This is a genomic window from Paenibacillus sp. CMM36 (assembly GCF_053570945.1).
The window spans coordinates 288,358-346,028 of sequence record NZ_JBSEDY010000005.1; the positions used below are offsets into that span (position 1 = coordinate 288,358).

Consider the following 57,671-nt stretch of genomic DNA (forward strand, 5'->3'; position numbering starts at 1 on the left):
TTATTACCATATTGGGCAAATCGATTTGCCAGCTTTTGTGTCATGTTTTCCAACTCAGGCAACAATTTTTTATCAGGCTTACGCGATTTCTCCAAAAGGTCGCTGTAGTTCTTGGAGAGCGTGATATACAGCGATTGTACAGGTGTCGAATACGCCAGTCTGTTCTGTCCGGTTGAATCATAAATCGTTCCGCGAATCGGCGTAAGTGGTACATTTTTGGTAACATTACTGGCCTCCTGCTGCTTAAGCTGAGGTCCATCTACAAATTGAAGTATCGCCAATCTTACAATGATGACTGTAAATATAATGAACGAGCTGAAAAAGAACAGATTGATCCGAAAGCTGAATCTTTTTCGATCAGACGTCCCATTGTCTGTTCCCTGCTCGTTGTCTATCTTTCTCATGTGCCCTTTTCCACTCCTTATTAAATCACTTTATCCTTGATATGTGTTTGGGCAAAACCAGGCGGATTAAACCAGTCCCCACTTTGCGCCCAGGTCGGGTCTAGCGGTACCCACTGATTCTGTCCGCTCAAATATACCTCATTCCAGGCATGGGACCCGTATCCTCCCTGTCCGTTGTACCCAAGGCCTGTTACAACCTTGACCTGTAGCCCCTGCGAACGAGCCATCATTGAGTAAAGGCGGGCATAATCAATGCACACTCCTTTACGTGTATCAAACGTATCTCTGGGAGTCTGTTCATGCCAGTCACCACGTTGCTCATAGGCTTCAACCTTACTGTAATCATAGCTAATACGGGTGCCTACCCATTCATACAACGCTCTAGCTTTTTGCTCGTCACCGCTAGCCCCTTCTGTAATCTTGGCCGCTGCCTGAACGATATCGCTTGGAATGTCCCGGTCGATTATTTCATATTTGCGCTGCATGATACCATTCAATTCCTTGGTAACAGCCTGCGTAAATACGGGCAGCTTATCCTTAATCAGAGTCCCCGACAACGGCTCAATGACCGATTGCGCACCTTGCTTATAAATCGGTGAAGCTTGTACGTAGCTGCTAAACCCGCTGTCTGGGTACAGACTTACGCCTATGAACAGCAGGGCTATGATTATCATGGCGCGAGCTCCACCAATAAGAGTACCTATTCCAGCCCCTGCCACCCTGCTGAAAAAGCCCGATTTTTGGGGATGCTCATGGAGAGAGGAATCTGATTTTCCACCTACCATCAACACATAAATGGCACGCAGTATAAACTGGGCAATAGCATAACTGAGCATGAACAATACGGCGAATCGCAGCAGCGGAAAACCCTCTATCCCCGCCACAAGCGTATAATAAAATTGCTCAATCCCGCTTAGTTTTCGCTGTGGCAAATGCTCCATGTAAGCTGCCAGCCATTGTTGCACCTTCGGTGAAAGCCACATGGCTAATCCGAGCGAGCACAAAATACCCGCTACAGTCAGTATGCCATCCACAATAAGACTAAACAGCGCCCCTACAGATCTGGAAGCTCCTCGTCTCCAGCCCTGAATCAACGACAGCAGTACAATGACAATTAAAAACACCGTCACGCCATTCCAATGAAGAATAGGCTCCAGCCAGGATGGTTTCATTGAGTTCCTCCTGTCTCTACGGCGACTGTGGCGACTGTGTTACAGCCGAGCCTTTCGCACCTTCGATATATTTCTTGACGGTATCGCCCATACTCCACTCGCCCAGCGACATCCCCTGAAACCATACCTTGACCTTGTCACCATCAAATGGACCTTTCACTTCCAAGTTGGAGCTGGTTACCGAAAACGTACCATCCGCGTTGGATGTGTATTGGGCATCCCGTCCCTCTTTGATCATCATGTTCAAGGCCTCGCTCTGAACCTTGTTAATCGCATCATCCTTTGCCTGAGTAACGACCTTGCCGACCTGTTCAAAGGAAATGCCACTGTAGATAAGCAAGCCTGCAATTACGACGATGACAATCAGCCATTTTATGAGAGTTCTTACAACCTTCAATATGACTAACAATAGGACAAGCCCAATTAATATATACAGCCAATTATCTTGAACAATCTGCCAATTATGTTCCAAAAACTCTCTCCAGACGCCCTTATCCATTTCGCTACACTCCCGTTTTCAACTACATGATTCGAATTGCAAAATTGTCTCTGTAATTATACATGATTACGCAATGTCCTGTCAGCTTAGGTCTTATACATACCTTGTCTTTCAATTCTTGTCCATACAAAGTGGTCTATGTTCGTCCAATCCAGCGTACAACTTAGGAAGGGCCAATACGAAGTAACATGAAAGTTTACATTAGGGAAAGGGGGTCATTCACATGAAAACAGCCCTCTGGCTGTATCTCTTTTTGTTCATTGCCTTTTTTGATCTGCATGCGCAATATCCTATTTTGACGCCATTCGCCATCTCTCTGGGGGCAGCTCCTACCTTTATCGGTTGGATGATGGGGATTTACTCTCTGACTCACCTGCCTGGCAATTTGATGGCAGGTCCCAAAGTCGACAAACACGGCAGTCGCCGATATATTATGTTCAGCCTGACAGCTGCAGGCCTGATCCTGATCATTCAATCGTACATCCATACACCGTGGGAATTACTTTTTCTGCGTGCGATTAGTGGCTATGTGTTGGCTTTTTTATCTCCAGCCTGTCTGGCCATGCTGGCGCAACTGTCTGATCATCCGGTTACGCAGGGTAAATATATGTCGGGGCATGGTGTCGTCCATACGTTGGCCTCTGTTCTGTCTCCAGCCGCAGGCGCATTTATCGTAGCCAGTTTTGGCTTTAGCGAGACATTTAGTTCCCTTGGCATCATTCTCGTAATCACGGGGCTTATGGCTTATTTCACCTTACCCAAAAAAGCACCCGCTCCGCAGGCCCAATTATCTGATGGTCATACGACACCTGCTCCACTCTCGGCAGCACAGACGCGGTTACCATTCAATTGGCGTTACCTGCTTTTACCTTTTGTTTTGGCGTGCGCACAAGGCATTTTATTTTATGAGATCCCATTACGAAATAACGGTTCTGCGTCCATGATGTCCACCGGATTGCTTTTTTCCATCATCAGTTTGGGAGCACTCTGTACGCTTAGTTTGCTTTTTCTGAACAAATATTCACCGATGGTAAGGCTACTTTGTGGCATTATTCTGATGTCTTTAAGCTTCTATGCACTCGCCACCACGCCCGAAGCGACAATAGGCATCATCCTGTTTATTTTGGGAACAGCCAAAGGCATCATTTTTCCAGCGCTGGCCTCTCTCTTCATACGAATTGGAGGTGCTCGATTGGGCAAAACCTTTGCCCTGCAATCCATTGCAACGTCAATCGGCTCCTTTGCCGGGCCTGTACTGGCGGGTCAGCTTCCGGATCACATATCCCCTTTTTTTATCGCATTTCTGATTCTGATGGCTGGCCTGCTATTCGTTCCCGTTAAGCGCATATCTCCGACACCGCCACTGTCTGCCACAGGACCTTATCATTCCTAGCTAGTCTGAGGCAGTGGGTATGCTAAAATGCTATCTTTAAAGCCCAAAATGCCGTTCCAGAGGGCAGATGCACAGTACACTATACCCCTATCCACATAGACTATTTTGACTGAACATTCACTAATAAAGGGAGGTGCAGCCTGTGAGCCACTGTCATCCTGTAAGCCCTTGCCCTGTTTTTGGAACTTCAACTGGCACCATTCTTGTTCTTTATATTCTGCTCGTCATCATTCTCCGTACTTGCTGGTTTTAATGTCTAAATTGCCCTAACATGTTGTCCCTTGTACCCATGCCTGCCACTTCTGGCAGGCTATTTTGTTATTTTTTGCATGAGAACCCTATTTGGAGCTACACTATACTCATATTCTTCATTTCCCGGGGAATTTCGAGCATATGTATCAGACAAGGGGTGAGCTTAAATGGCGATAACCGTGATCGTCGAAGGGAAAAATGACCGCAGCAAACTTCGCCGATTACTTGACCCGGAGGTTCACATTTTATGCACCTTCGGCACACTAAACTCTATAAAACTGGAATCCCTCCACAAGCGAGCCAAGCACGACGAAATATATTTATTTATGGACAATGACAGCTCAGGGAAAAAAATAAGGGGTGTGCTTGCAGACTCTTTTCCAGATGCCTACCATATGTATACCCGCAAAGGATACGCTGGCGTAGAAGGGACTCCAGACGAATATGTGATCGCTCAATTGGAAAAAGCAGGATTGGAAGAATACATTATATACCCGCCACCTGTTCTTTAGTCTTGAATAACAAAAAAGGCTGTCCTCAGGCCGCTTTCATGCCTGTTGGACAGCTATATGGTGTACTATAAAATGCCTCTAAAATGACATTAGAATTTATGAACCGTATCGACGATCATCAGCAAGAAGCTGAGTGTCAGATGGTTAATGGAAAAGAAAAATACTTTTTTGGCCCAGGAATCCGTTTCTTCTTCCTTAATCGTAAAACCTTTAAAGGCATAGAATGCCCACAGCACGGACAGTAACACGGACACGATCATAAAAATCATACCGGCATATCCATAAGCATACATAAGGATGGGTACCGGAATCAGCAATACAATATAAGGAATCATCTGAATCTTTGTCCGATGGATACCTTTTACGACTGGCAACAACGGAAATCCTGCTGCGCGATATTCCTCAACTCTGCGAATAGCAAGTGCCCAGAAGTGAGGCGGCTGCCATAAGAACAGGAGAGCGAATAAAAGCCAAGCGCCCATATCAATACGACCCGAAGCGGCCACATAACCAATTACAGGAGGCATTGCACCAGAAATACCGCCGATGGATGTACTCCATGTAGATGAACGTTTTAACCAAAGTGTATAAATACCGACGTAGACGAACATACCAAGTAATCCCAGTAACCCTGCCTTTACACCAGAGAAGAAGAATAGAACAGCTAACCCTACAACACCCAAAATAATAGCGTATGACAACACCGTTGTAGGGGTCAGACGCCCTGTTGGCAGTGAGCGATTACGTGTACGCTCCATTTTCAAATCCAGCTCACGGTCAAAATAGTTGTTAAAAACACAAGAAGACGCCATAACTAGCATTGTACCTAAAAGTGTAAGAATTAGCTTTATATAGTCAACGTCCCATTGCGATGCTAACCAAAAACCACCAAAGGCTGCAACCAGATTGGTACGAAGGATGCCTGGCTTGGTAACTGTAATAAAATCTTTCCAAGTGCCCGCTTTGCCGGGTGGTTTAGATTTTACAGAATAGGTAGCCGCATCCGAAGAAGTCTTATAACTTATATTATCCATTGTGAGTAACTCCCCCTTAGAGATGTATGAATTCGGGAGTAAGTTGAACTCCGATATAAATTTTATCATATACCTACCCCAAAAAGTTTGACAGAAAACGCACAAAACGTTCACAATTCCGATGGCAAATCGCCCCTGCTGATCGTTTACAGTAAATTTGGGTAGTAATAAGTACAGGAAACAATACAAAAGGAGCGACAGATATGGATACAGCCACACACTTTGTCATGGGAATCGGATTGGCCGGTCTGGCCTACACTGACCCTGTCGTCGCCGGAGATCCAAAGTTGGCCGCAGTGGTGCTGCTCGCTACAGTTATAGGGTCACAAGCTCCGGATTTTGACACTTTGCTTCGGTTGAAAAATAATGCAGCCTACATTCGCAATCACCGTGGACTGTCGCATTCAATTCCCTTCTGGTTGATATGGATCTTGTCCATAACAGGGCTAATTTGCCTGATTTTCAGAGATGTGCCCCCAGGTCATGTAGCATTATGGGTAACGATTGCCGTCTGCCTGCATGTATTCACAGATTTATTTAATACGTACGGAACACAGGCATTCCGGCCGTTTACAAACAAGTGGATATCTTGGAATATCATCCATATTTTCGATCCCTTTATTTTTGGCACCCATGTTGCTGCGATTATGCTGTGGATCACCGGATTGATTCCACCCGCTCCCTTATTTATTACGCTGTACGTCATTATTGGCCTGTATTACATTTGGCGAACCTGGAGTCATTTTATTACCAGAAAAGCGGTACGTAATATGGACAACGAGCGTCAGGAGGGCGACAATTATTATATCATTCCCACCGTATCATGGAACCGGTGGCATGTGGTAAAAGCTCATCAGAATGGAAGTTATGACATTGGCGGATTAAATGGCTCGCACTTATTTTGGACGAAACACGCAATTCCATCCACACATCCTGCCGTAGAAGCATCCAAATCCTATCGCGATGTGCAGGCATTTCGCTATTTTTCCTCCTTTGCCGTTGCCGAGGTGGAAGAACTGGAATGGGGCTATATTGTGCGATGGGGAGACGTCAGGTATCGACACCGGAGACAATATCCATTCGTGGCTGTGGTCGCGATGGATAAGCAGTTCGGGCTGATCAACAGTTATATCGGATGGCTCAGTGACGAAAAGATGCAAAAACGCCTTTCCCTGCATACGAATTAAAATCTGCTTACAAGCTAACAACCAGCCGTATGAACAAGAGACAGCAAGTTCCCCTTTAATCTGGGAGCTTGCTGTTTTTTTGGCCATTCGCGCCAAAAATCACATCTCATGAAAGCGCCCTCTTGACGAAGCGGACTTGCGTGATTCACAATGGTCATAAGCCATGCGTAAAAAAAATCCGGAGCATGATCGCTCCGGATTTTCTTCATGACAGTTGCTCATAATACAGCTTCCAAGATGGAGTGTTTATGTGTATTACTGCAAACGGCTGCTGCCCGACAAGGATTGTTCTGCTTGTTGGACTAGCTTTTTCGTAATATATCCCCCAAGAGAACCTGTTTCGCGGGAAACAACATTACCGAAGTAACCGTCCTGAGGGATGGTGATGCCAAGTTCTTGAGCTGCCTCATATTTTAATTGTTGTAAAGCGGCGTTGGCCTGCGGTACTTGCAGGTTGTTTGAACGACGTCTGCTCATATTTGAATCTCCTTTCAGTTCTTTGTGAGTGAGGTTCATTGCAAGCTTGCAAGATTATTATGGCTCGCTTACAACTACTTATTCCTGAAATTCAACATTCGAACACTGGAGGTTTTTACCAATGAGCAAAGGTTTATCCCTATGGTTCGCCGTTTCATCCATTGTCCTGCTGACCGCAGCCGCTATATCCATCAGTTATTCCGCATGGCTTGCCATTCTACTGGGGCTATTATCTGTCGGCAATATTGGCTGGGGTTTCGTGGTCAAAGCCCGACAACGCCGCTCCTAATCCAATCCTATAAAAGGCCTAATTCGTTTCGCCTCAATATGCTTTAGCGTAGACGTGGCAGAAAGCCCATGCGCTCTTTGACCGCAGACAGCGTGACTTCAGCAGCTTCTTGTGCACGCTCTGCGGATTGGGCCAAAATATGTCCAATTTCACCGGATTCCCGGATATCGCGATAGCGCTGCTGAATCGGTTCAAGCATAGCCACAACCGTCTCTGCCAGTTCTTTTTTAAATGTCCCGTACATTTGGCCTTCATAACGATCCTGCACTTCTTGGAGCGACAAACCGGAACACTGGCTGTAAATGCTCATTAGATTACTAATTTCAGGTTTATTGACCAGATCATATCTAACCTCACTGCCAGAATCGGTCGTAGCGCGGCTGATTTTCTTGCGTATGACTTTCGGTTCGTCCAGTAGCGCAATAAAACTGCCTGCATTCGGATTACTCTTGCTCATTTTTTTGGATGCATCATCCAGGGACATAATTCTTGCCCCTACTTCAGGGATATACGGCTCGGGAATTGTAAAATAATCTCCATAACGATGATTAAAGCGGCCAGCCAAATCCCGTGTCAGTTCCAGATGCTGTTTCTGATCTTCGCCCACCGGGACGAGATCCGCGTTGTAGAGCAAAATGTCAGCTGCCATCAACGACGGATATACGAACAACCCTGCTCCTACGGAATCCTTGCCAGCAGCCTTGTCCTTAAACTGAGTCATACGTTCCAGCTCGCCCATATTCGTCAGTGTTGTCATCAACCATCCCAGCTCAGCGTGCTGAGGAACATGGGATTGTAAAAAGACGTTGGATTTCTCTGGGTTAATACCCGCTGCAATAAATAATGCCGCTACCGCCTCCGACTGCTCGCGTAATTGAGCTGGTTCCTGCGGTACGGTAATCGCATGAAGATCTGGAACCATAAAGTAACATTGGTGATCCTCTTGCAATTTGACAAAGTTTTTCATTGCACCAATGTAGTTGCCCAAAGTAAGTTGTCCACTAGGCTGAATACCTGAAAGTACAGTTTTCATACTCTTCCTCCTCCGATTATTTCAATATTTAGAACGCAAAAAGGCCCCGCATCCTCAAGGGACGCGAGACCGTGGTACCACCCTTATTCATTGCCGTCAGCCTTTGCTTATCGGAGCTATGCGCCATGACTGATTGCAATCTTAAAGCTCCGTTAACGGGGAGCAATCGGCCGTCATACTGAGGACTGTAAAATCCTGTTCTGTGCGGCACTCCAAGGTCCATTCAGCAATGCAGGCTCACCGGTTCCCATCCACCACCGGCTTTCTGAAGAGCTTATGCGAAAGCTTACTTGTCCTCATCATCGCGTTATCCATGTCATTACTTTCTAAACTACATTAATGATAATTCCGCATAATGTTATTGTCAAATGACGATTGTGCCCTACGATCAAAAATCTGTTATCATAATGACACGAAGCTTCAACCGATTATAGTGGACAAAGGAGCATGGATATGAAACAAGTGACCAAAGAACACTGGAACGGTTACGACACGTATGTTTTACATAGTGGTGAACTGGAGGTTACGATGATCCCTCGCCTCGGGAATAATATTATCTCAGTGCGTGATCTGAAGCTCGACAGGGATATCGTACGTCGGCCCGGTGAGGAAGAATTGGCTTTTTATTTACAAAAGCCTTATCATTTTGGCTTGCCCATTTTGATTCCTCCTGGCCGAATTCGCAAAGGACAATTTGAGTTTGACGGTATTCCTTACCAGTTCGACCGAAATACAGCCAATGACAACCATATACACGGTCTGCATCGTAATCAATCCTGGCGCTGCAGTGATATTGAAGAGGATGAAGAAGGTTGCAGTGTCACTACCGAGCTTTTGACAGAAAGTGATCCGCACTGGATGGAACAATTCCCCATTCCTTTGCGTCTGGAGATGACGTATCGCTTGCAGGGTGCTATATTAAGTCAAACACTGCGCGTAACCAATTTGGGTGAAAAAGCAGCCCCATTTGGCTTGGGATATCACACTTGGTTTATGGTGGACGGAGAACCTGAGCGCTGGCGCCTAAAGCTACCTGTAAACGGCGTATATGAACAGGATGCTGAACAGCTACCTACAGGTATCATTACTTCGTTGAATGACTTGGAACAGCTCTCTTCGGGTCTTTCTCTGAAAGGAACGAATCTAGATACGTTGCTGCGGGCAACGGAAGGCCCTGCTGTAGCTCTTTTGACTCGTGATGATGGTTATCAAATCCGCTACACAGCAGATGAGCAATACTTTAAGTATTGGGTGTTATACACCAAAGGTGAATGCGATCAGTATCTTTGCATTGAGCCTTATACCTGGCTGTCAGATGCTCCTAATTTACCTGATCCTGTTGAAGGAGGCGGGCTGATCCGTCTGGAGCCTAAGCAATCCATCGATCTCAAAACTCAGATTCATATCATATATCCGTAATTTCCCTCTAGTCACTTTCCTTCCTTCGGCGCATATTTTCATAACTCTGTCGCATACTAACCTCATCACAGCCGAAGGAGGTGACTACACATGAATGAAGCTAATCAAGGCAGAAGTCGTCGCAGTAACAACCTTGTTGTTCCTCAAGCCAACAACGCACTGCAACAATTGAAATATGAAGCTGCACAAGAGCTGGGCATCACCATTCCGGCAGACGGTTACTACGGTGACATGCCATCCCGTGAAGCTGGTTCTCTGGGAGGCTATATCACTAAACGCTTGGTACAGCTGGCCGAACAGCAATTATCAGGACGTTCAGGTCAATAAGCGTCATTATTCCACATGAGCATTCCGTTCATCGTAATTTACCAAAATGCGTTATAACGGGCATATAACATAGGCGGTCTTCCCTAGGAAGGCCGCCTTTTCTCTTTTTTAAATTAGGATTTTGCAAAATCCTCATATTGATGATTATTCCGAATTAGCCGCTCGGTATGTAGGCTTGTTGTAGCGGATCATGAGATTCGCCATGTTGTAGTTGGACTCCAGTGTTGCATCTACCAAAATCGTTCCTTGTCTGATAGCAAAATCGAAAGCAATCTCACCATGAGTCCAGCTACGCTTATGATTTAGCGTTTCTAGGGCCATACGCCGAAAATCCTCCCGATGCTTTGCTGATAACCCCGGTTCTACTGCTGCAAACGTGCCACCCTTACCTGCAAGCGGATTATGGCGAATCCCAAACTTCCCAACTACATTGTTACGTATTTGTACAAATACGATGCCTGACGACAAACCCGCCAGTTCATTATCCAGTTCTTTTAAAACGATATCCATCTGCCTTGCCAACGACAATTGACCTACTTCATCCATTACAAAAACCCTCCTATATACCTTGTCCGAAAATAATTAATAGGTCTTACGGCTCAATTATATGCGAAGATTTTTAACCTTACAATCAAAACCAACATAATTGGGTATTTATAACTATTTTCTAAGTATATCCATCATTTTAAATTTCGCCAACAGGTAATGTTAATTACACTTCGACATTTTGCGACTTTGTTCATCATCTTCTGTAAAAATTACAAAAAAGGCCTCCCTTATAGGAGACCTTTCAAAAGTGTAAATCCGTTATTTTGTCATTTGTAAAAATTGCTCAATATCCTGAACAGTAACTTGCGCAGCATTACGCCAGAAGTCAGCCTGTGTTAAATCGGTACCTAAGTGCTTGGAAGCCAATTCTTCGACTGTCATGCGACCTGTATCACGCAGCAAGGCATCATATTGGTCGGCGAAGCCGTCAGGGTTTTCCTTCGCAAAAGCGTAAATTCCTGCACTGAACATATACCCGAATGTGTACGGGAAGTTGTAGAAAGGAGTGTCCGTAATATAGAAATGCAGCTTGGATGCCCAAAAATGAGGATGAGCCTCATCCAGGATACCACTAAACGCTTCACGCTGCGCTTGTTCCATCAACTCGCTTAATTGTTGTGCTCCTACGACTCCTTTTTTCCGCAACTCGTAAAAACGGGTTTCAAATAGGAAACGGGCATGAATGTTCATAAAGAAGGCTACACCACGCTGAATTTTATCCTCCAGCAAAGCTACCTTCTCCTGACCCTCGGCAGCTTCCAGCAAAGCATCTGATACAATAAGTTCTGCCAGCGTCGACGCCGTCTCAGCTACGTTCATGGCATAATTTTGATTCAATGGGTGCAATTCATTCATCACATTCTGGTGATAACCGTGTCCGAGCTCATGGGCCAGTGTCGAAACGTTGGATGGTGATCCGGCATAGGTCATAAAAATACGGGTCTCTTTGCTTAGACGCAGAGATGTACAGAAACCACCCGGACGTTTGCCAGGACGATCCTCTGCTTCAATCCAACTTTTCTCAAAAGCCATTTGGGCAAAGTCAGCCATTCTCGAGCTAAATTTACCAAATTGCTCAACAATCGTTACAGCAGCATCGTCGTATGGGATTTTAGTGGTTGATGTTCCCAGCGGAGCTTCAACGTCATGCCAGGACAGCTTCTCTAAGCCCAGCAGCTTTGCTTTCCGCTCCAAGTATTTAACTACAATAGGCTTTGTTTCATTAATAACCTGCCACATCGTATCCAGCGTTTGTGCGGACATACGGCTGATTTCCAGCGGTTCTTTAAGCACATCTGTCCAGCCTCGTTTTTCATATAGCTTCAGACGGAAGCCTGCCAAATGATTCAATGTATCCGCGCAATAGTCCTCTACCTGAGCCCATGCCTCTTCCCAACGTGCAAACACATCTTTACGTACGCTGCGATCTGCTTCATCCAGCTTATTAGCTGCCTGACCTACAGACAGGTTTACGATCTCGCCATTTTCTGGTACAGGGATCGTCATATTTTTGACAATGGTATCATAGAAGTCGCCCCATCCATGGTAGCCATCCACTGCCAGATCCAATGCAAGGCTTTCCAGCTCAGGAGCCATTTTTTCACGTGCTTCGTTCCGATATTCGTTCAGGACAAAAGAAATCGGCTGGATAGCTTCGCGCTCCATCCATTTCTGCCAAATGTCTTCACTGGTTTGTGCCAGCAAGTTCTGGAAAGATACTAAAGCACTTTTCCCTTGGGCATACAGCGTGTTGACACGCGCCCCCAGTTGAACAGCCAGCTTGTCGTGCTGGTTTTGAGCAGTTAGACAAGAGACAAAGGAACCCGCCTGCGACGCGCCATTAAACAGCTCCTGGATGCTACTCAATACACTATCCAGACGCTCGGTATCCAATACCGTTTGTGGTACTTTAGCTGCTTTAAGCTGGGACTGCAGCTGTTGGACCTTGCTTTCCAATTCTTCCAAAAATGCATGGAATGAGGCAGAGGAAGACCCTCCGCTAAAAATAGATTCCAGATCCCATGTTTGCTTTAACGGTGTTTTCATAATAGTTCCACCTTTCTTTTTTGGCGAATTCATGTGGTTTCATATACAATAAAGCTACATCGTGATAGTAAATCACTACAATTGGGAGGAAAACAGAATGAGACCCTTACAAATTTCGCCGGAAACGGCTGTGAAATTATCCGAAAAGCTCGGTATTCCGCTGGAACACCTTATGCATACACCCCAGCACATTTTGATGCAAAAGCTGGCCGAACTGGCTAAAGAAGAAACCGCTGACCCGAACGGCGGAGAATCGGACAAATCATGATCCCTTTTCATAAAACCTGGCCTTATGACATCGTCATGGGAGACGTTTATGTACAGTCTTGTCCGTTTTGCGACCATGATAATGTATTGCTGCCCCTGAAGCCTAAAGAACTTAAGCTCATACACGAAGGTATGAAAAAGCTGCTTGTGTTTCCATGTTGCCATAACAAGGTTACTTTAGTGGATTGTGATGACGATTATTTGCTGTCAGATACCACATTGCGTCATCATTAATTCATGAGTTGTAAGAGAATATAACCCGTTTTACAAACAAGGTGTGAACCATGAGCCTAAATCGGCCATAGTGCACACCTTTATTTCTTCAGGAGGAGCTTGCGTCTTGCATTTCCTCCGGCAGTTGGAAATTTTTAGCCATCATTTGTTCTCGCAGTACAGACCACTGTTCGCGGGAAGCCCGGATCATGGCTGCATCCATAATCTTTTTGTCATTAATGACACGCGAAAACCAGCGTACCGCTTCGTTAAAGTTCCCTGTACGTCGATGCAATTCACCAATCAGATACAGCAGTTTGGCATTATTCGCCCCGACACCCTCCAGCTCATAAACCCGAACGTAAGAATCCAGACTAAATTTGAGAAAGCGAAGCTCCTGCTCCTCATTTCCCTGGTATCTGTACATCCATGCGATATGCTGTAATAGACTGGCTACTACGCGTTCCTTTTCTCCGATGACCTGGGCACAGAGTAAACCCAGTTTATACGTTTCTAATGCCTCTTCCCAGCTACGATGCCCGCCATATTCGCGAGACTGCCAGCGATTACCGATTTTATCTCTAAAAATCTTGGTTTGCTGATCGCTTAACTGAACGGTAGAGTGCTCTGTCGAGGTAAACCCACAATGAGGACAGACCCTTACGACATAAAAATCCGGATTTTCATTCTTATAATAAGCGCAAAAATCTGAATCTGTACGAATGGCCTTCTTTAGGCTTGGTCTGACACGAGATGTCTGAAATTCTTCTTCACAATGTGTGCAGGTGATTTTAATCTGATATAACGGTTCAAGTTCCAATGTTTTTACAACCCTCTCCAAAATTCGGCAATCCCCGCAAGCTTACGGGGTATTTACAAAATGATGCGCAGGACCAGACAAACGGTTAAGTATGATGGAACGAAGCGGCTCCTCAATGCCCGTATCCGTTAACGCACCTGCCATACAAGACAACCATGCCTCTGCTCGCTCCTCCGTTACGGGAAACTTCATATGTCTCGCACGTAACATTGGATGACCATATGCATCAGAAAAAAGGGACGGTCCTCCAAAAAACTGGCTCAGGAACATAAACTGCTTTTCCTTAACCGGTTCCATGTCTTTAGGAAACAGGGGACTTAACAACGGATCTTTATAAACTCTCGGGTAGAAGGCCTCAATAATAGCACGAATACCTTCCGCGCCCCCAAGGTTGTCATAAATGCTCAGGCTAGGGTTCACTTTTCCTCCAACTTTCTGTGCTATGGTAATAAATATACACCCGTATTATAACAAAAAACAAAAAATGACGCTAAAAATAAGCGTCATTTTATCAATTTAACATATGAAGAGGATGTGCTTCGTTGCACATAGCTTCGTCATTCTATAAATACAATTAATAACTCCGCCAATCCTCTTCACCGGAATGGACGAGAGAGGCACGAATAACATACACAAAAGCACATACGAACAGACCGGCAACGATACTCATCCTGATCACTCCATCCTTAAGGTTATGGATCGTTGTTTTCCTATTTTAACATACTATTTACAAAAATACAGCAACAAATGTAACCGTTTTCTTTATTTTTTTGTACTCTTTGTCCATCCCCGACATAGGTATAATAGTACAACTCCAAAGGAGGGGCCTCTATGTCGCTATACCGTCGTTACTCGCTTCCTCTGCTCATCCTTTCACTGCTATTCCTATTTATACTTATGGCTGTATACCCGCAATCTTCTCTGAATGCCGGGCTTCGGGGGCTTGCCATCTGGTGGGACGTGCTGTTTCCGTCTTTATTCCCGTTTTTCGTTATTTCCGAGCTTCTCCTCGGTTTCGGAATTGTTCATTTCATAGGTGCGCTGTTGGATCCGCTGATGCAGCCTCTATTCCGTGTACCTGGCTGTGGAGGTTTTGTCGCTGCGGTCAGCTGTGCATCCGGTTACCCGATTGGAGCTAAACTAACAGCCAAGCTGTGGGAGCAAAAATGGATCACACGCATTGAAGGAGAGCGTTTGGTCGCATTTACGACTTCCTCTGATCCGATATTCTTGATCGGTGCGGTTTCCGTTGGCTTCTTCCATCAACCAGAAATTGCACTCGTACTGGGCGCGGCTCATTATGGTGGTGTGCTCATCATCGGGCTACTTATGCGCTTCCACGGTTCCCGTTCAGGGGAAACAGATACTCGCAGCGACCGCCCTCAACCTACTCCAAAAGCCTGGTCGAAGTCCACAAATACAAAAGCTGCTGGTCGCAATAGACAGCCTGGACCCCTACGCCAAGCATTATATGCCATGCATACAGCTCGTTTGGAAGATGGTCGTCCATTGGGTGAGTTACTCCGTGAGGCGATTACTTCCTCCCTACGCCTTATTATTGTCGTAGGAGGGCTAGTTGTATTCTTCTGCGTCATTTTAGAAGCTTTGACGAACTCCGGTTTAATGAGCGGGCTTCATCTGCTTACGGCAAACCTCTTGACTGCATGTGGTCTTCCTCCTACGTTAACGGAGTCCATCGTGGGTGGTATTTTCGAAGTCACTTTAGGAGCGCAGGCCGCAGGTAAAGCCACGGCAGCGATACCATTCAAGGTAGCCGCAGCCGCTTTTGTGCTCTCCTGGGGCGGGCTATCGGTTCATGCGCAGGTTGCAAGTATTTTAAATATGACGGATCTTCGTTATATGCCATTTTTGTTGGCCCGGGCTGCGCACGGCTTCATCTCGGCACTGCTCGCTCTCGTGTTATGGCAGCCTCTGATGGGACAGGGAAGCTCTCCAGTCTTTTTTCCAATATACGACATCGTATGGTCCCCTGGCTTCTCGTCCGCCATGCTGTTGCAAAGTCTGCTGTTTCTTGGCTTTATACTGGCTGGAATGCTTAGTCTCTCATGGTTGAGTGTGGGTACCCGTCGCTTATACGTACGTTTGAGAAGAACACACAGGCAATGAACGATTGTGTTCTTGCTCATAATTGATTATGATCGATATATACCCATGACAAAGGAGCTTTTCATCTTGAGATATTATGTTCTGGATCGCGGGGATCAGCACTCCATGGACTTGAGTCAGCAATTTCACCGTCTTGCCCAAGAAAAGAATTTCAAGCTGGATGCCGAATCGCCGGAAATCGTCGTGTCTATTGGAGGCGATGGTACAATGCTTCATGCGTTTCATACCTTCATCGACCGCATTCCGGATATTGCCTTTGTTGGTGTACATACCGGTCATCTAGGCTTTTACGCCGATTGGCGTGCGGACGAGCTGGAGGAGCTAATCCACCTGATGAGCCAAAGCGGATCTGAGGGACCGCTTAACCCGAGAATCGTTAAGTATCCACTGATTGAGTTGGAAATTCACAAGAAGTCAGGCAATGCTTCTTTTATTGCCTTGAATGAGTTTACGTTAAAAGGGGTGGATGGCACTGTCGTTGCCCAAGTAGATATTAACGATATCACCTTTGAAATGTTTCGCGGTGACGGTATATGTGTTTCTACCCCCTCTGGGACGACCGCCTATAATAAAGCACTTGGCGGAGCTATGGTTCACCCCACCATTGAAGCATTGCAATTGACTGAGATCGCTTCCATTAATAACCGCGTGTATCGGACACTGGGATCGCCATTGCTACTGCCCAAACATCATCATTGTGATATTTTTTCACGGAAAGATCAGCGTCTTTTATTGACAGTAGATCACCTGAACTTTCCTGTGGATGACTTAATCTCTGTTCGATGTCAGGTCGCAAGTCAGAAGATCAGCTTCGCTCGTTACCGTCCTTTCCCATTTTGGGACCGAGTACGCAACGCTTTTCTTAATTAGAACCTGTAAAAGAGCCGACTCTGGCTCTTTTTTTACAAACAAAACGGTTCCTGAAAATTCAGGAACCGTTTTGTTGTGGAGCAGTAAATGTTTTATTCTTTTTACTACCCTCAGTTTTTTCGGCTTTAGCAGCTGGATGGGTCTGACGCTGGCCCTCAGGTTCACGTGAGACACGAACTTGCCGTCCCTCCCGATTTTCCTTTGGTTGACGCTCATAGCGTGGTCCACGTGATTCCTTTTTATCGAAATTTCCTTGCTGATTGCGCTGTCTACGCGGTTCGCGGGTTTGCTGCCCTTCACCCGGATTGCGTCCATCCTTCGCTTCACGTGGTTCTCTTGGCTGGCGCGAATCACGTGCTTCACGTGGCTCACGTTGCCGATTTCCTTCACGTCCTTCTCTGGATGAACGACTTTCACGAACTTCACGCGGCTGTCGCTCACGTACTTCCTGGGCATCCTTCGGTTCCCGACGTTGCAACTCGCGTGGTTCTCGGAATTCTCGAGGCTGCTCCACTCGCGATTCCTCCGTAGCTGTGGAATCCTGTTGTGGTTGCGGCCACTCCTGTTCTCCAGCTGTATGTTGCAATACTTCTTGCTGCTCTTCGGTTTCTAACGTTCCCGCTTGTTCCCTTTGAGCATCTACCAACTGCTGAATATCTGGAGCAACGATTTCATCATTGACGCCGTTTTTATTAACCACTTCACAGCTTTTTTGCAGCACAAAATAGGCACAGCCAAAATTGCAGTATTCATTAATGTAATCGTCCAGTACCACTATAGATGTATCCTTATTTGCTTTGGGATGGCCGTCTCGATAAAAGCCCTTCAGACGCAGCTGATTGTAACCCCAATCACCAATAATGTAATCATAGCGATCCAGCACTTCACTATACCGATCACGAAACGCTTCGGGATTCCATCCGTTCTTGTGATCCTGCAACAATTCATAGTTTTTACCACCGATTTGAAACAAGCTATTCTGACCGCCTTTCCCGGATCAAGCCTGCGAAAGGGCGCTTTCTTCCTTATGCTGAGCGGCTGACTTCACCTGCTCATGCGCTTGGTAGGAGCTGCGGACCAACGGTCCAGATTCAACGTGGCTGAATCCCCGCTGTAATCCCTCTTCCTTTAACTTCGCAAAATCTTCCGGTGGATAATATTTTTGCACATATAAATGTTTCTCGGACGGCTGCAAATATTGACCAATTGTCAGAATGTCACAATCGACTTTACGCAGATCATCCATGGCTTGTAAGATCTCGTCCCACTCTTCTCCGACACCTAGCATGATGCTTGATTTCGTTGGAATAGCCGGATTTAATTGCTTCGCACGTTGAAGCAGCTCCAGAGAGCGACGGTATTTCGCTTTAGCCCGAACCTTGTCGGACATGCGCTCCACCGTTTCAATATTATGATTCAGAATATCTGGTTTGGCATCCATGACGATTCGCAGCGATTCAATATCGCCCATAAAATCGGGAATCAATACTTCTACACTGCACAAAGGTAACCGGCCGCGAATCGCACGAACCGTTTCTGCAAATATAGTAGCGCCCCCATCTTTTAAATCGTCGCGAGCCACACTGGTTACGACACAGTGCTTCAAATTCATGTTCCCAGCCGCTTCTGCGACGCGATCAGGCTCCTGCAAGTCAAGTTCCGTAGGCAATCCCGTATTTACTGCGCAAAAACGACACGCACGCGTACAAATATCACCCAAAATCATAAATGTAGCTGTCCTATTGGCCCAGCATTCATATATATTAGGGCATCGTGCCTCCTCACATACGGTATGTAATGTCTTGGAACGCATCATGCTCTTGATTTCTTGATAGTTATCGCCTGTCGTAAGTTTAATACGAATCCAGTCGGGCTTAGCTTCCTTCTCTTTTCTAGACAATGGCATAGACCTTCTTTCTGATAAGCTTAAGCTGTCATTGTCATACATTATAACATGAAAGCCATGGAAAAACCTCCATTCATTGTTCCCTTTTTGATATGACATTGATGCCGAAAAAAGTAAACTTTTTATATGGATAAAAGCGGCGGATATGGCTCAATCTAAACAAAAGCGCCCTATTCACGCTATTGAATAGGGTCTAGAATTTACTGGGCGGTTAAGCCCTTCTATAGGAGGTCGGTTCACGTGCCTTACCCTACGCGGACAGCCCGCGCTGTTCGTCTGTTATCGCTGCTGATATGCGCTGCTACACTGACAACGGCCTGTCCGCTTCCTGCCCATGCCCTTGCCAATCACTTACAGTCCTCGTCCGCCGGAAGCAGCCTGACAGTTAATGTAGATGCTGAACATGCACAGTCTTCAATGTATATTTCCAGGCTTGCTTTATATCGTTCCATCGAAGCCCTGACAGGAGTCCCTTGGTACAGGCTGGCCGCCATCGACCAGTATGAACGTACACTTACGGTGGCCCATCCCAAAGATCGCAAGCATGCAGAACGAACCATAGGTATTTTCGTTACGGGACCGATCTGGTCCGGCTTGATGAACCCTGATTCGGAGGATCAAAATCCACGTTCCATAGAACTATTTTCCGGGCTGGGACAAGACGGTTCGGGTGATGGAATTGCTGACCGCAATAATGACAAGGATCTGCTGTTCAGCATCGCATCTTATCTCGGAAAGTATGGAAACAACGAGGATGAATTTGGTATTGCCGTTTGGGAATATTACCATAACAGCCGCGCAGTTCAAAGAGTTCAGCAGTTTGCCAAGCTGTATCGGACGTATGGCAAGCTGGATCTGGTCAGCCAAGCTTTCCCCCTTCCCTTAGGCAGCATTTATAGCTACCGCAGCACATGGGGAAGCCGTCGCAGCTGGGGGGGCTACCGTATACATGAAGGAACTGACCTGTTTGCTGGCTACGGAGTTCCAGTTCGCAGTACCTGCTACGGTGTAGTTGAAATGAAGGGCTGGAATCCCTTTGGAGGATGGCGCATCGGAATCCGAGATCTCAACAACCGCTATCACTACTATGCGCACCTTTCCGGCTTTGACAAAACCGTTCACAACGGAGACGTCGTTACACCTGGCCAGACGGTTGGCTGGGTCGGAAGCTCGGGCTATGGAAAGCCTGGTACCCAAGGCAAGTTTCCACCGCATCTGCACTATGGTATATATCGGGACAATGGCTGGGCAGATTGGTCCTTTGACCCGTATCCGTTATTAAGACAGTGGGAGCAGTCCGAACGCAAAGCGCTCAAAAAAGGAAAGACAAAAGGGACCTCCTCATAGGGTCCCTTTTATTTTTCCAGAGCAACTCACGTCACTCCATTCTGCTCTATGGCGTTGGGGGCTGACTAGAGGAGTTTGGGTCTTCCTGTACCTCTGGAACACTTACTATGCTGGAATCTATAGCGCCGCTACTCTCTATGGAATGGGGAGGCAACGCCAACTGCGGAGCGGCTGCACCATTTTTACCTACTGGTTTTCCCTGATTGTCATAGTAGTACATCGGAACGTTGCCCACCACCAGCAAATAAGAAACGGGGATTTCCGTCTCCACAATCTGAGGTTGCATCTCAAACGGTATAACCACAGACACTTCCGTCGTAATCCGAATATACACTTCAACCAAGATCATGTTTATGCCCGCATCCTGTTGCCGCGTATTTAAATCCACCTTGATCGCTCCATGCGGCTCCACCTTTAGAGGAATCTTGGGGCCATAAGCTGCCAACAATGGACTGCCCAATGCCTGACCAATCGGAACGCTCTCATCAAAATGGCTCATGCTGTCCATCGTTGCCTTAACTGCTTTGAGCGTGTCTGACGTAATTTTCATATGCTCTGCATAATTCAGAACAAAGCCGGAGGTTCTTCCTTGTGCATCCGTTCTCCATTCGATCAAATTATCAGCTGTCTTTCCCTGCTCTACCTGTGCTGTAATTGCTGAATTAATAGCCTCCGTCGCCATTTGTTTGACCCGCACTTTTGCCAGATGCATCATAGGCGGCTTCAAATGCTGCTCCACATAAGCAGCCACCTGTATGATTCCTACCAGCAGCGCCAGTACCACAATCAAAAATACTCTACGTCTGCCGCGTCGCCTTCTGTTGGGCGCGCTGTGCCATTGCGGTCTTCTCATCATCCGATCCCCCCGCAGCGTTGAACTTACCCTACAAGGATATGCAAGGAAGGGACGAAAAAGAAGCTGCCCGTCCGGCAGCTTCTCTAGATGGAATACATATACAATTGCAAATTTCAGGTGCACTCATTATTTAAAAATGTGGTCAATCTTTTCGATATCAGCCTGACTCAATTGGACATTTAGCGTTTTCAGATTCGCCAGCACCTGCTCCGGCCCCTTCGCACCTGGAATGAGGGCATCAATTGAATCGCGTGTCAAATACCATGCGAGCACTACGTGAGCAACCTCTGCATTCAACGCATTGGCAATCTCCCGTACCTGCTCCACTTTGTCCAAATTACGAGCAAATGTATCTCCCTGAAACAGTGGATTATTCGCTCTGATGTCCGTGAAGGTCATGTCTTTCGTATACTTACCACCCAGCAATCCTGAAGCTAGCGGGAAATAAGGCACAAACGAAATGCCATTTTCCTTGGTATAAGGCAGCAGATCCTTCTCAGCTTCCCGTTGAAACAAATTATATTGGGATTGGAGCACATCTACATAACCGTCGCTATTCGCATCCTTAAGTTGTTCAATGGAAAAGTTAGATACGCCAATAGCCTTGATTTTGCCTTCGTCCTTAAGCTTCTTCAGTTCTCCGACTGCTTCTGCCTTCGGCGTAGCTTCATCGGGGAAATGGATATAGAACAGATCGATATAATCGGTCTGCAATCTTTTCAGACTAGATTCGACGGATTCTCGTAAAAAAGCAGGCGAGTTGTCAAAAACAATCTCTCCGTTCACAAATTTGTGTGCACCCTTCGTGGCAATAACAGCTTTATCACGCTGACCACGCTCTTTCAATACCTCACCAATTAATCGTTCCGAGTGCTCAGGTCCATAAATAAAAGCCGTATCCAGAAAGTTGATGCCATTGTCCAAAGCTGTGCGAACGACTTCTTTGCCCGTTTCATTGTTCAAATCGGAAAAGAGATTATGTCCTCCCACCTTATTTGCACCCAAACCGATTGGTTTTACATATAAATCTGTTTTACCAAGACGCACTTGCTCTGCCAATTCACGTCATCTCCTTTTCGAAAGCTACTTCCATTTTATTATTAAATTCCAAAAAAGGCAAAGTGCGTACCTGGCTGCTGAGCCCCATCCTATTTTCTTTTTCGCTTCATACTACGAATGGTCGTTTTTGTGGCCTGATCCACCCGATATGATTCCGTGATTTTTTGCAGAGCTTTATTGAAAGTAAAATCATCCAATGTATTATGATTTAAATACGCCATCGTTGCCTCAGGCAGTTTGATATAACAGATCGATATCGCCCATGCTACCGCCATTTGTACATAATAATCCTCACGATGGGTCTGATCTAGCAGAGCAAACACCCGGTTCATATACTGTTCCTCAATATAAAAATTCAGAAGCATAACTACACCAAACCGAATTTCATATTCTTTCTTGGAGAGCAAGTAGGGTTGAATAAACTCCCACACCCGTTCTTTATGATGTTTCGTGATCTTCAATCCAGCACAGAAACTGTCACATACGGACCAATTATCAATTTTAGGAACAAACCTGGCGGTATAACTCAAAACTTCCTCTATATCCGTTTTTACAGAACCAATCACCATGCCTTGCAGCATGACTTCTTCGAAGTGTTCACTTTCAGCGGTCTCCAGGTAGAGACGCCAATCTCCTTTGGCAATATCTTGAGCTAGCTTACGCAGCACCGGCAGACGTACCCCCAGCACATTATTAATCGTCGGAAGCAATGCAGCCGTAAATTTCTGAAAATCCACATCCACATATGACAGTATCTGTTCCCTTATTGTTTTCTCCATCGTTTCCACTCCCTGATTTTTAACGAAATGAAATACTCCACAAATAAATAGAGGCCACCGAACCATAAGGCGAATAGACTCGGCGGTACTCCTCAAATTGCTGCTTGGTCAATGTATCTAGTTGGTACAGCTTCATCATTCCCCGTCGAATAGCCATATCGCCCCAACTGACAACATCTGGACGCTCCATGCAATTCATCAGCATCATTTCAGCCGTCCAAGGCCCTATCCCTTGCAGCGAGGACAATTTCTGGATCACTTGTGCATCGGAAAGCTCATATAATTCCTGTAAATCCAACAAGCCCTGCTCGATCGTTTGGGCTATATTAAGGATACATGTGGCTTTTTTCATGGTGATACCACAGCTTTGAATATCTAAAGCCGTTTGAACGACTATATTTTGTGGAGTGATCACGCCTAACTTCTCCTGCATCCTTGCCCATATGGTTTGAACCGCCTTGGCCGATATAAGCTGTCCCACAATCGCATGAACGAGCGCCGCAAACAGGTCGGGAATGATCACCCGTTCTACCTTGCCCAATTGCGTCATCGCTGCACCAAGTACGGTATCTACGTTTTTTAGATAATTGATTTCCTTTTCCCCATAGTCAAAGTTTTTGGTCATTACAGTTTGCATTCGTTCTCCCGCTGCCCCCTTATATGGTCTACTCTTGATTCAATGGCATAGACTGCTGTTGCATCAAGGTTCGAATCCTTCTTTGCTCACGTAGAGCTGTTCTTTCGGGAAAACATGGAGAAAACGTTCATAAACCGTCTTATAGGCAGCAGGATGATACCATTCTTCCAGCCCCAATGACTCGTACAGCGCACCTATTTTTAAGCTACGCGTTCGTCTCCCCCCACTGCCATCTCCCATAAAATAATCATCAATACAGACACGGTTGACCAGAGGCACGAGCTTGTCTGCAAAATGTTCACTGCTTGGAAGCATCGGAGCAATCGTAGCTTGCGTCGGTACACCTGCCTCCTTTAAGAGATGCAGCGTTTGGAGACGAGCCTGGATGGGAGGAGCTTCCGGGGTAAAATGTTTGCGTATATCTTCTCGATCTGTTTCTACAGTCATACTTACACGAACACGATCCCCCAATCGGAGCAGTAAATCGGTATCCCGCCGTACCAGTGGACTGCGCGTCTGTAAAAAGAGAAAATCTGGTGGCTCATCCACCATCACCTCCAGCAGAGACCGGGTCACCTCTTCCTTGTACTCAGCAGGCTGATAAGGATCTGTGCTTGACGACATGAAAATCGTGACTTTACCTTTGGATTTGGCTCTACGAAGTTCCTTGCGAAGAATATCTGCCGCCTGATTTTTAATATCAACCCATGTCCCCCACGCTTCCTTCCGAAATGTGGAGACTGGCAATTGGCGTACATAGCAATACGAGCAACCAAAGGTACAACCTGTATACGGGTTCAACGAGTGTGTATACCCTGACAAGAAGCCGGTCCCTTTATTCAGAAGTGTCTTTGGGGATTTGTAATACTCATTTTTCATACTGAACCAACGCCACTCTTTCCTTTTCGAGCTGCAAAAGCTTAACCTTCATGTCCAAACCACCACGATATCCGGTCATAGCTCCATTTTTACCAATGACCCGATGACAAGGGACCGTAACCAAAATCGGATTAGCACCGATGGCGGCCCCCACCGCACGAACAGAGGCTGGTTTTTGAATAGCGTTGGCAATATCTGAATAGGATAGTGTTTCCCCATACGGAATATCACACAACGCATTCCAAACCGCCAGCTGGAATGCAGTCCCCTGAAAGTCAAAGGGCAATGTAAATTGGGTGCGCTCCCCTTGGAAATATTCAATCAGCTCCTTGGCATAGGGCTGTAAAGCAGCATCCTCTTCAACTAAAGGGCTACCGGGAAATCGACTTCCTGCCCATGAAAACAATTCCTCTACAGGATGATTGGGCGAGCCCACATAACATAATCCTTCCGATGTAGCTGCAATATATAAATTCCAATCCTCATGTGTCAACAATGACCAATAGATCGTTTTATTCATTTGATGTGCCATGCTGTGTACCTCCATTTTATGTTGCTTTCGATTTGAGTTGGCGATATTGCAATGGGGTGTAGCCTGTATTCTTTTTAAATAACGTAATAAAGTAAGGTGCATTGGACAGGCCTACGTTCTCCCCCACTTCCGCAACAGATATATCTGAGCAGATGAGCAGCTCCTTCGCTTGTTCCAACCTGGTCTGCTGTATATATTCCATCGGGGTTAGATGCATGACCCGCTTGAAGGTACGATGTAAATGATACGGACTTCCATGACTTATCTCAGCTAGGATGTGCAATGTTAAGTCCTTCATATAGTTAGAATTCACGTATTCTGTAACCCGTGCGATCCATTCATGATCAGGCAATCGTTGTCCTGTCGGTTTACACCTTTTGCATGGACGGAAATGCTCAGCCAATGCCTGTTCCGCTGTTTTAAATATACGGATGTTCTCTCTTTTGGGAGGTCGGGATTTGCAGGAGGGGCGACAAAATATTCCCGTTGTCTTCACGGCGTACAAAAATATCCCGTCATAAGACTTGTCGTTTTCTACGATAGCTCTCCACTTGTCGTCAGTTATGGATAAATCGGATGTACTCATTCAAATCACCTCTCTGATGCAAATGTGACCTCCCACATATCTATGGCAGGATTATTCAAAATCCCTCTGTCTAAATTATAAACTAAATAGTGAACATATGTACCCTTCTTGGAATGTAAAGGCAAGATAACGAAAAAAAGATGACTCCCCGCGGAGCCACCTTTGATCTTACTTCTCTATCTTATTAGGCTTGAAGCTTGCTTGGTTTAGCGGTGATCGTCAACTCATCTGAAGGAGGCTGATATTCCTTTGACCAGTAATCGGCATTTGAAATCCCTGCCTTCTTCGGATCAAATACCGGGTCTATCCCTTGCCTCCGTTGCCGTTCGTAATCCTTAAGCACCAGAAGCGCAGGCTTGGCCAGGAGGATCATAGCAATCAGATTCACCCACATCATAATACCGACCCCCACATCCCCCAGTGTCCACGCCAACGCAGATTCCTTGACAACCGTTCCATAGAATGTCGAACCCAGAATAACCAGCTTTAACAGGAACATAGGCCATTTGGCTTTACGATCGGCAATCAGGTAGGCCATATTCGTTTCAGCGATATAATAATAGGCGATAATGGTGGTAAAGGCGAAAAAGAACAATGTAATGGACAAAAGACTCGACCCAAAACCCGGAAATACCGATTCGATGGCAGATTGTGTATATTGAGTTCCTTCTTCAACACCCGGAAGATGCTGCACAATATAGCCCCCACCTGGTCCCTTCACATTGTACATCCCTGTAAACAAGACCATGAAAGCCGTAGACGTACAGACTAAAAAGGTATCTACATATACAGAAAATGCTTGAACCAGTCCTTGCTTTGCCGGATGAGACACTTCTGCGGCGGCGGCTGGATGGGCACCAGAGCCTTGTCCTGCTTCATTCGAATAAATGCCTCGTTTTACCCCCCAGGCAATGGCTGTCCCTGCTATACCACCGAACACTGAATCGATACCGAAGGCACTGCGAAAAATAAGGGCAAATACATCGGGAAGCGCAGTAATGTTCGTCATCATAATATAGAAAGAGACAAGGATGTAGCCAAGTGCCATAAAGGGTATGACTACCTGTGCCACATTGGCAATTCTTTTTACACCACCAAATATGATAAGCGCCAGCAACACCACAACTACTATCCCGGAAACCTTCATATCCATACCAAACGAACTATGAAAAGCTACCGCAATCGAATTCGATTGAGTTCCCGGCAACAGTAAACACATAGCGACCAACGCTACAACTGCGAAAATAACCGCAAACCATTTTAAGCCTGTCCCTTTTTCAATATAAAAGGCCGGGCCGCCTCGATACTGACCATCACGCTTTACCTTATAGATCTGAGCCAGTGTAGATTCAACAAACGCAGTGGCCGATCCGATAAAAGCCATGACCCACATCCAAAATATTGCCCCGGGTCCTCCCATACCGACTGCCAGTGCAATCCCCGCAATATTCCCCGTTCCTACACGTCCTGATAACGCCATCGTAAAGGCCTGAAATGAGGATACACCTGCCTCAGAACTTTTCCCTTTAAAGACAAGGCGAATCATCTCTTTGAAATGTCTGATTTGCAGAAATCGGGTCATAATTGAAAATAATAGCCCCACGCTCAAACAGACATATACCACAGGATTGCTCCAAATGACGCCATTTACTGCCTCTGCCCACTTCTCTAACATTCCTTGCATTTCCCCCTGATCCATCAATTCATATTCAGTTAATGTTTTCAGAAAATTTTTCATATTTACAAGAAATTATAGAATAGTTTTTACAACCGTACAAGCTAATTTAATTGACATATTGTCAATTACAAATCGACTTATCTGCTACCTGAAAGGACGACAAAAAAGCTCTGATGATCCGGGAATATGGATCATCAGAGCCTTGTCCTTAAGACATTTAGGCAATGCTTTCTTTCTCATTCAGAGCGCTAGACAGTTTCAACAGCGGGGCCTGCTCCGTTACCTCTCCTTGAGCGATTGGAAGGACTTCAGTATATTCGGAAGAATTCGTAATGATAACTGGCGTAATCGTAGGATAACCCTCTGCCCTGATTTGCTCAACATCAAACTCAAGCAGTAGGTCCCCAGCTTTCACCTGATCGCCTTCTTTGATATGGGACGTAAAATGTTTACCGTCCAGCTTGACCGTATCTACTCCGACGTGAATCAGAACTTCTGCGCCATGATGCGAAACAACTGCAAGCGCATGTTTTTTCTTGAACGCCACGGTGATGGTTCCATCGAACGGGGCTACGACTCTGCCCGTTGTCGGTTGGATGGCGATACCTTTACCCATAGCTTCCGAAGCAAATGCTGGATCGGGAACCTCCGACAGAGCGACCACCGTTCCTTCAATCGGGCTTAGTACCTCTTCATTAGAAACTGCAACTGTAGATGTCGATTCTTTAGCCGAATTGTTAGTAGTTTCCTCTTCTTCAACTGGATCTTCAAAACCTAAAATATAAGTCAAAATGGCCGACACCAGGAATGAAACGGTAATCCCTAAAATCAATCCTGGGAAGCCTTGTCCGCCAGGACCGTAAAAGATCGGCAAGGTCAGCAATCCAGGTGCGCCGGAGGCAAATGCTTGCGTTCCCGCTTGACCGATAATGGCACCACCGACAGCACCACCGATAATACCTGCAATAAACGGACGTTTCAACGGCAGCGTAACCCCATAAACTGCTGGCTCCGTGATGCCGAATAAAGCGGTAAGTGTAGCGGAACCCGCTAGTGTTTTCAGCTTTTTATTTTTCGTTTTCAGCATAACACCGAACGAAGCGCCGGTTTGAGCAAAGATGGATGCCGCAGCGGAAGGTTTGATCCCGTCTCTGCCATTAACAGCAATATTATTAATGAATACAGGTACAAGACCCCAGTGAACACCGAAAATAACGAGCAACTGCCAGCAAGCACCAAGAATTGCTCCAGCCAGCAGCGGACTAAAGCTGAACGCAGCAACGAGCGCGGTAGCGATTGCGTTGCCCACATACACCCCGACTGGACCAAAAACCATCAGGGTCAGAGGAAGCATAATTACAAGTAGAATCAAAGGTGTAATAAAGTTTTTGACACTCTCATGGATCACACGATTGCACCATTTTTCCAGCTTACTCATGACGATAACGGCTAAAATTATCGGAATAACGGTAGATGAATAACTCATCATCACAATAGGAATACCGAAAAAGTCTGTAGGTGTACCTTCTGTTTTCAACGTGACAATGGTCGGGTAAAGCAGCCCTCCGGCGATGGTCAGAGCAACGAAGATATTACCACCAAATTTCCGTGCCGTTGTAACCGCTAACAAGAGCGGCAGGAAATAAAACAAGCTGTCAGCCGCAGCATACAAAATCATATAAGTAGTGTCTTTCGGAACCAACCAGCCGAGGTTACTCGCAATCAGCAGTAGACCTTTCAAAATACCGGACCCCGCCATAACTCCGAGCAACGGTGCAAAAATACTGGAAATTACGTCGATTACAGCGCCAAACCCTTTCTTGCCTTTAGCTGAATGATCTTCTTTTCCAGTTTCATTTAAAATGTTGGATACTTGGCCGATGGCATTATACACTTCTGGTACTTTGTTGCCGACCACAACCTGGAACTGGCCACCGCTCTGCTTGACCGTAATAATTCCATCAGTTTTCTCCAGCTTTGCCTTGTCTGCTTTCGCCTCATCTTTTAGTACAAAACGCAGGCGCGTGGCGCAGTGTACGAGCGATACTACATTTTTTTCGCCGCCTACCAGGTGCACAATTTCTTTAGCCAGTTGTTCATAACTCATGATGGACACCTCCATGTTCTAAGGGGCTTTTTACCATATTTAGGCACACAAAAAACCTAAGCCTTGAAAAATGGTGGGCACTTGAGTCCCGCAATTTTTCATGACTTAGGTTTTGCCTGCATAACCAGTAACAATCCCAGTTAAAAATTATTAAATTCCTGTTACTCACATAATAAATTTAATCTACCATATTTGTCAACAAAAACATTTTAAATATATTTTTGATTCTTTTTTACTAAAAAAGTTCAACTTATCTGTTCACCACTCGTTCAATATGCACAGTCAAATACAGCTTTTCTTCGTTCGTCAATTCGTGATTGTATTCTTTTTTTACAAAGGTTCCGATTTTCTCAGTACAAGCAGCTGCTTCCTTGTGCTTTTCCTTAATCATGTCATACAAATGGTCATAGTTATTTTCATAGTGATTTCCCTTAAATACGCGCTGGGCAAAAAATTTCAGATGCGTAATAAAGCGGAAATAACTCAAAGAATCCTCGTCAAAATCAACCTTAAAATGGTACTTTGCGATATTGATAATTTGCTGGATAAACTTCGTGATACTCATGGTTGTAATGACTTCCTCGTTCATTTCAGCATTTACGATGTGAAGGGCAATATAAGCTGCTTCATCTACAGGCAGTTCAATATCGAGCTTTTGTTTGATTTGTTCCAGCGTTTTCAGACCTATCGCAAATTCTTCTTTGTATAGCTGTTTGATTTCCCACAACAACGCGTTTTTGATTTCCAATCCTTCCCGGTATCTTTCAACAGCGAAATTGATATGATCGGTCAGCGAAACATAAATATTTTCGTTCAGCTTTCTATTCAGATTATGCTTGGCGTCATTTATGACTTCCTCTACAATCATGATCAAATCAAGCGGTACCTCACGTAACAGCATTTTAAAGTTATCGGACGTCTGTTTGTTTTTCAGAGCAAATACCTTCTGAATTCTGGTTTCGTCTACTTTGTCTCCAGGCTTTTTCTTAAAAGCAATCCCCCGCCCCATCACCACGAGTTCGGTACCGTCCGTCTGGTAGACGCTGATTACATTGTTGTTGATGACCTTTGCTATGTTCATCTTGATCCCCCGTTCCATATGCCAGCAAGAGCCACACTTGCTCCATCCTATTTATTGTAAACAGAAAAAAACCGAAGCACGCCAAATAAACAAGACTGTAACATCTTCTTATTTGTGGCTTAGGTTTTGCCTGCTACGCAGTAACAATCCTAAAAATGATGGAATTGCGTCAAGTATAGCCCGAAGAGGAACGATTGTCAACGCTTTCAATGAAGAAACGAAGATCGGAAATCCCCGTGGGCCCGGGATGTCCGATCCTATTACTTGTGGTACGATTATTCGCCCAGATTTTCTCCGTCGGAATGAATTACGTTTTTGTACCAGTGGAAGCTTTTCTTTTTAATCCGTTTCAACGAACCTTCGCCTTCGTTGTCACGGTCCACATAAATATAACCGTAACGTTTTTTCATCTCTCCTGAGGAAGCGCTGACAATGTCAATAGGTCCCCAACTTGTGTAACCGATAATTTCGACTCCGTCTTGAAGAGCCTCACCCATTTCGGCAATATGCCGCTTGAGATAGTCGATCCGGTAATCGTCGTTAACTTCTCCTTCAGGCGAAACCACATCATTGGCACCAAAACCGTTTTCCACTACGAACAGAGGCTTTTGGTAACGATCATGCAATTGGTTGGCTGTGATGCGGAATCCTTTGGGATCGATCGTCCAGCCCCATTCGGACTTATCCAAATATGGATTGGCTACGGAGCCGAATACATTACCACTGGTCATATTCTTGACGATTTCCGGGTCTGTGCTGGTCGTCCGGCTTGAATAATAGCTGAATCCGATATAGTCAACGGTGTGATCTTTCAGAAGGGCTGCGTCGCCTGATTCCATCTCAATGTTTAATCCATGATCCTTAAAGAAGCGCTTCGCATAACCAGGATATTCGCCGCGTGACTGAACATCAATGAAGAAGTAGGACTCGCGGTCTTTTTCCATGCCCTGATATACATCTTCGGGATTACATGTATACGGATAGAAGCTGCCGGCAGCAAGCATACAGCCAATCTTCGCATCTGGGATAATCTCGTGACACGCTTTTACAGCCAGCGCACTTGCAACAAGCTGATGATGTGCAGCCTGGTACTGAATTTGTTTAACGTTTTCACCTTCTTGAAAAACAAGACCGGCGCCGAGAAACGGCAAATGGAGAAGCATGTTAATCTCGTTAAATGTCATCCAGTACTTCACTTTATCCTTATAGCGGGTGAATACTGTTTTGGCATAGGTTTCAAACAGACCTACCAGCTTCCGGCTCCGCCAGCTTCCATACTTCTCGACCAGATCCACTGGCACGTCAAAATGAGCGAGAGTAACGACTGGCTGAATGCCATGTTTATGCAACTCGTCGAACAAATCATCGTAGAATTGCAAACCTGCTTCATTGGGAGTAGCGTCTTCTCCTGTTGGAAAAATACGAGCCCAGGCAATGGAAACACGCAGCGCCTTAAATCCCATTTCTGCAAATAGCGCGATATCCTCACGATAGTGATGATAGAAATCAATGGCTTGGTGGGAAGGATAGAATTCGCTTTCAAGTGGAGTCAGTGAAGGAACATTCCCTTTCATTATGCTTCTTCTCTTCTCTCCGGTAGGCAGCAGATCCACCAGACTCAATCCTTTACCATCTTCCAAATAAGCGCCCTCAGCCTGATTGGCAGCAAGAGCACCGCCCCATAAAAAGTCTTTAGGAAAAATATAACTGGACATAAACATTCTCCTTCCAAATGTGTAATAAAAGGGGTAGCGAAGGGTGACAGACAATAAAAAAACCCAAACCAGCCTGTGTACACTTACCGTGTAAACAAGCCAATTCAGGTTATGCCCTATCGGTAACATCCCATGAAAAGGTTATACGTATTTGTTTGAAACTCTAACAAAGATTTGGGAACCTGTCAAATTCATTTGATATAATAACACGCAGCCCCTGTGGGTTATATCATACAACAGCATGATTTCAAATGCCTATTGGGTAGTGAATTGAACCATGAAGGAAACCCCAGATAAACGACTTTACGAAAGATACCTGGCTGTTCGTCTTTGTCTGGAAGGGCACGTGTTTTCGAAGATCGCTGATCTACTCAGTCGCTATTTTAAGATATTTTGTTGCAAGAAATTTAGAAAATCCCTTTGCATAGAGCCAAGAGGAAGAATTTTTTTGATTATCTTGAACCTCCAATGCTGTCCTTTAATGTTAAATGACCATATTGCAGAAGACAGATATATGGAATGATATTTTTGTTCTTGTAAATCAGCTACTTCAAATTCAACTTTCTGTACTACTTTAGTGGAAAATAGATTGAGGAAAAGGATAATAATTTTATCATTATTTAGGAGTAATATAGCTCGACTTGTCCAAGCCGAAAGGCTTTGAGGAGTTGAATAGCAGATAAGCATGTTAGGTTCTCTATGCGATTCAGTTAGCTTATTAATAGTTTTTTTGTTAATGAATATCATAATCAAATACCTTTCTATTTGGATGTTCAAATGAAATGACATTTTAAAGAGTATCTTCCAAAATATTCAAAACTCGAATTGTTTCCAGTTGTTAATCCGTTTCATAAACTGGCCGACATGAAGCTTAATCTTATAAAACCTCTAAAAAAACACGTTATTCGCCACATTGGATTTAAGCCACAGCCATAGCCCCTCTACTGGATTTAGGTTGGGACTATAGGGCGGAAGAAAAACCAGGTGCAGGCGTAGATGTTCCTATCTCATTTGACAATATAATTAGTCTCATTTAATGTTATGAACCACATCTGGTGCCTCTTTTATCTGATATAACAAAGGAGGATAACCATTTCGAAATACCAGAACATCAGGCACATGTAACCAAAATTTTTTTCTCTAATTTTTTTGTTTTATATGGGATGGGGACTTCAACGGGTTGAACATAGTAATATAATGTTGAAACATCCACCTCTAGAAAATAATAAAATAAACACTCATTCAATGAGTGGTACTCGACAGTACGCTTCATCTTTCTACTGTGAAAACTTCCGATGATGTGAGGCCTTTGCCAGCTGATTTTATTATCTACTCTCCGTTTTGGTGAGAATTCTTGGTCTTCTTGTAGCCAGTTTTTATTATTCCACATTAAAGATTCCATGTAGAAAACCTCCCTTCCTGGTAATCAATATTACCAACCTCCAAAGCGTAAATCACTCGGCTATAATGCAATGCTAAGTTTGACTTCTGGCCCACAGTCCGTTATCAGATACGGTTGCTCGACAAGAAACACCGTGCTGAAAATGCGGTTTTCCTCTTTAGGAATATATCCCCTTCTCCTTTCGGGTAACAAATTAATTAGCTGATCTAGTTTTTATCTTTTCATAAATAAAATTAAGAATAGAGATTTTCACATGTAACCTCTAAAAAAGCGACACTACATATTTTCTGCAGCGTCGTCTCGTTAGTGTTATTTTTAATTGTTGTTTCAAAGTGTCTTATGGCAGTTATTAACCACATATAGCTTGAATTAAAAACGTCCTCAGAATATCTAAAGTAATTTAACGATACGGATTCAATTCAGACAATAATCTTTCTTATCTTTTAATAATTCATGCCTTTTATTTTCTTATAGAGCACAGTGTAAATGTATCCGGTAGATATATTTTTAGCTTCGCGGTATTGATCAATTTCTGTCATGAAGAACAAGTCCTTGTACTTCTCCGAGTATTCTACGAATCGTGTAGGTCCCGCCATAGCTCTAATGAACTTCTTTGCCCATTAGACGTCCTTGCATTTTTTTCAGCCGCTCCAGAGCTCCTTCTTCATCAATGGCCATGTCGTACATTTGGTGGGCAAGCTGGAACCCTTGATCACTGACCAGGGCTTGTTTCCATGGACGGGATATAATGGAGTGGGACAGATGTCTCGTTGAACGCGGTGCCTGCATGATCATCTCCGCAAGCTCCCATGCGCGAGGAAGAAGCTTTTCCCGGGGCAGGACTTCACTAACGATGCCCAGGTCCAAGGCGGTTTGACCATTGATATTCTTGCCGGTGTATGCGTAATATGCTGCTTTCTTGAAACCGATCATGTTCTGCAGTGTGAGCAGCATTCCATCTCCGGGAGGTGTGCCTCCCAGATAATGAGGATCAAAAAAGTCCGCGTCTTCAGTACAAATGGTAATATCGCAGAGAGTTGCGAGTTCACAGTGCGTTCCCGGCCCGTTGATCGCCCCGATGGTGGGGATGTCAATGCAGAATATCAAATTTTCAAGCAGTCTCAGCGATTCATGATACTGTTCGAGCTTCTTTTGCTTCGGCCAGTCCATAAATTTTGTATTCCAGACCTCAGGGTCCCCTATTACCCATTTATCCCCTGTTCCTGAAATAATCATTACCTCGTTCTCAGGGTCGCGGCCAATATCTGACCATGCATGGGACCATGCCGTATGGGCTTCCCAAGAATGCTTGTACGGCCCTCCGTCGGTATGCAACCGTACTTCGATGATTCCGGCACGGCGGGTCATTAATAGAAATTCCTTGTATTTCTCCGAGTACTCTTCAAATTTGGTTGGTCCAATCATACGTCTCTCTGTCATTTCAATTCCTCCTGGTTTTGTTGAGATATTATCTATTACTTTCAAGCCAATCTCTGGCGAAAGCAGCGTAAGCCGCAGCCCCTTTGTACAGCACCTCATCCGAGAACATCGTCTTTGGATGGTGCACAGGGTAACCATAGCCTTCCTCGGTATTGCCTGCGTTAAGAAATACTGAGGTACTTGGCACCGCTTGTGAGACAAATGCGAAGTCTTCCGATCCCATTAATTTCCCGCCGGGTATCAATTGGGTTATACCGATTAAGGAACTGGCGCCAAAAGTGTTTGCAATCGTAGTTCTCATTTGACGGTTAAGCCCGCTGTCCGTTTTCACCTCAGGACATCCCCTGGTATAGATCACATCCACCTTTGCCTGAAAAGTTTCTCCGATACCTGCAGAAATGTCGTGGATACGGGTTTCCATTTTGTCCCGCAATGCGGCGTTAAATGTGCGTACGCTTCCTTTCATTCTGGCCGTATCGGGAATCACGTTGTTTGTACTTCCGCCTTCCATCACGCCAATGGTAAGGACGGCACTCTCAACTGGCGGAATTTCACGGCTGAGAATACCCTGCAGCGCCAGATGAAGATGAGCAGCCACATTTAACGGATCGACCGCGGCACTCGGCATTGCTCCATGTGCACCCCTTCCGCGGATGATGATTTCGAACCAATCAGAGGAAGCTGAGATAGCTCCACCGGCCTCAGGCACTACAAATTGCCCGATAGGAATTGGCATTCCGGTCAACACATGAAGCATCATGGCTGCATCCACCTTAGGATTATCAAGAATCCCATTCTCAAGCATCATCTTTGCCCCGTGCAGAGTCTCTTCACCCGGCTGAAACATAAGCTTAACCGTCCCGCGAAGCTGCTCTTCGTTGGCCTTCAGGATCTCCGCAGCTCCGAGCAGCATGGAAGTATGCAAGTCATGACCGCATGCATGCATGTTTCCGTTCAACGACGCAAAAGAAAGCTCCGTTTCTTCTTGAATGGGCAGCCCATCCATATCCGCACGGATAAGGATCACCTTCCCGGCATGTTGTCCGCCGATCGTAACCATTAGACCTGACTCTCCTACGGGAGTAGGCTCAAGCCCCATCGACTCCAACACCTCTTTTACGTAGGCAGTTGTCCTCGGCAAACTTAAATCAAGTTCCGGAACCGCATGAAGATGATGCCTGTGCTTGACCAATTTGTCCTGCAGCTGATGGGCCATACTCAAAAAACCTCCAGCTTCTTCAATCACAATAAACATCTCCCAAAGCACAAATTGAATGAACGTAAGAACAGAGTAAACATTCCCCCCTTCATATTTTAAGACTTTTTGAGAACACTTTTATCGTACTTTTAAATCCATTCGCTGTCAAGAGAAAATAAGACATTTTAAGAACATTATTTTAGAGGCTGCCGGAACATTGAAATATCACATTTATTGTGATATAACTCTTTTGATTGAACTGTTTATGAAAGGAATCTATCATGAAAATCAAGCTGGGTATTATCACGCCTGAGACCCATATGGACTATTTCCGCGCCATTGAAGAAGAAATGCGGCCCTTATGTCAGTTCAGGTTTCTTACAATCAGTAACTTCCGGGAAACAACAGACATCTATCTCAAAAACTTAGATTCGGTGGATGGATTTGTGATCAGTGGCAGGATGCTTTACGAGTCAATCGATAAGGAATGCCTGGATGAAAAAGTACCTGTTCACATTTTGCAGGATGATGAAAACCTGCTTTACAGGGAACTTTTCCGGCTGCTGGTTACAGAACCTGGGCTTGATATATCCCGGATCTATGTGGATTATGCGTATATAATCAAGTCTTTCAGCGAATTCCAGCAATACCTGACTCATGAGGGAAAGCCCATTGACAGCGGTGATCTGCTCGAACGGGTGGAGACAATGCTGGAGAACCATATCACTCTATGGGAAGACAAGAAAATAGACTTGTCCATCACCGCGTTCGGCCACTTTGTTCCAGAACTCAAAAAGCACGGAGTCAGATATATCTTAATCCGGCCCACTTTGGAAAACGTTAAAGAGACCATAAGAGAGATCATCAACGAGATTACTATCCTCAAGCTTAAGAGTCAGAGGGCAGTTGTCGCATGCTTATCGACCAGAACGGCGGATCCGCTATCTGAAGAGCAGCTTCATGAGCTAAAGGTCCTTGTCGGCAGGTTTCTGCGCAGCGTGAATCTGGCAGACACGGCCCAAATTTCGGAAGGCTTTGTCAGACTATACACCACCTACGGAAATTTCATGAAAATCACCACTAACGCGCATAACTGCACCCTACTGGAGTATCTGGAAGAGCGCATAAGCGACAAGGTGAAGATCGGGTGGGGCTCGGGACATGAATATTTTCAAGCTAACATTAACGCCACCAAAGCTCACAGACAGGCGGAAGCCTTTACGGGCAGCTGCAGCTTTTTTATAAACGAGGATCAGAAGGTTATCGGCCCAATGCGGAGCATGAATGTCATACAGTTCTCTGAACAGGGGGACCCGGAAATCATCGCGTTAGCCAAAACTATCGGAATAAACAACATCAACTTGCAAAAAATCATGTCTTATGCAGAAATCATGAGAACAAATAAATTATCCTCTGAGGATGTTGCTGGGTGCCTGTCCATGACCGTCAGAGGTGCAAACCGTATCCTTAACAAAATTGAAGAAAGTAAATACGTACAAACGGTATTTGAAAAACGAGACAACAGTAAAGGGCGACCCAAAAAATACTACGAACTGTTGTTTCTTGACAAAGAAGGGCGCAAATTAAGCAGATGACACTCATTGTTACGTTTGCCATTTCGACTTTAAATTAATGGCAAAAAAGGCACATTTTCAAAACTGAAAACGTGCCTTTTTTTTGAGCTTGATTTACCAAGCCAAATCACTTCCTGGCCGGACGACCAGCTCTGCATATGCTGCCCCCTCATCTGGGAACAACCTAAAAACATTATTTAACTCGAATTTGTTTCTTTAACAACATGATTTGTCCGATATGATATGCATTATGAATACTTAAATTAGAAACAACTCCCCACCAAGGAGCATTAAAATATTCTGGAAGTTGTTTTGTGAGCTTTGATTCATCTGTTTCTTCTAAAATAACTCTCCAATTGCTAAATACATTCTCAAGTCTATTTAATGTTTCCTTCCAGCCTAAATCATTCAATTGATCTTGAGTCAAAGAAAATGTCTCATCATTGTTAATAGCATTATTTAATATAAATTCTCCTGCCTTAAAACGCTCAAGCCATGTTTCATTCCAATAAATAAGATGATTCACTATGGACCATATGGTTTGTTTATTGTCATTCTCAGTAACTGCTTCCGTTGCTGTTAGATCATCCAGTATATCCGCAAGAGGAATGAACCAACTCTTATCGTTATAACATGCAGTTAATTGATCTATTAAAATTGATTTATAGGTCATCAAATGCTCCTCATCTCTTAATCGATTTAGGGTTCTTTCGGATAACGTTCCTATATTCACGACTCAGCGAATGCCGGACCCAGGACGAAAGTCCGCAGCATGAATATTATGTTAGATGTAACAGCCTACTTTGAATTACCTTCAGTCGTTCTTACAAAAGAAGAACACCAAGCCACTTCTACACTTGATGCTCTTCTATCCATTTTTGTATGTTCTCTTCTGTGAATTTACCTTCTGCAGTCTTCAATCCCAATTCAACTAATTCTTCTTGCTCGTACTTTACAGAAATCTCATTTAAACGTAGTAAAAGCAGCATTGTTGCTACCCCTATTCGTTTATTCCCATCAATAAATCCATGATTCTTTATTAAGCAAATGTAATGACAGATATTTCCTTTATACTTCCTTCGTAAAGTTCCTGTCCATCGAAAGCTGCTTCTGCTTTCTTTAGAGCACTTTCAATTAGTCCAAGATCTCTAACTCCATCGGAGCCAATAGTTGCCTTAATAATCTTAGTATGGAATTCAAGAATTTGTCCCAGACTAAGACTCTTCATTTAGCTAACTCCCTAAGTGCCTCAATATTTTCATTCACAATATCGTCCATGATCGACTCCATTTGCTTATTGCTACGATTCTTTAGGAATTCAACGAAATCAATCACTTCAATTTTCTTGTCATCAGGCAATGCCAAAAAGTCTTGAATAAGTTTCTCTTCAATGCTCACTATGCATACCTCCTGCACTTCTTTGTTCTTTATTATACACTAAAGTCTGAAGGGAACTAACATCTGCTTCCTATGTTGTTTGGTGTTGCTGGTATTTCAGATAACATTTCTGTATTTACGACCCAGCGTATGCTGGGTGTCTGGCAGCTCCCACTCCCATAAAACCCCTCTGCCGGGCCCAGGGGCATGCCCGCCGCGTGAATATTATGTTATACGATGGGCATTTCATCACTGAATATACTCATCAAAATTTCTCGAATATATACTAGTTGAATAACTGCAATCTTGCTTGCAGGATCGAGTGATCTTAATGACAGATCGTATTCCCTACAATCAAAATACACAGAACCACTTCTCAAACTAATCTTGTTTGCTTCTGGGATTTCACTTACTCCTCTTAGCAGATTCAATTTCTCCTCTCTACTTCTTGGATCATCTGGATCCCATTCTGTTATTAATGGGAGAGTTCCATGCGTAACTTTATTCCTAAGATTTTTAACTTTCTTCAAATTATCAATTACATCTTTATTATATACTTTTTGTTTTTCTAAATAGGTAATCAGATTGTTAAATGTAAATTTATCGCTCAATGAAAATGGATCTTCTATCAGTTCGATGCTGCTGGTTGAACCAATGAACATAATCGTATAATTCCAACTCCAAATGACGAAGATTTTGAAAGTTCATCTGGTTCACGAACTCCGTTTTCATGATCTTATAGGTGGCTTCGGCCACGGCGTTGTCATACGGACACCCTTTCGCACTCAGCGATCGACCGATTTCAAACGTCTCTAAAAGCTCATCCATCTTTTGATTTTTGAACTCGCTGCCACGGTCGGTATGAAACCACTGAATCTGATGCAGATCGCCTTTCACGGTCGCAAAGGCGCGAGAAATCAGTGCTGCATCCTTATTAGGGCCAGCACTATGACCGATCATTTCTCGATTGAACAGATCGATAAGCACACAAATATAGTGCCACTCGTTCTGGACTTTCATATAGGTTAGATCACTGACCACCACGCGTTTGCTTTCCGTTTGGTTGAACTTGCAGTTCAGTGTATGGGCTATAGCCGCTTCATTACAAGCGGCTTTATGGGCTTATATTGTGCCACAGTGTATGTCGAAACCAGTCCCTGCTCTTTCATGATCCGACCGATTCGACGTCTGGAAACCACGAGCCCTCGCTCGTGAAGCTTAACTTTAATCTTTCGGGTGCCATACGCTTTTCGATTTTTGTGAAAAATGTCCACAATGGCTGTGGTCACTTCGTCTTCTGGCGACTCTTCGTTGGCTTCATAGTAAAACGTACTTCTTGCGATTTGCAGGACGTCACACAATGCTGATACCGAGTATTTATCCCGATTATTCTGAATGATAGCTACTTTCGTCCCATGATCAGCGCGGCTTGCTTTAAAATATCATTTTCCATTTTGAGGCGTTGAACTTCTTTGCGTAAAGTGATTAGCTCATTCTCTTCTGGCGAGCGATTGTCCTTCTCTGAGAAAGAGCCTGTCGTTTGGCCTTGTTTAATCCAGCGATCCAAAGCCGAGGCGGTGAGGTCATATTCCTCCACCAGATCCGCTCTGGACTTTCCGTTCTCATATAATAGCACCATTTGCTTCTTGAACTCTGCTGTAAAGGTACGTCGTTGTTGTTTTGGCATTGTAGAAATCCGCTCCTTAAGATAATAGGTTTATTCTACAAGCCCTCATTTTTATTGCCCAACTAAGTGTAGCCGATCCACCCTTGAGAAAAATCATCTAATAGATAGCTGATTATTTCTTCCTTCTTCATTAGCCCCCCTAAAAAAGCACGCCAATGCCGAATATTAAATCTCCATATTTATAACTACCTAAGGATAAAACAGAGTAAAAAAAACTCATAAAAATGATAGATTTATTATAATCCTTACCAGGAAATTAAACATTTATTCATTCTTTTCAGTATCAATTTCTTTTTAAACATTTCTTCTCCCAAGAATTGCACTAATAAACGAGTTTTCCTTGAGTTTCGGGATACGTAAAAACGCCAAATAGCCCCTATCTATAAATCAGATGGGAGAAGAGCTAGAATATATCCAAGTTTGAAAAAGTGGCAACAAGGAAATCAAATGCTTTTCGATCTTCAATATCCAGGAATTGGGAAAACAGCACAAACAGGTACATCAAATAGTGGAACAGAAACAAACTGTTTCCTTGGCTGTCAAATCCCACTCTAAATTAGAGTACTTTTTTTCGCACTCGCAGTGTGTTGTTGAAGAGCCAAATCTTTCGCCCATTTATAAGCGATGAATTGATCTATCACCCTTCTAGATCGTTGTGGATCCGATCCAATCTTTTTGCATACGAGAAACTTCTCCCGCAGGTCTAAACTATGGTGAGTGCTTACTGAAACAGGCTCTTAGGCAGCAATTTTGCCTGCTGCTAGCGGTAATTTTTGTTGTGAATTTCTATAACAGTCCCCATATTCGAACATTATTCTAGATAATGAAGCTGTTAATTCATTATTTTAGTTAGGGTTTACTCGTGAAACAAGAGATAAATCAAAGTATGAATCCATATAAGGATGGCGATCCTTTTGGTTCCTCTCATATACATTAAGAAGCTGAATATGTAAATTATATATATCTTTATAATTAATCTTAATCTCCTCCCTTTTTATTTTATAACCAGCATAGCCATATAGCAAACGAAATAGACATATGATATCTGTTCGGTGAAAATAAAGTATTAGACTAGAGTTGTTGATTTAGCGAGGTTTTTGAACTGAAGAATCGTCAGCTTTTGAAAAATAGGTTTTCGACTGAACAATTAATATAAAGCAGCGGCAGACCAAGACTTGATAAATAAAGCCTTAGACTGCCGCTGTTGTCATTCAACTAACAACCACCTATTCTGAATTATCAGCTACCAATAACTTTTCGATTCCATCCTCTTGTAAGTGTCGGATTAGACAAATGCACAATCAGCTGGACATCCCAGGTTCTCGAAAACTGTGCGCGCAGCAGAATCTACTGGCAGGAAAACCTCAATTTGCGGATATAAGCGGCCGCCTGCGGAAATCGAAACCTGTCTGTAGCGTACGGGAATAAGGTCTCCGGAGCTTTCCATTCTGGCTAGAATTGTTTGTATTTGATCAACATTTCCCCCTACATCCGGCACACTCAGATATTCGCACGCGTTATATTTCTGAACTCTATCCAGCAATTTTTGATACCACGCATCATAACGCGAGAGCATGTGCTCACTCTTAAAGGATTGTATTCCGTTTATGATGTGCTCCTCCCACTGCCTAAACGACGCCTTGTCAAACGTGGAGCGGGACCGGATAGGAAAACCAGAATTAAAATGTAAATCGACCCTATTCATTAAACCGTCATATGAACGGTCGAGAGGGATTTCGAACAATTGATGAAACGGCTCATTTAATCCCTTGATGTCCTGAGTATGTGTTACGACCATGGCGGGAAAAGGAATACTCCTCATCGTTTGCTGAGCCCACTCTAATGCACGCTCCAACGACCGTCCATACAATTCGGTCTGAATTGGAAGAAAACCGGCTGCCAAAAGCAAATCGTTACGCTCGTTGGATGTACACTCAAGATATTCTGCAATATTTATTATCGTCTGGCGGGTCGGTATGCGGCGGGTACGTCCAACCAGCAAATTTTTATACGAAGGAAAAGCCTCGTCGTTTAGCTCTTGTTGAGTAAATCGTTTCAAGGACGGTTGAGGTTGATCGACAAGCTTTTGCTGGCGTTTTATCCGCAGGGCTTCAATTTCTCCCATTACGATTCTATGTCTGGAATTCTCCGTATCTATATCCATCTTCTCTTCCCTTCTCTTATGAAGTGTAGTTCTGCACTTGGGCCGAACCTTTATTTAAAGTATACTCCTCATTGAAATGAAGGTCATCTAATGACCATAACCAACATGGAGGAAAACCGATATGATTCGTACTATTGTTATTGATCCGCATGCCCCGTCTCTTTTGGCCTTCAAGGAAGTTGACGCCCCGCAGCCTAAGCCATGGGAAGCGCTTGTGCAAGTGAAGGCCGTCTCACTCAACCGCGGTGAAGTGAGTGACGCTAAAAATCAGGAAATTTCTAGCCGTCCTGGCTGGGATTTCGCCGGGATTGTCATCGAGCCGGCAGAGAACGGCGCAGGACCGCAAAAAGGGGCCAGGGTTGTTGGTTTGCTCCCGATGGGAGCCTGGAGCGAGCAAGTGGCTGCTCCCGTATCGTTGTTGGCCGAAATCCCAGACAAACTCACTTTTACGGAGGCGGCTACCCTCCCCGTAGCAGGGCTCACGGCTCTTTATGCACTTCGAAAAGGCGGCATGCTGCTTGGCAAACGGATTTTCATTACAGGCTCTAGCGGCGGAGTTGGGTTATTCGCCCATCAGCTTGCAGTCCAATCCGGCGCATACGTTGTAGGTACGGCAAGCACGGAAGAGAAGGCTGAGCTTGTTCGGGAGGTCGGATCCGACGAAGTGATCATTGGATATTCCGCAATTTCATCAGCCAGCAAATTTGGGCCGTACGATCTGATCATCGATTCAGTAGGCGGCAATGCACTGGCGGCGTTGCTGCCGCAGCTAGCGCCCCAAGGGATTTGCGTTGCGGTAGGATTTTCCTCTTCAAATACCGTAATGATCGATATGAAGAATATGGTGACCAGCGGAGGAAGAACCTTGTACAGCTTCTTTTTAGGTGAGGAACTCACTCGTCAATCAGCCGCGGACGATCTGAGTTTGCTGGCCCGGCTGGTCACAGATGAGCGGTTAATCCCACGAATCCAAGTGGAGGCGCCTTGGACCGAAATTGACACCGTTGCCCGTAATCTTATGGAACGGAAATTCTCGGGCAAAGCCGTGCTTCACTTAGATTGATTATATAAGTTTGCAACTATAATCCCAGGAATCTAAAAACGAATCTGAAAAAGAAACGGCAGTAGTACACCCTTACTCGTTTGAGTGGGAATACCGCTGCCTTTCAATGAACCCGGCTATTTGACCTTTATATTTCGTATAGTAATCCATCCAGCTTTAATATCAACACAGTTATTCCTCTGCCCTCAGTGGCACCGCTTTAAGAATGTTCATTTTCTCTCACTATTCTGCCAGTTGGCTTAATGAAATGCTCACCAGTCTAATACTTTATTTTCTAAGTCTGGTACTTTATTTTTCAGTCTAACACTTTATTTTCTTCGGACAATATCAATTTAATATTTCTCAGAATTAATCAACAAATGAGATAAATGATGGGTACCGTTTCGCCTCAGCTTAACAATACAATCTAAAAACAGGTTTGCTAATTATCTAAATATCCTCGAAAGCTAAAGACAAACTTTGCCTGAGTATCGACGGATGTAATCCTCCAAAAAGCAGAAAGAGATTTGAATGGGAATAGCAATTTCCCAAAAACGGGTTATCATTTCACCTACCATCTATAACGTAAAAACAGCCCCGAAATAGAAAGCTTTTCATCGGGACTGTTTAGGTTAGATATTAAAATGTCCTGTAGGTAAGAATATATATAACAAAATTTTATTGTAGCCGAGAAGAGGTTATTTTCCCTTTAGATAATGTTTGTCTTACTTCTTGTTATAAAAAATTTTCTGTCCTTTTTCACCATAAAATAAGAAAACTTAGATTAATCATTAACAGATAATTTTGTATTTGGTTAGCCTTAATTACCGGTTTTATTGGGTTTTCGGGGACATTGACTGTCTCATTTAGATGGTATAAACAGTCTCAATTGATGTTATAAACCACAGCCCCATGTTCACTCTCTTAGTTTCGTTGTCTCATGGCCTCAAATAACAGCACCGTAGAAGCCATCGCCGCGTTCAGTGATTCCGCTTGCCCCTGCATCGGAATGAATACCGACTCATCCACCATGCGCGCGGTAGCAGCAGAAATACCTTGGCCTTCGTTTCCGATCACAAGCCAAGTGGAAGCACGCAAATCTATGGTATAGCATGACAAGCTCGCATCCAACGAGGTGCTGAGCAAGCGGGCACCTTTACTTTTGGCCTGCGGCAAAAGCTCCTCCAGACTGCCTTCAATCACCGGCAGGTGAAACAACGATCCCATCGTGGAGCGGATCGTTTTGGGATTGTACAGGTCGGCGCAGCCATGACCCAATATTACGCCTGCGGCTCCAGCAGCGTCCGCGCTGCGGATGATAGTGCCTACATTGCCGGGGTCCTGCACCCCGTCCAGCACCATTACCAGTGCATCCGGCTGCTCCAGCAATGCCTGGAATGCGCTGCGCTCCTCCTTACGCACGATGGCAAAGACCGACTGCGGCGTCTTCGTATCGGTGCATTTTGCAATGACCGCCGCTGACACGGGAACCCATTCCACCGGCTGGTCTGCTGGATCCAGGCCATTCAGCTCGGCGGGAATGCCCTTGTCCAAATCATAGGCGACGGTTTCGACAGCCGCGTCCGAACGCAGCGCTTCCTGCACCAGATGAATACCCTCGACAATATATTTATGCTGCCGTGTGCGATGCTTTTTCTCCAGCAGTTGCGCCCACTCTTTTACACGCGCATTATTCGGTGAAATGATTTCCATTCGTTTAACCTTCCGTTTCTTTGTCCGTTTCAATAAAAATAAATGATGTATCACTTGCACTTGAACACAAGCCCTCATTAGGCTGCAAATGCCAGCTCCAGCTTGGTCAGGTCATCCTTGTGGCCCACAATGACCAGTACATCACCCGGCTCCAGACGATCCTCGGCATAAGGTGAAATGTTCATTTCCTGATTTCTGCGAATCGCCATCACATTGCAGCCGAAGCGTGCACGTATGTCTAACTCTTTCAGGTTTTTTCCAATCATGGAATCGGCGGCTCTCATCTCCAAAATACTGTAGTCCTTGGACAGCTCGATATAATCCAAAATGTTGGGGGATGTCAAATGATGGGCTACCCGTAACCCCATATCCCGTTCAGGATAAACGACTTTATCTGCACCTATCTTTTGCAACACTTTTCCATGCAGCTCATTTTGTGCCTTGACCACAAGAGCTGGTACGCCCATGTCCTTGAGAATCAATGTCGTCAGAATACTGGCCTGTATATCTTCGCCAATCGCAACTACGATTACGTCAAAATTACGGATACCCAGCGCTCGCAGCGCTTCCTCATCCGTCGAGTCGGCAGACACCGCATGCGTCACAATATTCGACATTTCCTGTGTACGCTGCTCGTCCGAGTCAATAGCCAGCACATCAAAACCCATCTCACTCAGCGCACTGGCAACACTGGAACCAAAACGTCCCATGCCAATAACCGCATACTGTTTTTTTGCCATTCCTTCTTTACCTCCCGATCACCATACTGTCCGTCATAGTATAGCATATCATGCTACAAACATAAATTTTGACATACTTATGCCAAATGCTTCTCCATGTATACTGGACAACAGCCCAAGCCATAATACATTCGATCACTACTACAACATACGGGAGGTACACATGCCCATTACAATGGATTTACGACAAGCAATTGTTCACAAAGTACACGGCAAATCAGAAGCTGATCTTACGGATATGATTATTGGGTCAGTGGACGGACCTGAAGCCGCTCTGCCTGGATTGGGTGTCATTCTTGAAATCGCTTGGAAGCATATGAGCCCAAATCAACAGCACGATTTCGTCCATTTGGCACATGAACAAATCGATAAAATCAAACCCGTGCCTTTAACCTAGCTCTAGCTATTTAACTTTTTGTTCCAATTTAATTGTGCTCATTATTTTACCCGTATTCGAAAATGAAAATAGTCCACTCGCATTCACATCGAGTGGACTATTCGTTGTATACACTAAATGACTGAGATCAAACTGTTCTGCTTATTCAATCTTACGGAGCCATTTCTAGAAACTTAGCTGTCGGGTTTTTCTCCATAGCCGTACGCATGGCATACTCGTTTTCGAACAAGGCGACATAATTGCCCTTCTTATCCTTTACCAGCGTAGAGTTAATACGGAACTTGCTCGGGTCAATCTGCTCATCCACAATCCAACGTGCAAATTGGAATGGCATACGCTGAAGCTGTACATCAACTCCATACTCACCCTTCATGCGGTACTCAAATACTTCAAATTGCAGTTGGCCGACAACACCTAATAGCGTATCGTCAAAGCTTACCGTACGGAAAACCTGAATCATACCTTCCTCGGTCAACTGGTCAATACCCTTCAGATACTGTTTGTGCTTCAAGGCATTTTTCACCGTTACCTTGGCAAAAATCTCAGGCGAGAAGGTCGGCAATTCATCAAACACAACCTCGCTACCTTGGCTGAGTGAATCACCAATACGGAAAATACCCGGGTCAAACAATCCAATAATATCGCCAGGAAAAGCCTCCTCAACAATATCACGGTCCTGTGCCAGGAACTGCTGTGGCTGAGACAGCTTTATCTCCTTGCCCATCCGTACATGCTTAACACTCATCCCGCGTTGAAACTTACCAGACACAATACGCAAAAATGCAATACGGTCACGGTGAGCCGGGTTCATGTTCGCTTGAATTTTAAATACATAGCCGGTAAACTTTTCGTTTGTTGGCTCAATTTCCCCAGCTGTACTACGGCGTGGCTCCGGTTTAGGAGCAAGCTGAAGGAAGTTTTCCAAAAAAGTTTGTACACCGAAATTATTAATCGCACTGCCGAAGAATACCGGTGTTAATTCTCCGCGCTGTACTTTCTCCATGTCAAAAGGGTCACCCGCGACATCAAGCAACTCCAAGTCTTGGCATAATTGGTCATGCAAATATTCGCCCGCCATCTCACGAATGATCGGATCATTGTAATCTTCCACTTTTTGTACTTTAATCGTGGAATGGTCATCTCCCTGAAACAGCTCGACCTGATTTTTGACACGGTCATAGACACCGCACAGCTCGCGTCCTGTACCAATCGGCCAATTCATAGGCACCGAACGGATGCCAAGTACCTGCTCCAACTCCTCCATCAAATCAAAAGGACTGCGTCCCTCACGATCCAGTTTGTTAATGAAGGTGAAAATCGGAATTCCACGCTTCGCACAAACTTGAAACAGCTTAATCGTTTGCGCTTCCACACCTTTCGCTACGTCAATCAGCATGACTGCACTATCTGCTGCTGTTAATGTACGATACGTGTCTTCACTGAAGTCCTGGTGACCTGGGGTGTCCAGAATGTTGATGCGGTGACCATTATAATCAAATTGCATCACTGAGGATGTTACAGAGATCCCCCGCTGTTTTTCAATCTCCATCCAGTCACTCGTGGCGTGTTTGCTTGCTTTACGCGCTTTAACTGAACCAGCAAGACGAATCGCGCCCCCGAACAGCAGCAGCTTTTCCGTTAGTGTCGTTTTACCCGCATCCGGGTGAGAAATAATCGCAAACGTACGCCGTTTGTCGACTTCCTGTTGAAGTATATCTGTTGTTTTACTCATTTCACATATCCCTTCATGATCAAATCCATTGCATTCCTGCTCAAGCTATTCATAAAAAGGCCATGATGCACGCCTGTTTTCATAAAATCATCGGCTCTATCGGCTCATTTCCGTTAGCCCCATTATTCGGCGTACCCCGTTACCATATTCATTATAAATACGATCTATTTACATGTTTTAGCCTGCCTTTAACTTATAATCAGTTGCAAACTGAAAACCTGAGACTAAGCTATTATAGCACACTCCGAACGCAAAGCATCCCCTTACGTCCTAAACAGGACATAGGGGGATGCAGGACAAAACGGGATTACTGAACGCCGCCTACTCGCCAGATGACATTATCTTCATCCTGACCGCTAACCGGCCACCACTTGAAGCCATCCTGCTCCAATAGCTTGTGAGCACCTTCCGGTCCCCATGAGCCTGCAGCATAGGTTTCCAGCGTATCCGGGGTCTGCTGCCATGCTTTGGCGATTCGATCGACGAATCCCCATGCCGTGGCAACCTCATCCCAACGCGTGAAGTACGTCGAATCACCCTCAATCGCATCCATCAGCAACCGTTCATAAGCCTCCGGTGAGTTGATGCCCACCATACAGCTTTGGCAAAAATCCATAGCCAATGGCTCAATATCTGATTCCGAGCCAGGTTTCTTGGCATTAATTTTAATGTAAATGCCCTCCATTGGATTGACCCGAATTACGAGCAAGTTCGGTTCCAGCTTATGCTTTTGACCGAGGTACACGTTCGTTGGCATGCTCTTAAATTCCACAACAATCTCCGTTGTTTTTACAGGGAGACGTTTGCCCGTACGAATATAGAACGGTACGCCAGCCCAACGGAAATTATCAACAAACACGCGTGAAGCAAAATAAGTCTCTGTGTTTGACTGCGGATCAACCTTGTCTTCTTGGCGATATCCCGGCAACTGCTGACCGCGATAACTGCCTTCGATGTATTGACCACGCACCACATTGGTTTTCACATCGTCAGACGTTTCAAAAGGGCGCAGCGAACGCAGCACTTTCACCTTTTCATCACGGATATCCTCAGGCAACAAACGACTAGGTGGCTCCATCGCAATCATCGTTAGCATTTGCAGCATATGGTTCTGTCCCATATCCCGCAAGGCGCCGGAATGATCGTAGTAACCTCCGCGTTCCTCCACCCCTACCGTTTCACTAAGCGTAATTTGCACATTGGCAATATGCTTATTATTCCACAGTGGTTCAAAGAAGGCGTTCGCGAAGCGGATCACCTCAATATTTTGTACCATTTCCTTGCCAAGATAGTGATCAATTCGATAAATTTCTTCTTCGGCAAATACTTCTCGTATTTCAACGTTCAATTCTTGTGCAGATTCGAGGTTATAACCGAATGGCTTCTCAATGACAAGACGATTCCACCCCTTGCCATCCATCATGCCGCCATCTTTCAAGCTCTTAGACACGCTTCCGAATAATTCAGGAGCCAAGGCCAAATAAAACAACCGATTTCCCGGTATGTTAAACTTGCTTTCTATAGACTCCGTCTGCTGTCTCAACTCATGGAACCCTTCGACATTGTTGATATCAAGCGATTTATATTCAAAATGCTCGGCAAATGCCTGCCAATCTTGATCATTTTCTGCTTTGTAGCGACTAAACTCCTGTATGGAAGCGTACAGGTCATTACGGAATTCTTCCTCTGTGCGAGGACGCCTTGCTACACCAATAACGGCAAAATCCTCAGCAAGCTTGCCTTCGCGGTACAAGCTGTAAATAGCAGGAAAAAGCTTGCGACGAGCCAAATCGCCCGTAGCGCCAAAAATAAACAGAACTGCGCCTTGCGTCACAACAGATTCTTTAGCAGGTATGTCAGCCATGTAGTACCTCATTCTTCCCATGTCAAGATTCCGCAATCCACAATCCCCGAAATCCGCATGTAGTATTGTGTATATTTATACAAGATCATACTTGATTTTCGAAAAACATGGAACTAAAGATTTGATGATATTTTAGCATATCCTCCATGGATAAGCTATCCGATGAATCATCAATTTACCTTATAAGTCAGTATTCAATCGTGATGAGCGGAAAACCGAGCGTTATACGTGTATCCTGTTGCTCCTTATCTTCATGTACAGCCATCTGCATCTGGACCTGATGCTCACCGCTTTGAATCATTAACGGCAGCTCTGGAGCTTCATAGGATATAGCCACAGTAGTCGCATCCGTATATCTTTCTTTGGCCTGCATGGAGATGTTCCCTGTTAAGCTCGCTTCTGTCAGTTTCAACAGTTGATCTTTGGATTCCTTTGTATGCAGCGAACGCTGAAGGGCCGTGTTCCACTGCGCTTGAATCCCCATAGACTTTAATTGCTCAGCACAGAGTTTATGAAGCTGAATCAACTGCTCACGTCCTGCATCGTTGCTCTCCAGTTGAACGACTACATACCATTGCCCAGTTTGACGTTCCATTACATTTAAGCGGATTTTTAGATCCTCACTATTACGAACAGAACGATAAACCGTGTGTCCATTTTCCACGAGTTTGTTTACTGTGGGTATATTCAGCTGATCAGCTATCTGTGCCGCTACATCTGCCGGCTTTTCATGGTTAGAAATCCAATCGCCTTGCCACTTCACAACCAGCTTATCCAGCGTACCCGGGGCCTGGTCCGAGATGGTTAACAATGAGCGTAAAGCCGTTTCTGCCTCGCGGGAATCATATCGGTTTGTCTGAAGGGTTCCATAACGCCAGCCAGCCAGTACCAGCACCGTTCCTAATACCAAAATCGTAATAATCCCTTTTCTAATCAACTCTGCTTTTAGCATTATCGTTCCTCCCGCTCCACACAACCATCCGATTCCCACACCTACGCTCTGGATACTTTCTTTTTCGGCTGGTTTGAAATCTATGAATCTATCAATAGCATTCCCGTTGTCAGAGGTTTTATACACACAGCAATACGGCAAAGCCCTTCTAAAATATTCATCTGCCTACTGGGTGTTCGACCATACATCGTAGGCACCATAAGAATAGACTATGATCACAATGCATCTTACACCAAAAGAGGTGAAATCATGTTTCCGATTTATCCTGTAAATGAAGCCAGTGTGGCACCTCATGGTGGACGTCTGGTCTGTGCCGTTATGCGTGATGGTACACGACACATCGGCATCTTAAGTGGGTGTAGCAAAGGCAAGCTGATGTTGAACGGATATCCACCCTCCTTTCCTGGCAGTCTCTATGCCGGGAGCTACAGTAACAAAGGAAAACAAACCCCTAAAAAGATTTCCTCTAAAAAGAAAAAAAGGAATCCTAAAAACAAAGTTCGTACCTCTGCCAAACTAAATGCCTTAATTAAGCCGCCCAATGCACCTCTGAGTCCATCCTTTCCTTATGACGCAGGCGGATTTGCTGGAAATGGCTATAGTAGTTATGGAAATGGCAGAGCAGGCTATCGCGGTGGGTACGGCGGATATGGATACGGTGCAGGGCTTGCACTAGATCTGGCTTTAATCGCCTTTTTATTCCTCCTGATCTAAACACCTTGTTATAGAACACAAAAAACCGGAGAACTATTATCGTCTCCGGTTCTTTGTATTCGTTTATTCTACATTCTACTCTGCTAATCCGTTCTTATAGGCATAGATCGCCGCCTGTGTACGGTCTTCCACTCCTAATTTAGCGAGAAGGTTCGTGACATGGAATTTTACCGTCTTAATCCCGATAATCAGCTCGTCTGCGATATCCTGATTAGACTTCCCTTGTGCCAACAGGCGAAGTACCTCCATCTCACGATCAGTCAGCTCCGTATGGGCGGGCGCTTCAGCCTGTGGCTGGCGGAATCGATTCATCATCTTGGAGGCCACCTGTGACTCTAGTACGGACTGTCCACGTGCAGCTGCACGGATCGCATCCGCTATTTCGGAAGCGCGAGACGTTTTAAGCAAATAGCTGAATGCCCCTGCCTCAATGACCGGATACATTTTCTCATCATCCAAATAACTCGTCAGCACAATCACCTTTGTCTCTGGAAGCAGACGAGTTACTTGGCGTGTCGTTTCGATGCCATCCATGCCATCCATGACCAGATCCATCAAAATCACATTTGGCTTGTATTCGGAAGCCAACCGTATGCCTTCTTCTCCGCTTCCGGCCTCGCCGACCACTTCAATACCTTCTTCCGTCCCCAGCACCGCCGCAAGACCAATTCGTACCATTTCATGGTCGTCTACCAGCAGTACGCTAATCGGTAATTCCGTTTCCATGATCATCGTTCCTTCCGCTTTCATCATTAATAACTGGCACGGACACCTCAATCCGTGTCCCTTTTCCTGGAGCCGTTATATACTGAATCGCTCCCCCAATTTCACTGACCCGCTCCTGCATCGTGGATAATCCATATGAAGTCTGCTTTTTCTCATCCAGCTCAAAACCAATACCGTTATCCCGAATCGTCAGCCTGATGGAATCTGGGCGTTGCACGATACGAATTTCCATGCGGGTTGCTTTGGCATGGCGCAACGTATTAGACATCGCTTCCTGCACAATACGAAACAAGTGGTTCTCAATGCCTTTAACCAACTGTACTCCGCTTTCAATCTCAAAATCAATCTCCATCGGTACCTTTGCCTGCAACTCTTGTACCAAATCACGCAAACCCTGCTCAAGCCGTTTCCCTTCCAGATAGACAGGCCGCAGATGAAGTAGTAACGCCCGCATTTCGGATTGTGCCACGGAAGACATTTCTTCAATTAGTGCAACTTGACGCTGCGCTTTATCAAAATCCTTATCCAGCGTCCTTCCCACAGCCGTCGCCGTCATTGAAATAGCAAATAATTGCTGTGATACGGCATCATGCAACTCTCTGGCCAGCCGCTGTCGCTCCTCCACAATCGCAGTCATCCGTGCCTGTTCTGCCAACTGAGCATTATCCGTGGATAAGCGTTGTAAAGACGTAACTTGTTCCTGCCATTTACGCCCAATCCGTTCCAGCTGTTCTCCCAGCCTGCCAAGCTCATCATGCCCTAGGGGCGGCAACTCACGTGCAGGGGTTCCCTTTTCCCACATCAGCAACGTCTCTCTCAACATTTCCAGTCTGCTTTTAAAGCGGTAGCTTTCATAAAATCCGTACATTGCCCCTGTACCAATCAACACCAGTATAACGGCTCCTGCAACTTTCAATATCATTCCCCAGGTTGGGAACGACTTCACATATCCATATGTATACAGCATATAAAAGACAACTACGCCCACAACAACACACAGGAGGATACCTTCACCCATACTGCGGGTTACCATGTTGGACGCTTTTTTATGATTCATCCCGGCTCCTCCTGATTCAATAAAATCGGACGCGAACATCGCCCGCCAAGTACGAAACAACAAACTTCACTTTATACTCACTCTGCTCAAAATGGGGAGACTTCCAAACTAGTCGATTGAGCATCCCCGCCTCATGGTCCCGGTCGAACTGAATCTGTCCGAACAATATGAACATCTCCACCTCTACACCGTAATTATCCGGTAGGGTGATGTCAATATCACCGAAGATCCCCTGCAAAAATATGACGGGCTCACGTTCCTCTGGAAGAGCCAACGTCAGGTCGGCATCCACGTCCCCAACCACATGCCATATGCTTGTGCTGCGCAGGCTCCAAGGCACTTCATCCCATTTATGATTGGATATAAAATTGTGCTTGAATATGGAGCTTTGACCTTTATGCAGCTTCCTTGAACGTGAATAGAATATAGCTAATGATGCTAGTGTAACTACCACAAACAGGAACAAATGATCCAGCACTAACAATCCAGCACCAATCGCGAGCATCGTGTAACCCTTTTTGATTTTGGAATTGCGGATCTTATATATTCCGGCCAACATTAGGATCAGTGCAACCACGGAGAGGAACCCAATCCACTGACCGAATAAAATGATAATTCCGATGCCAATCCCTGCCAGTGCCAAGGCTGATTTTCTTCTCTCCATGCTGCACCCCCTTTTTGTTTATACAGGACGGAAAAGCCATAGTGGCGCAACATTCCGCCATATGGCTTTCCTGAACCATACAGATTAGGCACGATCATCGACCAATGTCCATTCCATACAGCATATCATAATGTCTTGTTTCCGAGTAGTCAGTCCTTCTTCATATCGACTGGTTTAACACCTGTCTGAATTTTGGACTTAAGCTGTTGAAGCTGCTCATCCACTTTAAACTGTTTTTCAGCCTCAGCCGGATTAACATATGCTTCTCCTGGAGCTTGACGGTAAGGAGCACGCAGTACGTCAGCTTCAGCTTCCATTTGCATGATTTTTTCTTCCATACGGTGGAAGCCCAGTGAAGCAGATCCACTTTCAATCGTGTGCAAACTATTGATTTGAGACATTTGCTTTTTAGCTTTCGCCATTTGAGCACGGGATACCAACTCATTGCGCTTGTTGCGCATTTTATAGAATTCATCTTTCATGTCGTGAAGCTGCTGTACCAATTCTTTTGCTTGAAGCTCAGCTTGTGTATGCAAGTCGCGGTATTCGTCCTGCTTCTGCACAAAATAAATCTTCTCTCCCAACAACTTGCGCGCTACTTCTTCCTGACCATTTCGCAATGCGGATTCAGCCTGTTTCTCACGCTCATTGGATACACGTACCGCTTCCTCCAAACGCTGTTTCATACGTCGTTCATTCGCCATTTGCTTGGCAACCGTTACCTCTGCCTCGTGAATTTCCGCCTCCATATCGCGCAGATATTGATTCAACATAATAATCGGATCTTCCACTTTATCCAACACTTCATTCACCGATGCTCTTGTCATATCCTTCATTCTTTTAAAGATCCCCATTATTTACGATCTCCCTTCTCAAATTGCTCTACTTTTTTGCGTAACTCTGCCAATTCTTTTTTCATTGCCTTTTTCTCAATATCTTCCATCATGGAATCCAAGTCATTGTTCTGACCTGTGTTAAATTTGGATGAGTTGCGGGCATCTTGACCAAAAGACGGGTTCGAATTGCCATATGCACCGCCCTGGTTGTAACCAGTTCCCTGCCCATACTGCGATCTTGTATTGTGACTGCCATAATAGCGTGGATCCTGTTGATGGTAGGGCCCGCTGTCAGGGCCAAATCCTCCATCGAAAGGAGATCTCGGCTCCTTGGAGATAACCAGTGCCGCAATCACATAAATCATAAATGTGGTTCCTGCTGTAATAAAGAAACTGATCACAACCAGAATACGAATCCATGTTGAGTCCATTCCTGTTGCGTCAGAAAGACCGCCACATACACCTGTTATTACTCTATCCCGGCTTGATCTGTAAATTCGGGTCATTATCAATTTACTCCTTCCCGCTGTTGTTCAGCTTGCTTTTCAGTCTCGCCCACTCTTGTTCGAGCAGCGATCCACCGCCTTGGGCATCCTGTGCATGGTCGCCCTCGCCCCGACGTAAATCACGCAGACTCATCGTTTCTGCTTCCATATCGGCTACCCGGTCTTCCAAGCGGTTGAACATTCGGGGAACGTTTCGTCCACCGTATGTACCAGCCCGTTCGTTCATTTGCTGCTGGAGTCTCAACGTCTGTACACGTGCCGCATAATACTGACGCTTGCTGTGTACCGTTTGATATTCTGTCTTTAACGTATCTAGCTGTTGTTCTAGCTCACGTAGTGATTCACGGCTCTGCTCCCACAGTTCTCTATACTGCTCTTCTTTTTCTGCATATAGCATTTTCTCCTGTAGGGCCAGCTTCGCAATATGTTCTTCATCAGCCTTCAAAGCCAGTAGCGCCTGTTCCTCCCGTTTGGTCTGCATGGACAATGCATGATCCAACTGCTGCTTCATCTGTCTTGTATGCATCGCATACTGTTGATGGAGTTTTTCCGCTTCGGCAATTTCCTGGCGGGTATTATACAAGAACTGGTCAATCAGTTGCACTGGGTCTTGGCTTTGTTCCAAATGCTCATTGAAGGTTGCTACTGTGATATCGCGCATTCTTCGAAAAACACTCATTTGCATCTGCTCCTTTCACAATTCGTATCCCCATAATCAAAACTTCGTTACTGCAATATTTCTTCATTCGCTAAACTGCTAAAATCAGTAACGTCTTCTGCGGTCACTCAGCAGGGAAACACCAAATATGATCAATCCGATTGCCAGTAGTGGTCCCAGAAGCCAGGACAGTTTGCCGAGCAAAATCAGTACCCCAAGTACAAGTACGATCCAGCCGAAGAGCGCATTTCCTTTTTTCACACCGTAGTAGCCTAGCATAACCATAGCTATCGGAATTAAGTAACCAATCAGATGTCCTAAAAAGTGACCGAAAAACGGAGTAAACTTACCGAGCAGCATAATCGAACCCAACACGATCAGTACAATGGCTAACCCATTCCCTTTGTTAACTCTCATCATCTCTCACCGCCTTTCACTGTGTCTTGCTTATGTCCTTATTGTACGCTGAACAAGCGTTTGACAAAACGGACCCCAGACGGTTTTTGAACCTAGACCTAAGTCGGGGATGAGTATAGACCTGCGGCTATCTTCCTCTATGCTGTTCTGCTGCACGGGCTATCGAATGTTGCTCACCCGCTTGCTTGGAACGTAGTGAAAGGACGAGACAAGCCAGTAACGCTATAGCTGCAACCATATAAGGCAGATTAATATGAACATCGAACAACAGTCCTGCAATTAATGGTCCAATCACATTACCCAAGCTAGTATAGGATGAGTTCATGCCTGCCACAAAGCCTTGCTCATCTCCGGCCTGCCGCGATAGAGAAGTACTTACTGCCGGGCGAAGGATATCCATAGCCAGAAAAATGATGAAGGTCGTCAGCATAATCATCACGTACTGTTCAGCAAATAAGGTTAGAAAAATGAACAGGCCCCCAATGGCCAAACAGAGGTGAATTACTTTTTTCTCTCCAAAACGATTAATGATCCATCCAAATATAGTCGCTTGGACAACTGCTCCCAAAATGGAGCCTGTCGTTATAATGATGGCAATATCCATCGGTGTAAAACCATATTTATGGTCAACAAACAGTCCAAATACGGTTTCAAAGTTCGCTAACCCAAAAGCAACGACAAATACAATGAGTAAACCCATGAAATATGGAGATTGATATGACTTGGCAAATTGCTGCAAAAGATTTTCTTTTTGACGTG

At 45.0% G+C, this 57,671-nt stretch carries 61 protein-coding genes and 4 pseudogenes (2 of these 65 only partly in view); 16 read left to right on the top strand and 49 right to left on the bottom strand.

All coding sequences use genetic code 11. From position 1 onward, the window contains the following. The 3 genes in view from ACWA2B_RS13375 to ACWA2B_RS13385 are tightly spaced (at most 20 nt apart) and all read right to left on the bottom strand, a layout consistent with a single transcriptional unit that may run on beyond the window. Positions 1-404 carry the 5' portion of a peptidoglycan D,D-transpeptidase FtsI family protein gene (locus ACWA2B_RS13375; protein WP_449292284.1) on the bottom strand. Its footprint begins 1,678 nt before the window's first position, so the window shows 404 of its 2,082 coding nt (coding positions 1-404); the start codon lies at positions 402-404; its stop codon lies off the left edge, out of view. A gap of 20 nt (positions 405-424) precedes the next feature. Then, entirely contained in the window at positions 425-1,576 is a 1,152-nt protein-coding gene (locus ACWA2B_RS13380) for a transglutaminase domain-containing protein (protein WP_318627989.1), read from the bottom strand. A 16-nt stretch (positions 1,577-1,592) separates the two neighbouring features. Then, positions 1,593-2,075 carry a hypothetical protein gene (locus ACWA2B_RS13385; RefSeq protein WP_029518209.1) on the bottom strand — a complete coding sequence of 161 codons (483 nt, stop codon included), beginning with the start codon at positions 2,073-2,075 and terminating at the stop codon, positions 1,593-1,595. 223 nt (positions 2,076-2,298) lie between these two features. Here ACWA2B_RS13385 and ACWA2B_RS13390 point away from each other — a divergent pair, with 223 nt between their 5' ends. The 3 genes and pseudogenes from ACWA2B_RS13390 to ACWA2B_RS13400 all read left to right on the top strand — a co-directional run bounded on the left by ACWA2B_RS13390 (position 2,299) and on the right by ACWA2B_RS13400 (position 4,232). Beyond that, a complete protein-coding gene (locus ACWA2B_RS13390) occupies positions 2,299-3,468 on the top strand; it encodes an MFS transporter (protein ID WP_029518208.1) in 1,170 nt (389 codons plus the stop codon). A 184-nt stretch (positions 3,469-3,652) separates the two neighbouring features. Beyond that, positions 3,653-3,721: pseudogene (locus ACWA2B_RS13395) on the top strand (YjcZ family sporulation protein); the annotation flags it as partial. A gap of 166 nt (positions 3,722-3,887) precedes the next feature. Beyond that, complete coding sequence (locus tag ACWA2B_RS13400; RefSeq protein WP_029518206.1) at positions 3,888-4,232, top strand: toprim domain-containing protein; 345 nt, start codon at positions 3,888-3,890, stop codon at positions 4,230-4,232. 89 nt (positions 4,233-4,321) lie between these two features. Here the strand turns inward: ACWA2B_RS13400 and cyoE are convergent, their stop codons facing one another. Beyond that, complete coding sequence (cyoE, locus tag ACWA2B_RS13405) at positions 4,322-5,266, bottom strand: heme o synthase (RefSeq protein WP_013311855.1); 945 nt, start codon at positions 5,264-5,266, stop codon at positions 4,322-4,324. 203 nt (positions 5,267-5,469) lie between these two features. On the opposite strand from cyoE, the gene ACWA2B_RS13410 reads away from it, so the two are divergent. Further along, positions 5,470-6,453, top strand: a complete 984-nt coding sequence (locus ACWA2B_RS13410) for a metal-dependent hydrolase (protein ID WP_029518205.1) — start codon at positions 5,470-5,472, stop codon at positions 6,451-6,453. 255 nt (positions 6,454-6,708) lie between these two features. Here the strand turns inward: ACWA2B_RS13410 and ACWA2B_RS13415 are convergent, their stop codons facing one another. Then, positions 6,709-6,930 (bottom strand): alpha/beta-type small acid-soluble spore protein, encoded by a 222-nt coding sequence (locus tag ACWA2B_RS13415; protein ID WP_013311857.1) that lies wholly within the window; start codon positions 6,928-6,930, stop codon positions 6,709-6,711. Positions 6,931-7,051: 121 nt separating this feature from the next. Here ACWA2B_RS13415 and ACWA2B_RS13420 point away from each other — a divergent pair, with 121 nt between their 5' ends. Beyond that, positions 7,052-7,219, top strand: a complete 168-nt coding sequence (locus ACWA2B_RS13420) for a hypothetical protein (protein ID WP_007431986.1) — start codon at positions 7,052-7,054, stop codon at positions 7,217-7,219. Positions 7,220-7,262: 43 nt separating this feature from the next. Here ACWA2B_RS13420 and trpS read toward each other — a convergent pair whose 3' ends face one another. Beyond that, on the bottom strand, positions 7,263-8,252 hold the full coding sequence (gene trpS, locus ACWA2B_RS13425; RefSeq protein WP_340886354.1) for a tryptophan--tRNA ligase: 990 nt from the start codon (positions 8,250-8,252) through the stop codon (positions 7,263-7,265). A gap of 453 nt (positions 8,253-8,705) precedes the next feature. On the opposite strand from trpS, the gene ACWA2B_RS13430 reads away from it, so the two are divergent. Together ACWA2B_RS13430 and ACWA2B_RS13435 are read left to right on the top strand one after the other, a co-directional pair. Next, the gene (locus ACWA2B_RS13430; RefSeq protein WP_449292296.1) at positions 8,706-9,671 is read left to right on the top strand and encodes an aldose epimerase family protein; all 966 of its coding nucleotides are present in this window, start codon (positions 8,706-8,708) and stop codon (positions 9,669-9,671) included. A 90-nt stretch (positions 9,672-9,761) separates the two neighbouring features. Beyond that, on the top strand, positions 9,762-9,998 hold the full coding sequence (locus ACWA2B_RS13435) for an alpha/beta-type small acid-soluble spore protein (RefSeq protein WP_013311861.1): 237 nt from the start codon (positions 9,762-9,764) through the stop codon (positions 9,996-9,998). A gap of 144 nt (positions 9,999-10,142) precedes the next feature. Here the strand turns inward: ACWA2B_RS13435 and ACWA2B_RS13440 are convergent, their stop codons facing one another. Continuing rightward, positions 10,143-10,544, bottom strand: coding sequence for a hypothetical protein (locus tag ACWA2B_RS13440; protein ID WP_013311862.1), 402 nt, complete (start codon positions 10,542-10,544; stop codon positions 10,143-10,145). A 261-nt stretch (positions 10,545-10,805) separates the two neighbouring features. Continuing rightward, positions 10,806-12,593, bottom strand: coding sequence for a M3 family oligoendopeptidase (locus ACWA2B_RS13445; RefSeq protein ID WP_449292285.1), 1,788 nt, complete (start codon positions 12,591-12,593; stop codon positions 10,806-10,808). Between the two features lie 97 nt (positions 12,594-12,690). Between ACWA2B_RS13445 and ACWA2B_RS13450 the strand changes: the two genes are divergently transcribed. Together ACWA2B_RS13450 and ACWA2B_RS13455 are read left to right on the top strand one after the other, a co-directional pair. Next, on the top strand, positions 12,691-12,861 hold the full coding sequence (locus tag ACWA2B_RS13450) for a YycC family protein (protein WP_014277894.1): 171 nt from the start codon (positions 12,691-12,693) through the stop codon (positions 12,859-12,861). Beyond that, complete coding sequence (locus tag ACWA2B_RS13455) at positions 12,858-13,094, top strand: hypothetical protein (protein ID WP_023990206.1); 237 nt, start codon at positions 12,858-12,860, stop codon at positions 13,092-13,094. Before ACWA2B_RS13450 ends, ACWA2B_RS13455 begins: the two co-directional genes overlap by 4 nt. 88 nt (positions 13,095-13,182) lie before the next feature. Here ACWA2B_RS13455 and ACWA2B_RS13460 read toward each other — a convergent pair whose 3' ends face one another. Both ACWA2B_RS13460 and ACWA2B_RS13465 read right to left on the bottom strand, forming a co-directional pair. Continuing rightward, on the bottom strand, positions 13,183-13,914 hold the full coding sequence (locus ACWA2B_RS13460; RefSeq protein WP_049817024.1) for a DUF2225 domain-containing protein: 732 nt from the start codon (positions 13,912-13,914) through the stop codon (positions 13,183-13,185). A gap of 21 nt (positions 13,915-13,935) precedes the next feature. Next, positions 13,936-14,313, bottom strand: a complete 378-nt coding sequence (locus tag ACWA2B_RS13465; RefSeq protein WP_029518198.1) for a globin domain-containing protein — start codon at positions 14,311-14,313, stop codon at positions 13,936-13,938. 411 nt (positions 14,314-14,724) lie between these two features. Here ACWA2B_RS13465 and ylbJ point away from each other — a divergent pair, with 411 nt between their 5' ends. Both ylbJ and ACWA2B_RS13475 read left to right on the top strand, forming a co-directional pair. Further along, positions 14,725-16,020, top strand: a complete 1,296-nt coding sequence (gene ylbJ / locus ACWA2B_RS13470; protein ID WP_340886357.1) for a sporulation integral membrane protein YlbJ — start codon at positions 14,725-14,727, stop codon at positions 16,018-16,020. A gap of 66 nt (positions 16,021-16,086) precedes the next feature. Continuing rightward, complete coding sequence (locus ACWA2B_RS13475) at positions 16,087-16,890, top strand: NAD kinase (protein ID WP_013372943.1); 804 nt, start codon at positions 16,087-16,089, stop codon at positions 16,888-16,890. 58 nt (positions 16,891-16,948) lie between these two features. Here the strand turns inward: ACWA2B_RS13475 and ACWA2B_RS13480 are convergent, their stop codons facing one another. After that, on the bottom strand, positions 16,949-17,863 hold the full coding sequence (locus tag ACWA2B_RS13480) for a YutD-like domain-containing protein (protein WP_449292286.1): 915 nt from the start codon (positions 17,861-17,863) through the stop codon (positions 16,949-16,951). Positions 17,864-17,887: 24 nt separating this feature from the next. Then, positions 17,888-18,790 (bottom strand): lipoyl synthase, encoded by a 903-nt coding sequence (gene lipA / locus ACWA2B_RS13485; protein ID WP_029518195.1) that lies wholly within the window; start codon positions 18,788-18,790, stop codon positions 17,888-17,890. Positions 18,791-19,036: 246 nt separating this feature from the next. Here lipA and ACWA2B_RS13490 point away from each other — a divergent pair, with 246 nt between their 5' ends. Further along, the gene (locus ACWA2B_RS13490) at positions 19,037-20,143 is read left to right on the top strand and encodes a M23 family metallopeptidase (RefSeq protein WP_342425214.1); all 1,107 of its coding nucleotides are present in this window, start codon (positions 19,037-19,039) and stop codon (positions 20,141-20,143) included. A gap of 46 nt (positions 20,144-20,189) precedes the next feature. On the opposite strand, the gene yunB is transcribed toward ACWA2B_RS13490, so the two are convergent. From yunB to ACWA2B_RS13570, 16 genes are all read right to left on the bottom strand, one after another. Further along, complete coding sequence (gene yunB / locus ACWA2B_RS13495; protein WP_165148474.1) at positions 20,190-20,999, bottom strand: sporulation protein YunB; 810 nt, start codon at positions 20,997-20,999, stop codon at positions 20,190-20,192. 126 nt (positions 21,000-21,125) lie between these two features. Further along, the gene (locus ACWA2B_RS13500) at positions 21,126-22,058 is read right to left on the bottom strand and encodes an aldo/keto reductase (RefSeq protein WP_029518192.1); all 933 of its coding nucleotides are present in this window, start codon (positions 22,056-22,058) and stop codon (positions 21,126-21,128) included. Between the two features lie 89 nt (positions 22,059-22,147). Continuing rightward, positions 22,148-22,837, bottom strand: coding sequence for a DNA alkylation repair protein (locus ACWA2B_RS13505; protein ID WP_029518191.1), 690 nt, complete (start codon positions 22,835-22,837; stop codon positions 22,148-22,150). A 19-nt stretch (positions 22,838-22,856) separates the two neighbouring features. Then, positions 22,857-23,474 carry a DNA-3-methyladenine glycosylase family protein gene (locus tag ACWA2B_RS13510; protein WP_449292287.1) on the bottom strand — a complete coding sequence of 206 codons (618 nt, stop codon included), beginning with the start codon at positions 23,472-23,474 and terminating at the stop codon, positions 22,857-22,859. Between the two features lie 63 nt (positions 23,475-23,537). After that, positions 23,538-24,353 carry an SPL family radical SAM protein gene (locus ACWA2B_RS13515; RefSeq protein ID WP_165148462.1) on the bottom strand — a complete coding sequence of 272 codons (816 nt, stop codon included), beginning with the start codon at positions 24,351-24,353 and terminating at the stop codon, positions 23,538-23,540. After that, positions 24,343-24,885, bottom strand: coding sequence for a methylated-DNA--[protein]-cysteine S-methyltransferase (locus tag ACWA2B_RS13520; protein WP_449292288.1), 543 nt, complete (start codon positions 24,883-24,885; stop codon positions 24,343-24,345). Before ACWA2B_RS13520 ends, ACWA2B_RS13515 begins: the two co-directional genes overlap by 11 nt. 16 nt (positions 24,886-24,901) lie before the next feature. After that, entirely contained in the window at positions 24,902-25,471 is a 570-nt protein-coding gene (locus ACWA2B_RS13525) for a bifunctional transcriptional activator/DNA repair enzyme AdaA (protein ID WP_039272725.1), read from the bottom strand. 184 nt (positions 25,472-25,655) lie between these two features. Next, the gene (locus tag ACWA2B_RS13530; RefSeq protein WP_029518187.1) at positions 25,656-27,146 is read right to left on the bottom strand and encodes an alanine/glycine:cation symporter family protein; all 1,491 of its coding nucleotides are present in this window, start codon (positions 27,144-27,146) and stop codon (positions 25,656-25,658) included. Between the two features lie 220 nt (positions 27,147-27,366). Further along, positions 27,367-29,256, bottom strand: a complete 1,890-nt coding sequence (locus ACWA2B_RS13535) for a beta-glucoside-specific PTS transporter subunit IIABC (RefSeq protein WP_029518186.1) — start codon at positions 29,254-29,256, stop codon at positions 27,367-27,369. A 250-nt stretch (positions 29,257-29,506) separates the two neighbouring features. Next, positions 29,507-30,337 carry a BglG family transcription antiterminator LicT gene (gene licT, locus ACWA2B_RS13540; RefSeq protein WP_029518185.1) on the bottom strand — a complete coding sequence of 277 codons (831 nt, stop codon included), beginning with the start codon at positions 30,335-30,337 and terminating at the stop codon, positions 29,507-29,509. Positions 30,338-30,612: 275 nt separating this feature from the next. Continuing rightward, on the bottom strand, positions 30,613-32,052 hold the full coding sequence (locus ACWA2B_RS13545) for a 6-phospho-beta-glucosidase (protein ID WP_342434460.1): 1,440 nt from the start codon (positions 32,050-32,052) through the stop codon (positions 30,613-30,615). A gap of 888 nt (positions 32,053-32,940) precedes the next feature. Next, complete coding sequence (locus tag ACWA2B_RS13550; RefSeq protein WP_081317620.1) at positions 32,941-33,042, bottom strand: transposase; 102 nt, start codon at positions 33,040-33,042, stop codon at positions 32,941-32,943. A gap of 121 nt (positions 33,043-33,163) precedes the next feature. After that, a complete protein-coding gene (locus tag ACWA2B_RS13555; protein ID WP_318628421.1) occupies positions 33,164-33,454 on the bottom strand; it encodes a hypothetical protein in 291 nt (96 codons plus the stop codon). Positions 33,455-33,897: 443 nt separating this feature from the next. After that, positions 33,898-34,050 carry a hypothetical protein gene (locus ACWA2B_RS13560; RefSeq protein WP_449292289.1) on the bottom strand — a complete coding sequence of 51 codons (153 nt, stop codon included), beginning with the start codon at positions 34,048-34,050 and terminating at the stop codon, positions 33,898-33,900. 4 nt (positions 34,051-34,054) lie between these two features. Beyond that, positions 34,055-34,894 carry an enoyl-CoA hydratase/isomerase family protein gene (locus ACWA2B_RS13565; RefSeq protein ID WP_341039992.1) on the bottom strand — a complete coding sequence of 280 codons (840 nt, stop codon included), beginning with the start codon at positions 34,892-34,894 and terminating at the stop codon, positions 34,055-34,057. Positions 34,895-34,922: 28 nt separating this feature from the next. Beyond that, positions 34,923-36,149 (bottom strand): M20 metallopeptidase family protein, encoded by a 1,227-nt coding sequence (locus ACWA2B_RS13570; RefSeq protein WP_449292297.1) that lies wholly within the window; start codon positions 36,147-36,149, stop codon positions 34,923-34,925. Between the two features lie 224 nt (positions 36,150-36,373). On the opposite strand from ACWA2B_RS13570, the gene ACWA2B_RS13575 reads away from it, so the two are divergent. After that, positions 36,374-37,687, top strand: a complete 1,314-nt coding sequence (locus ACWA2B_RS13575; protein ID WP_029518181.1) for a hypothetical protein — start codon at positions 36,374-36,376, stop codon at positions 37,685-37,687. Positions 37,688-37,859: 172 nt separating this feature from the next. On the opposite strand, the gene ACWA2B_RS13580 is transcribed toward ACWA2B_RS13575, so the two are convergent. From ACWA2B_RS13580 to ACWA2B_RS13615, 8 genes and pseudogenes are all read right to left on the bottom strand, one after another. Next, entirely contained in the window at positions 37,860-38,399 is a 540-nt protein-coding gene (locus tag ACWA2B_RS13580; protein WP_449292290.1) for a DinB family protein, read from the bottom strand. Positions 38,400-38,517: 118 nt separating this feature from the next. Next, a complete protein-coding gene (locus ACWA2B_RS13585; RefSeq protein ID WP_340933144.1) occupies positions 38,518-38,655 on the bottom strand; it encodes a hypothetical protein in 138 nt (45 codons plus the stop codon). Positions 38,656-38,676: 21 nt separating this feature from the next. Further along, a pseudogene (locus ACWA2B_RS13590) lies at positions 38,677-38,727 on the bottom strand (hypothetical protein); the annotation flags it as partial. Beyond that, positions 38,706-38,894, bottom strand: coding sequence for a hypothetical protein (locus ACWA2B_RS13595; protein WP_342434461.1), 189 nt, complete (start codon positions 38,892-38,894; stop codon positions 38,706-38,708). The pseudogene ACWA2B_RS13590 and the gene ACWA2B_RS13595, both read right to left, overlap by 22 nt. Further along, positions 38,891-39,064, bottom strand: a complete 174-nt coding sequence (locus ACWA2B_RS13600; RefSeq protein WP_080658656.1) for a DUF2281 domain-containing protein — start codon at positions 39,062-39,064, stop codon at positions 38,891-38,893. Before ACWA2B_RS13600 ends, ACWA2B_RS13595 begins: the two co-directional genes overlap by 4 nt. Positions 39,065-39,273: 209 nt before the next feature. Then, a complete protein-coding gene (locus tag ACWA2B_RS13605; protein WP_029518179.1) occupies positions 39,274-39,654 on the bottom strand; it encodes a hypothetical protein in 381 nt (126 codons plus the stop codon). A gap of 34 nt (positions 39,655-39,688) precedes the next feature. Beyond that, positions 39,689-40,730, bottom strand: a pseudogene (locus ACWA2B_RS13610) (IS3 family transposase); the annotation flags it as partial. A 1,285-nt stretch (positions 40,731-42,015) separates the two neighbouring features. Further along, positions 42,016-42,894, bottom strand: a complete 879-nt coding sequence (locus ACWA2B_RS13615) for a hypothetical protein (protein ID WP_449292291.1) — start codon at positions 42,892-42,894, stop codon at positions 42,016-42,018. A 121-nt stretch (positions 42,895-43,015) separates the two neighbouring features. Between ACWA2B_RS13615 and ACWA2B_RS13620 the strand changes: the two genes are divergently transcribed. Then, positions 43,016-43,957: a zinc-binding dehydrogenase gene (locus ACWA2B_RS13620; protein ID WP_029518176.1), complete on the top strand. Its 942-nt coding sequence runs from the start codon at positions 43,016-43,018 to the stop codon at positions 43,955-43,957. Positions 43,958-44,860: 903 nt separating this feature from the next. Here the strand turns inward: ACWA2B_RS13620 and ACWA2B_RS13625 are convergent. Together ACWA2B_RS13625 and ACWA2B_RS13630 are read right to left on the bottom strand one after the other, a co-directional pair. Further along, on the bottom strand, positions 44,861-45,649 hold the full coding sequence (locus ACWA2B_RS13625) for a TrmH family RNA methyltransferase (RefSeq protein ID WP_340956799.1): 789 nt from the start codon (positions 45,647-45,649) through the stop codon (positions 44,861-44,863). A gap of 77 nt (positions 45,650-45,726) precedes the next feature. Next, a pseudogene (locus ACWA2B_RS13630) lies at positions 45,727-46,392 on the bottom strand (potassium channel family protein); the annotation flags it as partial. Between the two features lie 160 nt (positions 46,393-46,552). Between ACWA2B_RS13630 and ACWA2B_RS13635 the strand changes: the two are divergent. Continuing rightward, entirely contained in the window at positions 46,553-46,786 is a 234-nt protein-coding gene (locus tag ACWA2B_RS13635; RefSeq protein WP_016819939.1) for a small acid-soluble spore protein SspI, read from the top strand. 151 nt (positions 46,787-46,937) lie between these two features. On the opposite strand, the gene ACWA2B_RS13640 is transcribed toward ACWA2B_RS13635, so the two are convergent. The 3 genes from ACWA2B_RS13640 to ACWA2B_RS13650 form a co-directional block, all read right to left on the bottom strand. Further along, positions 46,938-48,518 carry a peptide chain release factor 3 gene (locus tag ACWA2B_RS13640; RefSeq protein WP_029518174.1) on the bottom strand — a complete coding sequence of 527 codons (1,581 nt, stop codon included), beginning with the start codon at positions 48,516-48,518 and terminating at the stop codon, positions 46,938-46,940. A 307-nt stretch (positions 48,519-48,825) separates the two neighbouring features. Next, a complete protein-coding gene (zwf, locus tag ACWA2B_RS13645) occupies positions 48,826-50,382 on the bottom strand; it encodes a glucose-6-phosphate dehydrogenase (protein ID WP_029518173.1) in 1,557 nt (518 codons plus the stop codon). A 187-nt stretch (positions 50,383-50,569) separates the two neighbouring features. After that, on the bottom strand, positions 50,570-51,334 hold the full coding sequence (locus ACWA2B_RS13650; RefSeq protein WP_449292292.1) for a YwmB family TATA-box binding protein: 765 nt from the start codon (positions 51,332-51,334) through the stop codon (positions 50,570-50,572). Positions 51,335-51,583: 249 nt separating this feature from the next. Here ACWA2B_RS13650 and ACWA2B_RS13655 point away from each other — a divergent pair, with 249 nt between their 5' ends. Further along, positions 51,584-52,048, top strand: coding sequence for a hypothetical protein (locus tag ACWA2B_RS13655; protein ID WP_029518171.1), 465 nt, complete (start codon positions 51,584-51,586; stop codon positions 52,046-52,048). 75 nt (positions 52,049-52,123) lie between these two features. Here ACWA2B_RS13655 and ACWA2B_RS13660 read toward each other — a convergent pair whose 3' ends face one another. The 8 genes from ACWA2B_RS13660 to ACWA2B_RS13695 all read right to left on the bottom strand — a co-directional run. Beyond that, complete coding sequence (locus ACWA2B_RS13660) at positions 52,124-52,774, bottom strand: response regulator (protein WP_013372995.1); 651 nt, start codon at positions 52,772-52,774, stop codon at positions 52,124-52,126. Continuing rightward, complete coding sequence (locus ACWA2B_RS13665) at positions 52,752-53,831, bottom strand: sensor histidine kinase (protein ID WP_029518169.1); 1,080 nt, start codon at positions 53,829-53,831, stop codon at positions 52,752-52,754. The genes ACWA2B_RS13660 and ACWA2B_RS13665 overlap by 23 nt, the downstream gene beginning before the upstream one ends. A gap of 16 nt (positions 53,832-53,847) precedes the next feature. After that, entirely contained in the window at positions 53,848-54,495 is a 648-nt protein-coding gene (gene liaF, locus ACWA2B_RS13670) for a cell wall-active antibiotics response protein LiaF (RefSeq protein WP_029518168.1), read from the bottom strand. A 149-nt stretch (positions 54,496-54,644) separates the two neighbouring features. Then, on the bottom strand, positions 54,645-55,349 hold the full coding sequence (locus tag ACWA2B_RS13675; RefSeq protein WP_013311895.1) for a PspA/IM30 family protein: 705 nt from the start codon (positions 55,347-55,349) through the stop codon (positions 54,645-54,647). Then, on the bottom strand, positions 55,349-55,837 hold the full coding sequence (locus ACWA2B_RS13680) for a PspC domain-containing protein (protein WP_449292293.1): 489 nt from the start codon (positions 55,835-55,837) through the stop codon (positions 55,349-55,351). Before ACWA2B_RS13680 ends, ACWA2B_RS13675 begins: the two co-directional genes overlap by 1 nt. Positions 55,838-55,844: 7 nt before the next feature. Then, positions 55,845-56,516, bottom strand: a complete 672-nt coding sequence (locus ACWA2B_RS13685) for a PspA/IM30 family protein (RefSeq protein WP_013311897.1) — start codon at positions 56,514-56,516, stop codon at positions 55,845-55,847. A gap of 84 nt (positions 56,517-56,600) precedes the next feature. Further along, entirely contained in the window at positions 56,601-56,912 is a 312-nt protein-coding gene (locus ACWA2B_RS13690; RefSeq protein ID WP_013311898.1) for a LiaF transmembrane domain-containing protein, read from the bottom strand. A 127-nt stretch (positions 56,913-57,039) separates the two neighbouring features. Next, positions 57,040-57,671, bottom strand: partial view of an MFS transporter gene (locus tag ACWA2B_RS13695; RefSeq protein WP_449292298.1) — the 3' portion only. The gene runs 619 nt beyond the window's last position; 632 of the gene's 1,251 nt are visible here — the last part of the coding sequence; its start codon lies beyond the right edge, outside the window; it ends in the stop codon at positions 57,040-57,042.

Coding starts and splice junctions, on each gene's coding strand:
- ACWA2B_RS13415 (WP_013311857.1), bottom strand. CDS start 6,930: ATGAGCAGACGTCGTTCAAACAACCTGCAAGTACCGCAGGCCAACGCC.
- ACWA2B_RS13685 (WP_013311897.1), bottom strand. CDS start 56,516: ATGAGTGTTTTTCGAAGAATGCGCGATATCACAGTAGCAACCTTCAAT.
- ACWA2B_RS13660 (WP_013372995.1), bottom strand. CDS start 52,774: ATGGAAACGGAATTACCGATTAGCGTACTGCTGGTAGACGACCATGAA.
- ACWA2B_RS13620 (WP_029518176.1), top strand. CDS start 43,016: ATGATTCGTACTATTGTTATTGATCCGCATGCCCCGTCTCTTTTGGCC.
- yunB (WP_165148474.1), bottom strand. CDS start 20,999: ATGATGAGAAGACCGCAATGGCACAGCGCGCCCAACAGAAGGCGACGC.
- ACWA2B_RS13655 (WP_029518171.1), top strand. CDS start 51,584: ATGTTTCCGATTTATCCTGTAAATGAAGCCAGTGTGGCACCTCATGGT.
- ACWA2B_RS13450 (WP_014277894.1), top strand. CDS start 12,691: ATGAGACCCTTACAAATTTCGCCGGAAACGGCTGTGAAATTATCCGAA.
- ACWA2B_RS13525 (WP_039272725.1), bottom strand. CDS start 25,471: ATGAGTACATCCGATTTATCCATAACTGACGACAAGTGGAGAGCTATC.
- ACWA2B_RS13445 (WP_449292285.1), bottom strand. CDS start 12,593: ATGAAAACACCGTTAAAGCAAACATGGGATCTGGAATCTATTTTTAGC.
- ACWA2B_RS13545 (WP_342434460.1), bottom strand. CDS start 32,052: ATGTCCAGTTATATTTTTCCTAAAGACTTTTTATGGGGCGGTGCTCTT.
- ACWA2B_RS13410 (WP_029518205.1), top strand. CDS start 5,470: ATGGATACAGCCACACACTTTGTCATGGGAATCGGATTGGCCGGTCTG.
- ACWA2B_RS13565 (WP_341039992.1), bottom strand. CDS start 34,894: ATGACAGAGAGACGTATGATTGGACCAACCAAATTTGAAGAGTACTCG.
- ACWA2B_RS13665 (WP_029518169.1), bottom strand. CDS start 53,831: ATGAATCATAAAAAAGCGTCCAACATGGTAACCCGCAGTATGGGTGAA.
- cyoE (WP_013311855.1), bottom strand. CDS start 5,266: ATGGATAATATAAGTTATAAGACTTCTTCGGATGCGGCTACCTATTCT.
- ACWA2B_RS13680 (WP_449292293.1), bottom strand. CDS start 55,837: ATGACCCGAATTTACAGATCAAGCCGGGATAGAGTAATAACAGGTGTA.
- ACWA2B_RS13560 (WP_449292289.1), bottom strand. CDS start 34,050: ATGGCGGGACCTACACGATTCGTAGAATACTCGGAGAAGTACAAGGAC.
- ACWA2B_RS13675 (WP_013311895.1), bottom strand. CDS start 55,349: ATGGGGATCTTTAAAAGAATGAAGGATATGACAAGAGCATCGGTGAAT.
- ACWA2B_RS13585 (WP_340933144.1), bottom strand. CDS start 38,655: ATGCTGCTTTTACTACGTTTAAATGAGATTTCTGTAAAGTACGAGCAA.
- ACWA2B_RS13515 (WP_165148462.1), bottom strand. CDS start 24,353: ATGAAAAATGAGTATTACAAATCCCCAAAGACACTTCTGAATAAAGGG.
- licT (WP_029518185.1), bottom strand. CDS start 30,337: ATGAACATAGCAAAGGTCATCAACAACAATGTAATCAGCGTCTACCAG.
- ACWA2B_RS13420 (WP_007431986.1), top strand. CDS start 7,052: ATGAGCAAAGGTTTATCCCTATGGTTCGCCGTTTCATCCATTGTCCTG.
- ACWA2B_RS13570 (WP_449292297.1), bottom strand. CDS start 36,149: ATGTTTATTGTGATTGAAGAAGCTGGAGGTTTTTTGAGTATGGCCCAT.
- ACWA2B_RS13535 (WP_029518186.1), bottom strand. CDS start 29,256: ATGAGTTATGAACAACTGGCTAAAGAAATTGTGCACCTGGTAGGCGGC.
- ACWA2B_RS13530 (WP_029518187.1), bottom strand. CDS start 27,146: ATGTTAGAGAAGTGGGCAGAGGCAGTAAATGGCGTCATTTGGAGCAAT.
- ACWA2B_RS13690 (WP_013311898.1), bottom strand. CDS start 56,912: ATGAGAGTTAACAAAGGGAATGGGTTAGCCATTGTACTGATCGTGTTG.
- ACWA2B_RS13635 (WP_016819939.1), top strand. CDS start 46,553: ATGCCCATTACAATGGATTTACGACAAGCAATTGTTCACAAAGTACAC.
- ACWA2B_RS13430 (WP_449292296.1), top strand. CDS start 8,706: ATGAAACAAGTGACCAAAGAACACTGGAACGGTTACGACACGTATGTT.
- ACWA2B_RS13640 (WP_029518174.1), bottom strand. CDS start 48,518: ATGAGTAAAACAACAGATATACTTCAACAGGAAGTCGACAAACGGCGT.
- trpS (WP_340886354.1), bottom strand. CDS start 8,252: ATGAAAACTGTACTTTCAGGTATTCAGCCTAGTGGACAACTTACTTTG.
- ACWA2B_RS13385 (WP_029518209.1), bottom strand. CDS start 2,075: ATGGATAAGGGCGTCTGGAGAGAGTTTTTGGAACATAATTGGCAGATT.
- ACWA2B_RS13435 (WP_013311861.1), top strand. CDS start 9,762: ATGAATGAAGCTAATCAAGGCAGAAGTCGTCGCAGTAACAACCTTGTT.
- ACWA2B_RS13520 (WP_449292288.1), bottom strand. CDS start 24,885: ATGGCACATCAAATGAATAAAACGATCTATTGGTCATTGTTGACACAT.
- zwf (WP_029518173.1), bottom strand. CDS start 50,382: ATGGCTGACATACCTGCTAAAGAATCTGTTGTGACGCAAGGCGCAGTT.
- ACWA2B_RS13380 (WP_318627989.1), bottom strand. CDS start 1,576: ATGAAACCATCCTGGCTGGAGCCTATTCTTCATTGGAATGGCGTGACG.
- ACWA2B_RS13575 (WP_029518181.1), top strand. CDS start 36,374: ATGAAAATCAAGCTGGGTATTATCACGCCTGAGACCCATATGGACTAT.
- ACWA2B_RS13440 (WP_013311862.1), bottom strand. CDS start 10,544: ATGGATGAAGTAGGTCAATTGTCGTTGGCAAGGCAGATGGATATCGTT.
- ACWA2B_RS13505 (WP_029518191.1), bottom strand. CDS start 22,837: ATGGAGAAAACAATAAGGGAACAGATACTGTCATATGTGGATGTGGAT.
- ACWA2B_RS13510 (WP_449292287.1), bottom strand. CDS start 23,474: ATGCAAACTGTAATGACCAAAAACTTTGACTATGGGGAAAAGGAAATC.
- liaF (WP_029518168.1), bottom strand. CDS start 54,495: ATGGAGAGAAGAAAATCAGCCTTGGCACTGGCAGGGATTGGCATCGGA.
- ACWA2B_RS13390 (WP_029518208.1), top strand. CDS start 2,299: ATGAAAACAGCCCTCTGGCTGTATCTCTTTTTGTTCATTGCCTTTTTT.
- ylbJ (WP_340886357.1), top strand. CDS start 14,725: ATGTCGCTATACCGTCGTTACTCGCTTCCTCTGCTCATCCTTTCACTG.
- ACWA2B_RS13650 (WP_449292292.1), bottom strand. CDS start 51,334: ATGCTAAAAGCAGAGTTGATTAGAAAAGGGATTATTACGATTTTGGTA.
- ACWA2B_RS13400 (WP_029518206.1), top strand. CDS start 3,888: ATGGCGATAACCGTGATCGTCGAAGGGAAAAATGACCGCAGCAAACTT.
- ACWA2B_RS13625 (WP_340956799.1), bottom strand. CDS start 45,649: ATGGAAATCATTTCACCGAATAATGCGCGTGTAAAAGAGTGGGCGCAA.
- ACWA2B_RS13455 (WP_023990206.1), top strand. CDS start 12,858: ATGATCCCTTTTCATAAAACCTGGCCTTATGACATCGTCATGGGAGAC.
- ACWA2B_RS13595 (WP_342434461.1), bottom strand. CDS start 38,894: ATGAAGAGTCTTAGTCTGGGACAAATTCTTGAATTCCATACTAAGATT.
- ACWA2B_RS13615 (WP_449292291.1), bottom strand. CDS start 42,894: ATGGATATAGATACGGAGAATTCCAGACATAGAATCGTAATGGGAGAA.
- ACWA2B_RS13555 (WP_318628421.1), bottom strand. CDS start 33,454: ATGGAATCTTTAATGTGGAATAATAAAAACTGGCTACAAGAAGACCAA.